Genomic DNA, 57671 nt, shown 5'->3' with positions numbered 1-57671 from the left:
TCGACAAGGGTGGGGTGATTCTGTTCGTTGAGGCCGAGGGACTGGGCATCGTTGGTACGTGCGCGCTGCAGAAGTCTACCGGCAGCGGCTACGAGCTGACCAAGATGGGCGTGCTCGAACGCGCACGTGGCCTGAAGGTGGGCGAGTTTCTGCTGGCGGCGATGATCGAGCGTGCAGTAGCACTGCAGGCATCGCCGCTCTACCTGCTCAGCAATGCCAAGTGCGCGGCCGCCATCCACTTGTACGAAAAGGCGGGCTTTGTCCACGATGCCGAGATCAAGGCGACCTATGGCGCGCGCTACCAGCGCTGCGATGTGGCCATGCGATACCAGTCCTAGCCGACAGCATGCACGCCGGCGAACTCCATTTCCTGGGCCAGCCGCAGTGCGAGATCCGGGTCGGAGGGAAGCTGATCGGCCGTGATGTCGTAGCCGGGCTTCGGCAACAATCGAAGGTCTTTTACGTGGCCCTGGCGCACCACATGCGCGATCCTGCCATCGCCGACTGAGGTGCGGCCGAGCAATGACACCGCCTGCAAGCTGGGAGTAATGCCCAACAAGTCGAGTGAGCGGATCTCGCTGCAATCATTCACGGCGAAATACTTCAGTGCGGGGCTGGCTACAGGGGCCGTGACGCTCAGCTCGCGGCATCCGTTCGCACGCAGGTACTGAAGAGACCTTGATTGCAGCGCCGGATCAATACTGGTCAAACGGGAGGCAGTGAACAGCTGCAGTTGCTGAAGATCCGAGAGCAGGGAAGCATCCGGCAACTGCTCCAGCCTGGATTTCACCAGAATCAGCGTCTGCAATAGCCCACCGCTGGCACAGGCTTCCAATGTGGCGCTGTCGAGTGTCCCAGCCAGGCGCGTGAGCCGCTGGGGTTGGCCACTGAACCGGATGCGTCCCGCCTTCGTGTACAGCCCCAGCCCCTCCAACGACGTCAGCGCCACGGTGCCTTTCACGGCACTGTGCAGCGCCAACGACCGCAGCCGGGGCAGGGTGTTCACCATGGAGACATCGAGCGCGAGCGCATGGTCAATGTCCAGGTGTTCAACAGCATCGGACAGCGCGGGAAGCAGATCCAGCCCTTCACCGTTCCATCCGGAGGCGTGGCTCAGTTCCAAGTGCAGTCCACGCACGTCCGCCAACGCTTGGACCGTGTCGCGGGTTAGTGCTCCTGTGATGACAACTTTGCGTGGCGGAATGGACATCGGGCGGATTCAGGCGGGACGATCCTTCCATCATGCCTCACCAGCGGCCTGCTACAGTCGAATGCATGTCAACGTTCAGTCCCGCCATCCTTGCCTGGTTCCATGCCACGTTCCCGTCGGCCACCCCGGTGCAGGAGGCGGCATGGGCGGCCATCGGACAACGGCAGCACACGCTGGTGATCGCGCCGACGGGATCCGGCAAGACGCTGGCAGCCTTTCTGCACGCCATTGACCGCCTGTTCGCGGAAAAGGACGCAGCACGACGGGAGCCGCGAGTTGCCGAGAGGGACAACAGGGCCGCCACACGGGTGCTCTACATCTCGCCGATCAAGGCGTTGGCCGCAGACGTGCAGCGCAACCTGCAGCGCCCGCTGCAGGGCGTGCATGCCGAACGCCAGAAGCGCGGCGATTCCGCCGTGGACATCCGCGTCGCCATCCGCAGTGGCGACACCACCCCGGCCGAACGCGCCCGGCTGGTGCGAAAGCCACCGGACATCCTGATCACCACGCCGGAGTCGCTGTTCCTGATGCTCACTTCCAACGCGCGCGAGACGCTGCGCGGGGTGGATACGATCATCATCGACGAGATCCACGCGGTGGCGGGGACCAAGCGCGGTACGCATCTGGCGCTCAGCCTGGAGCGGTTGGATGCGCTGCTGGAGCGCCCGGCGCAGCGCATCGGGCTATCGGCCACGGTGCGGCCGGAAGAGGTTGTAGCTGGGTTCCTGGGCGGCGATCGTCCGGTGACCGTGGTCAATCCGCCGTCCCCGCGTCATCTGGACGTCAAGATCGTGGTGCCGGTGGAGGATATGGCCGACATTCCCACGCACGCGGGCGACGCCGGCGGCGCGCGTGCCGGGTCGATCTGGCCGCATGTGGAGGCCAGCATTCTGGATGAAGTGCTGCAGCGGCGTTCGACGATTGTGTTTGCGAACTCGCGCGGGGTGGCGGAACGGCTTACCGCGCGCTTGAATGCGTTGTATGCGGAGCGGGTTGGGGGGCTCGGAGCCGGGCAAGGCCCGGCTCTACGTCCGGAAGCGCTGGGTTCGTTTACGGGTAGTACCTCCGGGCGGGTTGAGAACGCGGGTGAGCTGATCGCGCGGTCGCATCATGGCTCGGTGTCGAAGGAGCAGCGGGCGCAGATCGAGCAGGCGCTGAAGGACGGTGCGCTGCGTTGCGTGGTGGCCACCTCCAGCCTGGAGCTGGGCATCGACATGGGCGAGGTCGACCTGGTGATCCAGGTGGCGGCTCCGCTGTCGGTGGCCAGCGCGCTGCAGCGCGTGGGTCGCGCCGGGCATCAGGTGGGCGGGCTGTCGAGCGGACGGGTGTATCCGCGTACGCGCCGTGATCTGGTCGATGCCGCCGTGGTGGTGGACAGCATGCTGGCGGGGCGTATCGAGGCGCTGGAGCCACCGCTCAACCCGCTGGACGTGTTGGCGCAGCAGACCGTTGCCGCAGTGGCGATGGAGCCGCTGCACGTGGATGACTGGTATGCGCGGGTGCGTCGTGCGGCCCCGTATCGCACGCTGCCACGCAGCGCCTTTGATTCGACCCTGGACATGCTGGCCGGACGCTACTCCTCGGATGACTTCGCCAGCTTCCGCCCGCGCCTGGTCTGGAACCGCGAGACTGGCCTTCTGAGCGCCCGGCCGGGTGCCCGACAGTTGGCATTGACGAGCGGCGGCACGATTCCGGATCGGGGCCTGTACAGCGTGTTGCTGCCCGAGGGCATGGAGCGTGCAGGGTCACGACGGGTCGGCGAGCTGGACGAGGAGATGGTCCACGAATCGCGGGTCAACGACGTGATCACGCTGGGCGCGACCTCGTGGCGCATTGATCAGATCACCCACGACCAGGTCATCGTCAGTCCCGCACCGGGGCGTTCGGCGCGCCTGCCGTTCTGGCGCGGCGAGGGCGTGGGGCGACCGGCAGAGCTGGGAGAGGCACTGGGAGAGCTGCTCGGTGCGTTGGATGGCGCAGCCGACACCGCGAGCGTGGATGCGCTGCCGGCAGCACTGCGCGAGCGACTGCGGCACTGCGGTCTGGAAGACAACGCCATCGCCAATCTGCTGGCGCTCGTGAAGGAACAGCACGCCGCTACCGGCGTCCTGCCCACTGACCGGCAACTGGTGGTCGAGCGCTGTCGCGATGAGAACGGCGACTGGCGGCTGATGCTGCATTCGCCCTTCGGCCGCCGGGTGCACGATCCCTGGGCGCTGGCCCTTGCTGAGCGCCTGCGTGCACAATGGCAGGTGGACCCGAATGTCGTCTCCAGCGATGACGGCATCGTCGCGCGCATTCCCGACACCACCGGCCGCGTGCCCGGTGCGGAGCTGTTCGTGTTCGAGCCGGAGCGCCTGCGCCGGGCGGTGATCCAGGCCGTGGACAGTTCGGCGCTGTTCGCTGCGCGTTTCCGCGAATGCGCTTCGCGCGCGCTGCTGCTGCCGCGCCGTCAGCCGGGCAAGCGCTCACCCCTGTGGCAGCAGCGATTGCGTGCCGGCCAGCTGCTGGCCGTGGCGCAGCAGCATCCCGACTTTCCGATCGTGGTCGAGGCGGCCCGCGAATGCCTGCAGGACGTGTACGACCTCGATGCCCTCGACCAGCTGATGCAGCGCATCGGCAGTGGCGCGGTGCAGCTGGTGGACGTGCAGACCGAGGTGCCGTCGCCCTTCGCGGCCGACCTGCTGTTCGGCTACGTGGCCGAGTTCCTGTACGCCAGCGACGTACCGCAGGCCGAGCGCCGTGCCTCCATCCTGTCGCTCGACAGCGGCCTGCTGGGCGATCTGTTGGGTGAGGTGGCACTGGGCGAACTGCTTGACCCGCAGGTGGTGGCCGAGGTGGGCGCGTCCCTGCAGCGGCTCGCTCCCGCACGCAAGGCAAACGAGGTGGAAGGCGTAGCCGACCTTCTGCGCGAGCTCGGCCCGATGACCCTGGAAGCGGTGACGGCGCGCCTGAGCGAGGGCGATGCGGCCGCGGCGCTGACCGAACTCAAGCGCCAGCAGCGCGTGATCCGCGTGTCGCTGGCCGGCCACATGCAGTGGGCGGCGATCGAAGACGCGGCGCGGCTGCGCGACGCGCTGTGTGTGCCGCTGCCCGCGCGGATTCCGGCTGCGTTTCTGAGGCGAACGGCGGATCCGCTGGGGGAACTGTTGATGCGCTTCGCCCGTACCCATCCCCCGTTCACCACACTGGAGGCAGCTGCACCGTTCGGCCTGGGTGTAGCCGTGGTCGAGGCGGCGCTGGAGCAGATGGCCGCGCAGGGCAGGGTGCTCAAGGTGGCCGAACATACCTGGGTGGCCGACGACGTATTCAAGCGCTTGCGCCTGCGCTCGCTGCAGGCGGCGCGGGATGCAACCCGCCCTGTGCCCGCCGATGCCTACGTGCGGCTGTTGCTTGAGCGTCACGGCGTGACAGGCACGGCTGCGGGTGGGCTGGAGGGTCTTGAGGGCGTGGCACGGGTCATCGAGCAGCTGGCGGGCGTGCCGCTGCCGGTGTCGGCGTGGGAGCAGCAGGTGTTGCCGGTGCGCGTGCGCGACTACGTGCCGGCGCTGCTGGACGAACTGCTGGCCACCGGTACGGTGGTGTGGGCGGGCCACGGTCGGCTGGGTGAGGATGACGGCCTGGTGTCGCTGCATCTGCAGGAGATCGCGGCCGAAACGTTGCCGCCGCTTTCAGCCGAACCGTTGTCACCACTGCAGTCGGTACTGCTGGAGATACTCGCGGAGGGCGGCGCGTGGTTCGTGCGACAGCTCGCGCAGCAGGTACAGGCGCGCTGGACCGACGGACCGATGCCGCCAGTGGAAGATCTGCACGCGGCCCTTTGGGCGCTCGTCTGGAACGGCAGGGTGACCTGCGACCTGTGGTCACCGCTGCGGGCGCTGACCGGCGTACGCGTTCCGCGTGCGCGTGTGGTGGCCGCCGCGCGTCGCCGCCGTGGCCTTGTTGGCGCGCCTATGCCGGACGCGAGCAGCGCTGCCACCCGGCCCGCGTTGGGCGTTGCGCATCTGGACGCGCCCAGCCTTGCCGGCCGCTGGTCGCTGCTGCAGCGTGAGGCCACGCCCGACACCGTGCGCGCGCTGGCGTTGGCCGAAGGTCTGCTGGATCGGCAAGGCGTTGTCACCCGTGGTGCGGCGATGGCCGAAGGTGTAGCCGGCGGCTTCGCGGCAATCCAGCAGGTGTACCGCCGCATGGAGGATGCCGGGCGGGTGCTGCGCGGACGATTCGTGGAAGGCCTGGGCGGCGCGCAGTTCGCGGACCGGGCCGATGTGGATCGACTGCGTGAGCTGGCCGAGGCGGCAGACAACGGGCGCGTGGCCGCGGTGGCGCTGTCTGCGGTCGATCCAGCCAACCCGTTCGGGACCACGCTGCCTTGGCCTGCACATGCGTCCGGTGTGCGCCCGCTGCGTCGCCCCGGCGGCATTGTGGTGATCGGAGGCGGAAGGCTGCTGTTCTATCTGACCCAGGGCGGGCGCTCGCTGCTCAACTACGTGCCGGCCGATGTTCCGGATGCGGCTGAAGTTCTGGGGTCGGCGGTTACCGCATTGGTGATCGCGCTGCGCCGCACGCCCCGCCTGCGCTTCACCCTCGCGTTGATTGACGATGCACCGCCGGGGAAAGGTCATGTCACAGAGGCGCTGCGCAAGGCGGGGTTCCGCAATGCGCCGCGTGGGCTGAACTGGGAGGGGTGAGTCCTTCATGGAGTGGCCGGTTTTCCCGGCTGGCCGCGTCTATCCGGTGCGGGGGTTGAGGCGCTGCTGCGCCCAACGACAGGAGTACACCGATGAAGACCCCTGCATCGTCCCAGGCGGGTCAACTGGATCCGCAGTTCGGCCATGGCGGCCTGTTGAAGGTTGAGATTCCGTCCGGTGACTTCCGCGCGCGAGGCGTGCTGGATGCCGCGCAGGCCATCCACCTGCTGGGCGTCGTCAGTTCCGAACCCTCCGCGCTGACGATGCTGAAACTGGATGCCGAGGGACGGCTGGATACATCGTTTGGAACCGGCGGCATGGTGATGCACCGCGTGGTTGAGGGCTACACGGTGTCCGATGTACGCGGAACCATCCAGCCCGATGGCCGAATCCTGGCGACGTGCCTGTGTACTCGGGAGTCTGGACACGCTACGACAGATGGCCTGTTGGTCGTCCGCTGTATGGCGGATGGCAGGCTGGACGTCAGTTTTGGTGTTGGCGGGTTCACGCTGTGGGAGGGTGAATGGAGGCGCGCCATCAAGAACGCCGGCGTGGCTGTTCAGCCTGACGGCAAGATCGTGGCGGCCGGATGGGGAGCAGATGATGGCAACATCGTCCTCCGTTTCCTGCCTTCTGGTGGTTCTGACACCGGGTTTGGGGAGGGGGGCGTTGTACGGGAAGCAAGGGGCTACACCAACTTCAATGACGTCGGCATACGGCAGGACGGGCACATTCTGGTGGGCGGCTACAACGTCGGAGTAGCGGCGATCTTCTGCTACCGACCTGACGGGTCGCCGGATTCCGGCTTTGCCGAGGACGGCATGCTCCGGTTGCCGGACAATGGGCCGCCCACCATGCACTTCAACGGCATCGTGATTCAGTCCGATGCTCAGGTGGTAGCCGCGGGTCTTATCGCTGTTGAAGCGATGGCCAATGACGGTCTTGTCGTGCGGGCAACGCAAGCCGGCGAGCTGGATCAGGACTTCAATAACGGCGAGCCACTTCATCTGCCCGGACGGTTGGATCAATGCATGGATATTGCCATCGATGGGGAGGGTCGCCTCACTATCCTGGGGCGGGTCAAATCGGACAGCAAGGCGGTTGCGGTCTGCCGGCTGCTCGCCGATGGATCACTTGACGCCAGCTTCGGCGACGCGGGTGTTTTCATCTTTCATATTCCCCCGGCGATCGAGCCGCCAGCCACCGTGTTGATGCAGGACCTGCTGATTCAATCGCCCGGCAAGGCGCTGGTCATCAGCTACAGCGCGCCCCCGATAGATGCCCGCATCGGACCGCTCATTGCACGCATCCTCATCTGAACCGTTGCGAGTGTGTGGTGAGGATGGCTCAGCGCTCGACGTGTTGTTTACACAGGGGCAGGGTGCACAGGATGTTCCAGATCAGGAAGTGGACCACCAATGGAATCGTCTCGCCGATTCTGGCCCGGCTGATCATCTGAGTCTGAAGTCAGCAGGACTGGACACTACCTTTACCCACGACCGGTCATGCTGGGCTCCCCTACAGACGGAGCCCGCCATGAAAGTCCTGATGGTGCTCACCTCGCACGACCAGCTCGGCAACACCGGAAAGAAGACCGGCTTCTGGCTGGAAGAGTTTGCCGCCCCCTACTACGTATTCACCGACGCCGGCGTGCAGGTCACGCTGGCGTCGCCGGCCGGTGGACAGCCGCCGCTGGACCCGAAGAGCGACGAGCCCGATTCGCAGACGGCATTGACGGGGCGGTTCAAGCAGGACCCCGCCGCGCAGAAGGCGCTGGCGACCACGGTGCAGCTCTCGCATATCGACCCGGCTGACTTCGACGCGGTGTTCTACCCCGGCGGCCATGGTCCGCTCTGGGACCTGGCCGAGTCGAAGGACTCGATTGAACTGATCCAGGCGTTCGCACGGGCCCACAAGCCCATGGGTTTCGTCTGCCATGCCCCGGGCGTGCTGCGCCACGTGAAGGGTTCACATGGCGCACCCTTGGTGAAGGATCTTCACGTTACCGGCTTCAGCAACAGCGAGGAGGACGCCGTGGGCCTGACCGACATCGTGCCGTTCCTGCTGGAGGACGAACTGGCCGCGCTGGGCGGCCGTTACGAGAAGGGCGCGGACTGGGCCCAGTACGTGGTCACCGACGGCAAGCTGGTCACCGGGCAGAACCCGGCCAGCTCCGAGGAGGCGGCACGGGAACTGCTGAGAGTGGCGGCGCGCTGACTCAGTCCGGCAGCTCTCGATCTCACTCGGCCGCAGCCGCAGCCGCTGCTGCGGCCGCAGCGGCAGCACCAGCGGCCTCTGCTTCTTCCGCAGACGGCTGCCGAGCGAACGCCACCATGCCGGCCAGCTGACAGTACTCGACAGCGGCGAGGAAGGTGGTGGGCACATGATCGTCCAGCTGCAGCACGTCACGCAGGCCGTCGATGCGTTCGTAAATGGCCGGGAACGCGTCATCCTGCGCTTTCAGAACGCGGTTGAGGCGTTCCGTCAGCGGGCTTTCGTAGCTGTAATCCGGCAGTGCGATGCACATCTGCGTGCCGGGCTTGGCCGCGATCTCGCGAACAGCAGCTTCAAACGCATCGGCCTGCTCCGGGGCGTCCGACAGCAGGGTCAGATTGTCGTCCTCGCCCACCACGCGGTAGTAGACGCTGCCAGGGCGGAACAGGAAGGTGTAAAGGTGAGTACCTTCCACCTTGTGGGTCTGCAGTGAACGCTGACGTTGCCGCTCGGTTCGCAGCGGCACCGAACTGCCGTTCGGCAGCAGCTGGCGCGCGGTGATGCCGCAGCTCTGCCCGTCGGTGCCGAACGACATTTCGTAGTCCACCCCAGGCTCGGGTGTGATCGACAGCGACGGGCCCAGCACGAAGCGCACCGAGTCGCGTGACTTGCCGATCTCTTCGCGCGGCACGCAGCGTCGGTTGTAGCCCTCGAAGTTGGCGAACACGGTGATGCGCCGGCCGGGCACCAGCTCCACCTCGTGGAAGAACGGCTTGGCACCAAAGCGGGTGTTCTCGTTCAAGGTGCGGGTGGCGAACGACGCTGGCATGCCGATGGACACGTTCTCATTCTTGCGTGCCATCGAGAACAATGCGCCGATCGGGGTGACACTGCCGGCTCCGGCCCCTTCCACGGCCACACGGGTGGCGGTCTCGCCGTCTGCGGCGCGGGCATACAGCGACAGGTTGTGCTGGTTGCTGCCGAACAGGCGGATGCGGGCGGGCTTGTCCGGCGACGGGTCGCTGGCGGCATCATCGGCATGGGCCGGAAGTGCCAGGACCAGGGCAAGGCCCAGCAGGGAAAGGGGGCGTTTCATCGGCAGATCTCCGTGTCGGTACAGGTGCCTCATGCACCATCAGGCAGGGAGTAGCGGCCGCGTTGGCGGATTCTTGAGCAGAGGAGTGGCAGATGAACCGATCAGCAGGCCTAATCGGCTCGCCAAATGAGCCGAATAGAGTCCCTAATCGGCTCATTTACCTGAATAGGGTGTTCATGTCGGCTCCATCGTGAATCCGGGACCGTCGACTGGCCTGCGTTTGAGTCCTATCTTGTGGTATCAGTGGTGCACCCAATGCGCGCCTTTTTGTTTGTCCGGCTGGCAACCGAGCAGCTCTCAACAGAATAGGACGCCTTCGCAGGACGTATCGTCACTCGCGTGATGAAGTCACTGAAGAAGCACTCCTTGTTGAATTCGATGAGACGACCATAAGGCGGCCAGTCGGCAACAGAGATATCGGTAATGACTACGCGTCCCGTGCCAGCGCACATCCCTTTTTCCTGGGGCGGGACTACATTGAGTGTGGCGCTCACTTGCTTGCCGCAGCGCAGTGCCTGTGGGCCTGTCTGGGCCGCTCGATAACCTGCAGGCGGGATTGCGCCAGCGTCAGCCGCAATGATGATCAGGCTTGAATCGTCTCCACATGCATAGGCGGCGCTGCGGGCCGGGGGTTCGTCAGCGCATGCAGGGTGCGCAAACAGCAGCAGCACGCAGATAGCGATACCGCTGGAGCGGAGGTGCGTAACGGTAGGCATCTGCATGACATCCTTGAAATGCTGGACGGAGAAGGCGGGCCGTCCCTGGCCCCATCATCCTGCGCGTCTGGACCTAGAACTTCCAGCCCACCCGCGCGTAGTAGAACCCACCGTTGAAGCCATAAGGCGAGTGCACCGGATACTCCGCACCCGCCACGCCACTCCACGGGTTCTTGGCCGGGGTGCGGTCGAACAGGTTCTGTGCGCCCAGGCTGAAGTACAGGCCGGAGTCGAACTTCCAGCCCACCTCGGTGTCCACGATCACCGCGCTGCCGCCGTAGATCGGCAGGCCGCCGTCTGCGGCCGAGATCACGCCGCTGTCCAGGTGATCTTCATACCAGGAGCTGTAGTAATTGAAGCGCAGGTTGGCGTGGAAGATCTGGCGCTGATGGTGGATGCTGAAATAGCCCTTGGTCTTGGGCAGCGACTTCTCCAGCTTGTACACACGCGCTTCGTCGATGAAGTCGGTGTCGAAGCGGTCCACCTTGGTCTTGTTCCAGTTCGCCGCCAGCGAATAGGTGGTGTCGCCGCCAAAGTGGTCACTTTTGTAGCTGGTGACCAGGTCCACACCGGTGGTGGTGGTGTCGAACGCGTTGCCGAAATACGTCACCTGCGAAATCGAGGCGGCTTCGGCATTGCCACCGGCCACCAGTGCGGCGCGTTCCTCGTCGGTAATGGTGAAGCTGGTACTGAGCGCAATGCGGTCTTCCACCTCAATGCGATAGCCATCCAGGGTGACCAGCCAGTCGCCCTCGGTCCATACCGCGCCGAGCGAGAAGTTCTTCGACTCTTCCGGGGTCAGCGGACGCGCGCCCTTGATCTGCGCGATCGGGTTGGTGGGCGGCAGGGTGGCGATATCCTCCAGTGCGGTACCACCGAACACGGTGCTGATCTGGCTGATGTTGGCCTGGCCCGGCGTGGGCGCGCGGAAGCCGGTGTTGTAGGCACCGCGGATGGCGAAGGTCGGGGTGAAGTCGAAACGTCCGGTCAGCTTGCCGGTGGTGGTGCTGCCGAACGAATCGTAATCCTCGAAGCGTAGCGCACCGGCCAGCAGGAACTTCTCGGTTAGCTGGGCTTCCAGGTCGGCATACGCGGCCCAGTTACGACGGTCGAATGTGCCGGCGGTACGGGGGCTGAAACCGTTGAAGCCGTTCGAACCCAGCGCGAAGCCCTGCTCGGTCAGCGGGCCGATTGCGGTGGACGGGCCATCACCTTGGCTGATCTTGAAGCTCTCTTCGCGCCATTCGGCACCCAGGGCCAGGCGCAGCGGCTGGCTGCTGAAGGTCACCGGGATGTCGCGGCTGACATCGACGTTGAAGTTCTTCTCGGTCTGGGTGTTGCCGCCCGGCTTGAAGTACAGGTTGGCCGGCTGGTCAGGACCCAGTGAGGCGTTGACCGTGTTGTAGATGGTGAACTCGATGTCGTTGCGGCCATACGAACCGCTGACATCCCAGTACCACTCACCCAGCGTGCCCTTCGCTCCGGCGAACACCGAGGAATCCTCCAGCTCGCCACCGAAGCGCGGGGTAAAGCCACCCGGCAAGCTCGAAAGGAACGTGAAGCAGTTGGCCGGCAGGGCACCCACGGCGGCCGCCACGCCCGCATAAGGCAGCAGGTTGCCGGACGGATCGCGCAGGGCGATGCTGGGGCAGGTGCCGACGCCGGTCAGATTGCCGACCAGCAGGGTCTCGCCGCCGTCGTTGGAGTACACGCCAGAGCGCGCGGTCGGGTCGCGGTAGTAGAAGCCGCCATCGACTTTGCGTTTGGCGTAATTGCCGAACAGGTAGAAGTCCACGTTCTCGGTGGTCAGGCCCAGGTTGGCCACGAACTTGAGGTCATCGTCGACCTTGGGCGAGCCCCAGATCTGCGCCGGGTCCTTCACGTCGGGGTAGCCTGCGGCGGCCGCGGCGGCGGCATCGTCGCGCTGCACGCTGCGCGAGGTGTCGTCGGCCTTGCGCCATTCGGCGGTGAAGGTGGCAAAGCCGTGTTCGGTCAGCGGTAGACCGATCTGTGCCGAGTACTGGGTGGTGAGGCCGTCGCCTTCGTAATACTTGCCGGTGAAAACTTCGGCAGTGCCACCTTCGCGCAGCTTCTTGAGGCCGAAATTGAGCACGCCGGCGATGGCATCGGAACCGTACTGCGCCGCCGCGCCGTCTCGCAGCACATCCACCTGCTCCAATGCCAGTGACGGGAACACTGACAGGTCCGGCCCCTGCGCACCGTCGGACAGGCCATGACCGAGGAAGGTGATCACCGCGGACCGATGAAAGCGCTTGCCGTTGACCAGCAGCAGGGTGTTGTCTGGCGGCAGGCCACGCAGATTGGCCGGGCGCACCAGGCTGGCGGCGTCATCGATGGGAATGGTGCTGACGTTGAACGAGGGCACCAGCACTTTCAGCTGGTCGAGTGCATCGGTGGCACCCTGGTTGCGGAATTCCTCTCCGCTGATGATGTCGATCGGCACGGCCGACGATGAGACGGTACGGGGTTTGGTACGGCTGCCCAGCACTGAAACGGTGTCCAGCGTGGTGGCCGAGCTTCCCTGTGTGCTGCTGTCCTGTGCCGCCGCGCGGGGGCTGGCGGCCAGCAGCGCGGTGGCAAGGGCCACCATCACTGCAGATGCCAATGGCTTTATCGCTTTTGGAGCCTGAACACTACTGCCAATACGGTAGTTCATGCATGCACCTTGCAGTCAGTTTTTTGGGTGGTCGTTCTGTCAGTGCGTCATCCAGTTGGTTCTCCTTGCGGCCAGGGCCCTGGTCGCTACACGCAGAATTAACAGAACGTAAACCGTACTGCAACGAATCTTTCGTTTTGGCCATATAACCCGCGAAATAGATCACATAACCGCGCGATATACGTGCTAAAAGCATGCAATACTTGCTCAAGGCAAGCTCTGGATGACGTCATGTCTGATCAGCACATCGCAGCAGTGGCACAGGTGCGTGCCTTCAATCGGTTCTACACCCGGCAGATCGGCGTGCTCGAAGAGCACCTGCTGCGTAGCGACTTCACCCTGACGGAAGTGCGCGTGCTGTTCGAGCTTGCCGAGGGGCAGGGCATCAGCGCCGCCCAGCTGGGCCAGCGCCTTGGCCTCAATGCGGGGTATCTCAGCCGGTTGCTGAGCGGGCTGCAGACGCGCGGTCTGCTACGCCGCGAGCCCTCTGCCATGGACGGGCGTGCGAACCGGTTGGTGCTGACCGACGCGGGCAGGGAGGTCTTCGCGCAACTCGACGCCGCGTCCAACGACAGCATCGGGGGCATGGTGCAGACCCTGAGTGAGCCGGGCCAGCAGCGGCTGGTGGAGGCCATGACGCAGATCCAGACCCTGCTCGGCGGCGCTGCGAGCCAGTACGTGCTGCGTGATCCCCGCCCCGGCGACATGGGCTGGGTGATCCACAAACACGGCACCCTGTATGCGCGTGAGTTCGGCTGGAACGCGGAATTCGAGGCGCTGGTGGCCGACATTGTCACGCGTTATCTGCGCGAGCACGACCCGCAGACCGAGCGCTGCTGGATTGCCGAGCTGGACGGCACCCCGGTGGGCTCGGTGTTCGTGGTCCGGCATGACGCGCAGAACGCCAAGCTGCGCCTGCTGCACGTGGATGCCAGCGCCCGTGGCCTCGGCATCGGCCAGCGGCTGGTCGAAGAAGCCATGACCTTTGCGCGCGCGGTGGGCTACAAGCGCATGGTGCTGTGGACCAACGCGGCGCTCACTGACGCGCGACGTCTGTACGAGCGCGCCGGGTTCGAATTGCTGACCGAGCAGCACGAACAGCTGTTCGGCATGCCCCAGGTGTCGCAACTGTGGGCGCGCGCACTGTAACCAGGGGCATTCTGCAGTAGAAATACGGTATTGCTGAACAAGTCAGCTTGTTACGCTCCTGCACGTCGGCATCGCGCAGGACGCTGTGGACCCAGGTCCACTTCCCCGACCGTCTGGCGGACTCGTCAGTAAGGAAGACAACACGTGAACCAGTTGATCGCCATCCGGGCGTTCGCCCGCGTCGTGGAGACGGGCAGCTTCACGCGGGCCGCCGAAGCGCTGGAGATGCCTGCAGCGACGCTGAGCAAGACGGTGCGCGAACTGGAGGCGCATCTGGGCGTGCGGCTGCTGGAGCGAACCACGCGCCGCGTTTCAGTGACCGCCGAAGGCGTCCTGTATTACGAGAAGGCCGGGCGCATCCTGCATGACCTGGAGGACATTGACGCCTCATTCGGCGCGGTGAGTGATGCCCCGCGTGGGGTACTTCGCGTCGATGTCGGAGGGGCGACGGCCCGCGACGTTCTGGTGCCGGCATTGCCTGACTTCCTCGACCGATTTCCCGACATCCGGCTTGAGCTGGGCGTTTCCGACCGGCCACTCAGTCAGATCAGCGAGCACGTGGACTGCGTCATCCGCATAGGCGCGCTGGCCGATGCCTCGATGGTCACCCATCTGCTGGGCTATGCGAGCGCGGTGACCTGCGCCAGCCCGACTTACCTGGGCTGGCATGGCACCCCGGAGCATCCGGATGCGCTGCGCCAAGGTCACCGGCTGCTGAACTTTCTCTCGCCGATGAGCGGGCGACCGTTCCCGTTCCGCTTCGCACAGGGCGAGGATCGCGTGGAGATCATTGCCGAGAACCAGCTGGGCATCAACGAGAGCAACGCGCATCTGGCCGCGGCTGTCGCCGGGCTGGGGGTGATCCAGACGTTCCTGCATACCGCCCGTCCTGCACTGCAGTCGGGTGCGCTGGTGGAAGTGCTGCCCGAGTGGCGGCCCGCTGCGCTGCCGCTGCTGCTGGTTTACCCGCAGACGCGGCAGATGACGCACCGGCTGCGGGTGTTCGTGGAATGGGTGGTGGGGGCGTTCCAGCAGCGACTGGGCTGATCAGCGCGGCGGCAGCCAGAACATCAGCGCAACGATGACCACCAGCAGCGCTACCACGACCCAGCGGTATCCATTGGGCGACAGAAAACCGAACAGTGACACTTCGGTAGTGGCGAACTCGCGGCGGCAGTTCGGACAGCGCACCTGCAATGCGACATCGCGCTGATACATGGCGTTGGTCGTGCGCAGGCCACCAGCCGAGACCAGCGCCTTGCGCGCATCAAAGCGAGTAGAGCAACCACTGCAGGTGGTGAGCTTGGCCATTGTGCAGATACTCCCCGGGTACGTCCTGAGTATGCCATGCGGGACTGGCAGGTCGGTCAGCACTGCCTTAGTGTCCCTGCAGACACCGACGACAAGGCAGTCCCATGACGCATGGCGATCTACCCGGCCGCATACGCCTGAGCGGGCAGCGCTCGCTCCGTGCCGGCCTGTTGACCGTGCTCCTGTTGTTTGCACCTGCAGCGGGCGCGCAGCAATCCCTGCATTGGACAACGCCCGCAGGTGCAGACACCAGACAGCTGGATGGGGCCATCGCGGGATTGGCACGGCAACTGCTGGAAGGTAGTGACGCTGATTCCCTCACACCCGTGCAGCGCAGCCACCTGCTGCTGGTGGCTGGCCGACACGCGCAGGCGTCCGCGGCCATTGCCGCCCTGATGCAGTCACTACGCGAGCAGGGCAACGAAAGCCAGGCACAACGATGGACGCCGTACCTGCTGATGGCGCAGGCCGGTTGCCCGGCCCGGCCCGGATTCGATCGTGCCTATGCGGCCGCATTCTCGGCCCGGTTCGCCGCACTTGACGATGTGTCCGCGCTGAAGACGCACTATTGGTTCACCACCAACCTGCCGGTTGCGCAGGCGAAACTGGATGCCACCTTGGCCGCGCACGCCAACAATGCCAGTCTGACCCGCGAGCAGGCGCTGGACGTGGTCCGGCAGACCGCCTTCGTTGAGACCTTCCGCGTGGCCGGCAGACTTGCGCCCGATCTGATCCGGGCTGATGAGGATCGGCGCTTCGAGATCGACGATGCGGTCCGCATTCCGGCTGCGGAGGGCGTTGTGCTGTCGGCGCACGTGGCACGTCCGCGCAGGTCCGCATCGCCGCCTCCGGCCGCGATGCTGTTCACCATCTACACCGACCCGGCCCGCAATCGCACCCAGGCCGCGCTGGCCGCGGCGCACGGCTATGTGGGCGTTGTCGTCGATGCGCGCGGCAAGCGGCTGGGGACGGGCACTGCCGCACCCTACGAAACCGAGGGCGTGGATGCGGCCGCCGCCGTTGACTGGATCAGCCAGCAGCCGTGGAACGACGGGCGCGTGGTGATGTACGGCGGCAGCTACTCCGGCTTTGCCGCATGGGCCGCCGCCAAGCATGCACCGCCGGCGTTGAAGGCCATTGCGCCCTACGTGGCGGCAATCCCGGGCCTGGGCCTGCCGATGGAGAACAATGTTTTCCTGTCGGCCAACTACGCGTGGCCGTTCTACGTGGCCAACAACCGTCTGCTCGACAATGACACCTACAACCAACGAGCGCGTTGGGACGCCCTGACGGAGCGCTGGTACGCCTCCGGTCGTCCCTACCGGCAGATCGACCAGGTCGACGGCACGCCCAACCCCTGGCTGCAGCGCTGGCTGGCGCATCCCGACTACGACGCCTACTGGCAGGCGATGGTCCCGTATGGTGACGACTTCGCCCGCATCCGCATTCCGGTGCTGTCGATCACCGGTTATTACGATGACGGGCAGGTCTCGGCCCTGCAGTACTTCCGCGAACACACCCGGTACCTGCCCGATGCCGATCACCGGTTGCTGATCGGCCCCTACGACCACTTCGGCACGCAGGCCAACGTCAAGGCGATGGAGCTGCGCGGTTACAGCGTGGACCCGGTCGCCCAGTTCGATACCGATGCCATCACGTTCCAGTGGTTCGACCACGTCTTGAACGGCGCACCCTTGCCAGCATTGCTGGCCGACCGGGTCAACTACCAGCTGATGGGCACCAACCGTTGGGATCACGCGCCGTCGCTGCACGCGGCGGGTGGTGGCATGAAGACGTTCCACCTTTCCAGCGAGCGTACGGATGCGGGATACCGGTTGATGGAGACCACTGCGCCGCCGGCTGGCGTGTTGACCCGGACCGTGGACTTCGCTGACCGCAACAGCAGTCGCCATAACTACTACCCCTGGCCCATCCTGCGCGACGGGCCGCCGGATAACGGGGGACTGACATTTGTCAGTGCACCGTTTGATCAGCCCATGGACATGGTCGGCCCGTTCACCGGCGACCTGAAGATCCGCATCAACAAGCGCGATGTCGACCTGACGGTGACGCTGTATGAATGGCAGAAGGACGGCAAGGTGATGCAGCTCTCGTACTACGTCGGCCGGGCCAGCTATGCTGCGGACATGACCACCCGCCACCTGCTTACCCCGGGTCAGTGGACCCACGTGCCGTTGCAGCGCACGCGCATGACCGGCCGCCGCCTCGCTGAGGGCAGTCGCCTGCTGGTGGTGATGGATGTGCTCAAGGATGCCGAACACCAGGTCAACCATGGCACCGGCAAGGATGTCAGCGATGAGTCGGTCGCCGATGCAGGTGAGCCGCTACGTATTGAGTGGAGCGCTGAAAGCATGCTGCGTGTGCCATTGCGTGCGGCGGTCGCGGAATGACTGCTGGTCGTTCATCTGCGCGCCGTCTGCGGAGTTGGGTTGTGGGGCTGCTGATCCTGGCGGTACTGGGGGTGTCGGCCATGACGCTGTGGAACAGCGAGTGGCTGAAGGCACCGCGCGCGCTGTGGGAACTGTCGCGCCTGCCACCGCCTGACGCGCTGCCTGTCCCGGTGGAGGGCGTGGCAGCGCGCCGCATTGCTGACACCTTTGGTGCCCCGCGCGGACGTGACCGCACCCATGCCGGCGTGGACATCTTCGCCAAGCGCGGCACGCCGGTGCGCAGCGTCACGCGCGGCGTGGTGGTCGCCGTGCGCGATACGGGCCTGGGTGGTCGCCAGGTCTGGGTGGTGGGGCCGGCCCGCGAGCGCTACTACTACGCGCACCTCGATGACTGGCGCGCAGGCCTGCGCGAGGGCGAGGTCGTCGCCCAGGGCGATCTGCTGGGCTACGTCGGCACCACCGGCAATGCCGCCGGTACGCCGCCGCATCTGCATTGGGGCATCTACGGGGCGGAGGGGGCGTACGACCCGCTGCCGCTGCTGAAAGCCTGGAAACCGTCAGCGCAGCGATAGCGCCTGCTGCGCCTGGATCTGCGCCAGCTTGTGCGGGTTGCGCTGTACCAGAATCTGCACGATGTGTTCGCCGTCGGTGTCGAACGCCATCGCCGATTCCAGCTGCGTACCGAAATAACGCAGTACGCCGACGCGGCCGTTGAATACCGCCGGTACCATGCGCAGCTCGGCGCGCCGGCGCAGGGTGGGCGCGAACAGCAGCTGGGCGATGCGTGCGCCGCCAAGCATGGGCTTGGGGAAACTGCTGACGATGCCGCCGCCGTCGCCCATCAACTGCGCATCGCGGTCCATCAGCGCCATCATCGCCTTCAGGTCACCGCGGTCCAGTGCGGCGGTGAACGACTGCAGCAGTTGTCGGTGGATTTCATGCGGCACTTCGTGCAGACGGCGTTCCTCGCGCAGGCGCTGGCGCGCACGGTGCACGATCTGCCGGCAGCTGGCTTCGCTTTTTTCCAGGATGCGCGCGATTTCCGGGTATTCCCGCTCGAACACGTCGTGCAGCAGGAACGCCGCCCGCGCTTCTGGGGCCAGTCGCTCCAATACGGCGAGGAACGCCACCGAAAGATCGCTGGCTGTTTCATGCAGATGTTCCGGGGTGGCGCTCTCGTCCGTAAGCACCGGTTCGGGCAACCAGATGCCGACGTACTGTTCGCGTGTGCGCCGCGCCAGGCGCAGCTCGTCGATGGCCAGGCGGGTCGACGTAGCGACCAGCCAGGCCTCGTCGTTCTCGATCACGTCGCGGTCGGTCCCGTTCCAGCGCAGCCAGGTTTCCTGGGCGATATCCTCCGCTTCGGCCAGCGAACCGAGCATGCGGTATGCCACGCCGATCACGCGCGGGCGGTGCTGCTGAAAGCGGGCGGTGGCGTCATCCATGGCGGCATTCAACACGACAGCGGCCGGCACGGGAAGTGCCAGCCGCGATTACCGCAAGAAGGTTCAATGCGGCGGCAACACGGCGGGCTTGCCGGCGTCCTTGAGCAGGAACACCACGAACCGTGCCGGTTCAGTCTGGCTCGCATTACGACCGACCGTATGCAGGTCGTCGGGACCTTCGTGGAAGGCTTCGCCCGGCCCGAGCGTCACCTCCCGGCCCCCTTCGACGCCCATCACGATCCTGCCTTCCAGCACATACACAAAGCCGTGCGCGTCGTGCCGGTGCACCGGGTCGGCTCCGCCGGGTGGGTACTCGACGGTCAGGATCAGCGCTTCCTTGCCGGGGTAGTCCGGCAGGGGCTGGGTCATCACAGCGGTGACGACCGGTTCAGGTGGCGAGCTCAGGGCAGGGGCGGCGCTCGCTCCTCCGCACAGCACCAACATCAGGGATGACAACAGGACGCGCATGACGGTTTCTCCAGGGGGATCAGGACAGATTGGCCTTGTCGATGCCGAATGCCTTGTCGCGCGAGCCCGGCTCGCTACGGAAGGCGATGTTGATGCGGTTCCACGCATTGATGGCCATCACCGCGTGGGTGAGGTCGACCACTTCCTGTTCGGACAGTTGGCCCCGTACGCGTTCGTACAGATCGTCGGGAACGCCCTGCGGGGGAAGCTGGGTCAGCACTTCGGTCCAGGCCAGGCTGGCGCGCTCGCGTGGGCTGAACAAAGTGGACTCACGCCAGATCGCCAGGTGGTGCAGGCGCAGCGGGCGTTCGCCGTGGATCGTGGCCTGCTTCACATGCATGTCCACGCAGAAGCCGCAGCCGTTGATCTGCGAGGCGCGGATGGACACCAGGTCCTGGATGCTCTCTTCAATGGTGGTTGCGTGCGCGGCCATGCTGTAGTCGAGCAGCTTCTTGAACAGCGCGGGGGCCTGTTTCTGGTAATCGAGACGTTCGGTCATGGCGGGGTCCTGTCAGAAAAGGGGGAGAAGGTTCGGGGCGTTACCCGAGCCTGCAGGCTAGGTGGGCACACGCCGGCGCAGTAGCCCGTCGCGCGTCCACACCGTGTTGATCACCCGGCACCAATCTTTTTTTCCCCGGGGTGTCACAGGGCCGGATGCTGGCCCGTCTGCCTTGCATGAACCCCGATAACGCCGCCCCGCACGCAGGCCCGCCTCGTCCCGCCGAACAGGTGTGGATGACCTTTCTGCAGGCGCTGGACAGCCTGCCCGCCGATGTGCGGCTGACCCTGCTGCTGCATGACGTCGCGGGCATTCCACTCGAATCGCTCATTCCGCTGCTGGGGCTGCCCGCTGAACGCTGTCGGCAGCATCTGGAGGCAGCCCATGCCTGTCTGCAGGACCACGCCCGTCATTTTGGAGCGACCCCGCCATGTCCCTGACCGAAACCCTGGCTGCCGACGAGGGCAGCGATGCGCTCACTACCGGCTTCTCCGCCAGCTACGCCGGGGTGATGGCGTTCATTGCGGTCGCGCACGAGGGCAGCTTCTCGCGTGCGGCCGACCGGCTTGGCATCGGCCGCTCCGCGGTAAGCCGCAGCGTGCAGAAGCTGGAAGGCCAGCTCGGCGTGCGCCTGTTCCTGCGCACAACGCGCTCCACCTCGCTCACCCGCGAGGGCGAGCTGTTCCATGAAGGCTGCCGACCGGGCGTGGATCGCATACTGCAGGCGCTGGAAGAAATGCGCGACCTGCGTGATGGTCCTCCGCGAGGTCACCTGCGGATCAGCGCTACGGGCGGATTCGGGCGCAAGGTGATTGCGCCGTTGCTGGCCCCCTTCCGGGCGCGCTTTCCCGACGTCAGCCTGGAGTTGCTGCTGGAAGAGCGCGCGTTGGATCTCGCCGCCGACCGCATTGACGTGGCGTTCCGGGACGGCGTGCTTGAGGACAGCGACGTGATCGCCAAACACCTGATTCCGATGCAGCTGCTGGTATGCGCCACCCCAGACTACGTGGTGGCGCACGGCTTGCCCGAGCGGGTGGAGGAGCTGGACGCGCACGCCTGCATCAGCCTGCGCCAGGTCAATGGCCGGCTGCAGCCCTGGGAATTCCGCGTGGACGGGCGGGCGCTGGCCGTCGAGCCGGACGCGGCGCTGGTGTTCAATGACGCAGACCTGGCGCTGCAGGCAGTGATGCAGGGGCAGGGGCTGGCGCAGCTGCCCAACTACCAGGTGCGTGCCGCGCTGGATGCCGGCGAGCTGGTGCGCTGCCTGGACCGCTATGCCGCCGATGACCGGGGGCACTACCTGTGCTACCTCAGCCGCCGCCAGCTACCCAAGCGCATCCGCGCATTCATCGATTTCATCACCGCCGAGGTGCGCGCGCTGGACCTGGACGTGGTGACGCACTGGGAGAACACGCTGCGCACACCGGCCCCCGCGACCTTGCCGGATCCGGCCGCCTGGCGATGAGGGTCATTGGTGCGTGGCGGGCAACAACGCGCGTCCTGCCAGGGATCTACTGAGGCATACCGCGGGCGCCTAGCATCGGTGCTGTACCTCTACCCAGCCCTGGAGCATGAACATGAAGATTCTGGTCATCGGCGGCACCGGCCGCATCGGCAGCAAGGTCGTCGACCGCCTGCGTGCGGCGGGACACGAGATCGTCATCGCGGCACCGTCCACCGGTATCGACATCATCAGTGGCGAAGGACTGGATGCGGCAATGGCAGGCACCGACGTGGTGGTGGACCTGGCCAATTCACCGTCGTTCGAAGATGCCGCCGTGCTGGAATTCTTCCAGACCGCCGGCCGCAACATTCTGTCGGCTGAAGCGCGCGCCGGCGTTGGCCACCACGTGGCGCTGTCGGTGGTGGGCACCGACAAACTGGCCGCGAGTGGTTACTTCCGCGGCAAGATCGCGCAGGAGCGCCTGATCCGCGACTCCGGCATCGCCTATACCATCATCCACTCGACCCAGTTCTTCGAATTCCTGCCGGGCATCATCCAGTCGGCGGGTGATGCGCTGCACCTGCCCACGGCGCTGGTGCAACCGATCGCGGCCGAGGACGTGGCGGATGCGGTGGCCCGCATCAGCGTGCAGCCCGCCATCAACGGCGTGGTTGAAATCGCCGGTCCGGAGCGGGCATCCATGGCCGAGCTTGCGCAGCGATTCCTGGACCGTACCCAGGATGCGCGTCGGGTGACCGGCGACGCCGAAGCGCCTTACTTTGGTGCGCAGTTGCAGGACGACACGCTGGTCCCGGTGGGTGAGGCATGGCTGGGCAAGCAGAACTTCGATGGCTGGCTGCAGGGCTCGGACTTCGCCCGTCATGCCTGACGTACCTGACGACGCTGGCCCGCCGTTGAAGCCGCCTTCGCCAGGCGTGCTCGACAAGTATCACGGCGATGAGGTGCGCCCGCTGTACACCGGGCGGGTGCGGGTCAGCGGTGGCGTGGCCGGTCACGGGCGGGCGTCGGGAATCGCGGTATCGGACGACGGTGCGTTGGCATTGGACCTGCGATTGCCGCCAGCGCTGGGTGGTCCCGGTGGCGGCAGCAATCCCGAACAGTTGCTGGCGGCCGGTTATGCCGCCTGCTTCCACGGAGCCATGATGCTGCTGGCCGCGCGCGCCGGCCTGATGCTGGTCGATGCCTGCATCGATGTCGGTGTGACCTTCTCGCGCGACCCCATCGACGGGCTGTACCTGCTTTCCGCGGAAGTGGAGGCCTATCTGCCCGGCATGGAGGCCGCGGTGGCGGCCGAACTGGTCCGCAACACCGAACGCGTCTGTCCCTACGCAAAGATGTTCCGTAACGGCATCACCCATGTGGTGTCGGTGGTACCGACCACCGCGCCGTCATCCCCTTGATGGAGACCCTGGCCATGCACGCCGGACGCTCATACACGTTTCTCGAATTCCTGCGCTGGACCCGCCGCCCGTTGTACGCGTTGATCCTGCTCGATCTTGCGCTGGTCGCGCTATATCAGCTGGCCGGATGGCATTGGCTGGCAGTGCCCTGGAATGTGATCTTCATGCTGGGTACCACGGTGGCGTTGATCGTGGGGTTCAAGAACACCCAGACCTACAACCGGTTGTGGGAAGCGCAGCAGGTGTGGGCATCGATCACCTCCGCCAGCCGGGTCTGGGGCGCGATGACCCGCGACTACGTCGGCAACGCCGAGCTCACCCGGCGGCTCGCCTACCGGCATGTGGCCTGGTTGACCGTGCTGCGCTACCAGATGCGTGACAGCAAGGCATGGGAGACCACCCAGGCCGCGCCGAACGTCGAGTATCGGAAGCACTATGAAGTGCCCGAAAAGGCACGCGCGCTCGACATGGAGTTGAACAAATACGTTTCCGGGCCAGAGCGTGCACGCATCCTCGGTGCAGGCAGTCGCGCCACCGAGGTGCTCAACCTGCAGGGGGCGGATCTCAAACAGATGCTGGATGCCGGGCAGATCAGTGCCGGTGCCTTTGCCGAGCTGCAGCGCGTGCTGCGCGACCTGCACGACCAGCAGACGCGTAGTGAGCGCCTGAAGAACTACCCCTACCCACGGCAGTACGCAATCATCAATGTGATCTTCGTGCGCATTCTGTGCGTGCTGCTGCCATTGGGCATGATCGATCTGTTTGCCCCGCTGGACAATGTCGTCGGCGGTGTCATGGCGGGCCACATGGTGTGGCTGGCGGTGCCACTGAGCGTGCTGGTGTCGTGGATGTACGCGTCGCTGGACCAGGTGGGTGAAAGCAGTGCGAATCCGTTCGAGGGCGGGGCCAACGACATCCCCATCTCGCAGATCTGCGTGTCCATCGAGATGGATCTGCGACAGCTGCTGGACGAGCGCGACGTGCCGGTGGCACCGGTCCCGGCCAGTCCCATCCTGCTGTAGCGCAACCCCGGAGCATCCACATGAACATCGTCGTCATTGGCGGTCATGGACTGATTGGAAGCCGGGTGGTGGAGCGGCTGCGCGACGCGGGCCACCAGGTAACGGCGGCGTCACGGCGTACCGGCGTGGACACCCTGACCGGGGCGGGACTGGCGGAAACACTGGCGGGGGCCGAGGTCGTGCTGGATGCGTCCAATGCACCGTCCTTCGACGCACCGGCGGTCGGTGACTTCTTCCAGCGCAGCACTGCCAACCTGCTGGCCGCGTGCGCACAAGCCGGCGTCGGCCACTTCATTGCGCTTTCGGTGGTCGGCACCCCCTACCTGCAAGGTAGCGACTACTTCCGTGCCAAGGCCGTGCAGGAGCAGCTGGTTCTGCATGCCCGTCTACCGGCAACGCTGGTGCGGGCCACCCAGTGTTTCGAGTTCATGGCACAGCTGATTCCGCCGGGTGCCGAGCGTGAGCCGGTGCGCCTGCCGGTGGCGCTGGTGCAGCCGCTGGCCGCCGATGACCTGGGCGAGGCCCTGGGCCATCTGGCGACCGGGCCGTTGCCGGGTGGCGTGGTGGAGATCGGCGGACCGGAACGGCATCGCCTGTTTGAGCTGGTGGAGTGGGTGATGTATTTCCACCAGGACGACCGCCCGGTCATCGGCGACCGGGACGCGCGTTACTACGGCGCAGCACTCAAGGAGCTGACGCTGACGCCTGGAGCCCAAGCCATCATCGGCACGACCCGCTTCGCGGATTGGCTGGCCCGCCATACCGCCGGCCAGCTGCCACATGTGAACCAGCCCGACCCCTTGCGCTGAACGGACGCGGCAGCGTCATCGTGCGGTCGTCTACGTGCGCTACAACGTGCGCTGTCGCGCGGCAACGCGCGCGCAATGCGCTCTAAAGTTGATGGAGGCTCGGCCGATACCGATGCGTCCTTCTGCCTGGAGTGCGCGATGCACGCCGTGTCCCGTCGCCTGTTGTCCTTCACCCAACGCATGGACGCGTTGCCGCTCTGGCGCGCGCTGTCACCCAAGGTGATGGCGCTGCGCCGGATGAGTATCGCCAACAAGCTCAAGGTGAGCCTGGTGGTCTGTGGCTCCGGCCTGCTGGTGGTGGCCGCCGTGTATGGCTGGACGCGCCATAACAGCGAGCGGGCGGCCGATACGTTCGCCCGGCACCAGCAGCATACCGCGTTGGCGGCCGCATTGAACGCGCAGGTGGCCGATGCACGTCGGCTGCAGACCCGCTACGCGGTCAGTTTCGATGATCAGGATCGTGCTGCGCTGCTGGCTGCTCGTGACCGTTTGCAGGCCACGTTGGTGCAGCTGCCGTCCGAGGGGGCGGACACGGCAGGCACCGCCGCGGCACTGAAGGCGCTTGGCGAGCGCATCACCGCATTTGCCGAGGGCATTGGCGCGTTGAACCAGCGCGTTGACGAGATGGGGCGGGGCGAGGAGGGGCTTCGCGCGCAGCTGGAGGCGGCTGGCAACGCGCTGGATGGCTTGCTGGAGAGCACGCAGCGCCCGGCGCTGAGCGCGCAGGGGCAGGCCATGCGCCGGCAGGAAGCCTTGCTGCTGCTGAGCGGAGACAGCCAGCACAGCGACCGCGCCAGCGAAGCCAAACTGCCCTTTGAACTGGTGCTGGGCGAATCCCGGCTGCCCCCGGCCGAGCAGGACGCGCTGCGCACGGCCATGGACGCTTACCAGGGCGCGCTGCTGGCGTATACCGCCGCGCGTGTCGGGCTGGACGTGGAGGCGATGTCGCTGGCCGATACCGCTGAACAGATCGGCCCGGCGCTGCAGCAGCTGGAGAACAGCCAGGTAGCATCACTGGCCGCCGCGCGTGATGGTCTGCAGACCCAGGCGCGGGCCATGACCGTGCTGTTCGCGCTGACCCTGCTGGTGGTGGCCGGCATGTTGATTGCCACGTTGCTGCTGGTGCTGGGGTCGGTACGCCGGCCGATCGCCGACACCCTGCGCTTTGCCGAGGACATTGCCGAAGACCGGCTCGATACCGTGCTGGAAGTGCGCAACCCGCATGACGAGATTGGCCAGCTCGCGCAGCGCCTCACCCACATGCAGCAACGTCTTCGCGCGCGCATCGAGTCCGAGCGCGCTGCGGCCCGCGACAATGCCCGCGCACGACAGGCACTGGACAGTGCGCAGACCGGCATGATGGTGCTGGGGGCAGACGGCTCCATTGCGCTTCTCAACCAGGCGCTCTGCATCGCACTGAACCTGGATGAGGCATCGTGGCGCGGTCGCCCGGCGCTCGCGCTGCATCCTGCGCTGGCTGGGGTAGTGGCCCAGCTGCAGCGGGCCGAGCCGGGTACCCATGAGATCGAGCACCAGCAGGTGCGTTACCAGTTGGTGATCAACCCGATGCAGCACGACGGGCAACTGCTCGGGGCGGCGGTGGAGTGGCGCAGCCGTGCGCTGGAAACCACCGTGGAAACAGAAGTGGCCGCACTGGTGGACGCCGCCGCGCATGGCGAGCTGGATGTGCGTCTGGCCGTGCATGACAAGCGGGGCTTCCTGCGAACCCTCGCGGTAAGCATCAATGGCTTGCTCGACACATTCCAGGGCAATCTGCGCAGTGTGCAGGAACTGCTTGCCGCGCTGGCGCGAGGCGATCTGGGTGCGCGCATGCAGGGTGATTTCCAGGGCGTGTTCGCTGACATGCGCGACGATGCCAATGCCAGCGTCCAGCAGCTGACCGACATCGTCACCCGCATCCAGCACGCGTCGCAGGCGATCAACGGCGCAGCTGGTGAGATCGTCGCCGGCAACCGTGATCTGGCGGTGCGAACCGAACGGCAGGCCGCGCATCTGGAAGAAACGGCGTCGTCAATGGAAGAGCTGACTGCGACCGTGCGCCAGAACGCCGATGCGGCGCGCCAGGCCAATCAGCTGGCCATCGACGCGGCGCGGATTGCCGCAGAGGGCGGCGCATCTGTGGCGCAGGTGGTGTCCACGATGGCTGGGATTGCCGATTCGTCCCGGCGCATCGCCGATATCATCGGGGTCATCGATGGCATCGCTTTCCAGACCAACATCCTGGCATTGAATGCGGCGGTCGAGGCCGCGCGCGCCGGCGAACAGGGGCGCAGCTTTGCGGTGGTCGCCGGCGAAGTGCGTCTGCTGGCCCAGCGCAGTGCCGATGCCGCCAAGCAGATCAAGGACCTGATCGAGGCGTCCGTGGACAAGGTCAACGCCGGCTCGCGTCAGGTCGACCAGACCGGGGCGACCATGGACGGCATCGTGCGCAGCGTCGAGCAGGTGACCGCGATCATGGCCGGCATCTCCGCGGCTTCACAGCAGCAGAGCGCAGGGATTGAACAGGTCGGAAAGACCCTGCTGCAGATGGATGGCAGCACCCAGCAGAATGCCGCCATGGTCGAAGAAGCGTCGGCCTCGGCGCAGGCAATGCAGCGTCAGGCCGAACTGCTGGGTGATGCGGTCGCCGCCTTTCAGTAGACGTCGCGTCGGTAGCGGCCTTCAGCCAGCAGGGTATCCAGGCTGGCTTCACCGAGGATCTCACGCAGGACCTGGTCCACGCCTTCAGCCATGCCATGCAGTGAACCGCAGACGTAGATGCTGCCACCCATGGCCACCCAGTCGTGCACGGCCTGGGCCTGATCACGCAGTCGGTGCTGCACATAGCCGCCGCCGTCCGGATCGCGGGAGAACACGCGATCCAGCCGGCGCAGATGGCCCTGCTGCTGCCACCGCTCCATCTCATCGGGGTACAGGCTGTCATGCGCTGCGGTGCGTTCGCCGAATATCAGCCAATGCCCGCCGTCGCCATGTGCAGCGGCCTCACGCAGCAGGCTGCGCAGACCGGCAATGCCGGTGCCGTTGCCGATCAGCAGCATCGGCGCGTGCTCCGGGTAGCGGTGGAAGCCGCTGTTGCGGCGGACCCGTGCCTGGATGGGAGTGCCCTCGGTGGCGTGCACGCACAGCCAGCCGGAACCGAGTCCGGGCCGCCCGTCGGGCAGCGACGTGAGCCGCACCACCAGCTGCAGGCTGTCGTCCTGCATGACCGAGGCAATCGAGTATTCGCGGTGGGCAGGCACCGCGTCGGCGTTGCCGGTCTGCTGACCCGGAACGATCTCCAGAATGTCACCCGCCTGCCAGCTGGCATGTTCGGGCGGGGTCAGCTCCACCTGCCAGATCGCGCCGGCGGCGCTGCCCGGATTGAGCAGGCTGCGTCGTTTCAGTATCCAGTCCTGCAACGGCTCCGCCGCCGGCAGTGGCACCGGGTCGCTGATGCCGGTGAGTGCGGCCAGCTGGTTCTGCCACTGCGCCAGCGCAGCGCCATCATCGCGGTTGACCTCCACCGTGGGGAACAACGGCCGGGCACCTTGCGCGGCCAGCCATGCGTCGACCGCACGTGAGAAACCGCAGTAGCGCGCGTACTCGTGATCTCCCAGCCCCAGCACCCCGTACTGCAGATCCGCCAGCGGCAGGTTCTGCGGCAGCAGGCGGCGCTCGAATACCCGGGCGGCGTCGGGTGCTTCGCCGTCGCCAAAGGTACTGATCACGAACAGGGCATTGCGTGCCTGCTGCAGGCTGGTCGCATCCAGCTGACCCAATGGCTTCACCTGCACCGGCATGCCGGCCCCTTGCAACTGGGCGGCAGCGCGCCACGCCAGTTGCTCGGCGAATCCGCTCTGGCTGGCAAAGGCGACCAGCCATGGAGCCTGTCCCTCGACGGGCGTGCCGGTCATCGGCTGCCGCGCAGCGCGCACTTCGCACTTCGCGCTTGCGCCGGCGGCGATCCAGATACAGCATCCAGCCGGTAATGAAGAACAGCAGCATCGCCAGGCTGGAAAGCATGACGATGACCCGGCCCGGCAGCCCGAAGAAACTGCCGGAGTGCAGGGCGAACATGCTGGTCATGGTCTTGCGCCCGGCGCTCATCTGCCGGTACGGCTCGTGCTGCAGCAGGACACCGCTAACCGGGTCCAGCTGCACGTTGTCCTGGGCACGGTCGTGGGCCGCTTCGGTGGACTGTACCCGTCCGGTCAATGGGCGGCCCGGCTTGTTGGGGAAGCGCAGGTCGATGTAACCGTGGCGAACGCCGGGCAGGGCGTACAGCGTGTGCTCGACGCGCTTCATGTCCAGCGCGCCGTTGCTGGCGCGCAGGGCGGGTTCCTCGCGGCCGGGCCCGCCCAGCAAGTGGGTCGCGCCCGTGCGGTACCAGTCGAATGACCACCACAGGCCGGTCAGTGCCAGCAGCAGGTAGACCACGAGCACCCAGGTGCCCACCACCGAGTGCAGACTCCACAGGAAGCTGCGGCCGCTGCGCGACCACTCCACCGCCAGCCAGGTTCGCCAGTGCCACCACTGCCTTGGCCAGCGCAGATACAGGCCGGAGAGCGCGAAGAACACCAGGGTGACGGCACAGATGCCGGTGATCAGTTTGCCCCGGTCGCCGGCCACCAGGTGCCGATGCAGGTCCTCGACGAAATCGAAGAAGGGCAAACCGCGCAGGTCATGCAGTCGTTGGCCGGTGTAAGGATTGAAGTACCGCCAGTGCTGCTTGCCGCCCTCGAAACGGGCGACCGACAGGCGTTGACCGGTGGCATCCACGCGCAGGCGCTGCAGCGGACGGTCGGTGCCTTCCTGCAGTCGCGGCAGCAGCTCGCTCAGGGCCAGTGGCTGCTCGCCAGCGGCATGGCGCTGCGCGACGTCGGCAGCCGCCGGGTTAAGGGCGCGCACGATCTCGTCTTCAAACGAGAGCGTTGCACCGCTAAGACCCATGATCGCCAGCACGGTTCCAGCGGTGATGCCTAGCAGCCAATGCAGCTGGAACAGGATGGTTTTGAACATGTGGAATCCGGTGGGGCAATTGCCGGGCATGGCCCGGCACTACGGAATGACGGATGTAGTGCCGGGCCATGCCCGGCATCACGTCAGAAGTCCAGCTGATACCCCAGTGTCACCGTGCGCCCCCGGCCCGCGAAGTACCGGTCCGGCTCAATCAACGCGCTCTGCGAGTAGTACGTGATGTACTGGCGATCAAACAGATTGGCCACGCCCAGCTGCACGCTGCCCTTGCTGAGCGTGTACTCGGCTGCCAGGTCAAACAGCGCATAGCCCTGGAACTGCTTGGCCGCTTCGTCGAAGTTGCGGTTGAACGCGTATTGGCCCTGCACGAAGGTGGACAGCTTCGGCGTCCACTGCGCCGACCACGTGGCGATGGCACGGTTGGGCGCGATATTCAGTCCGTCCAGCCGGGCATCCAGGTGGCCGTCGGCGTCGCTGTCATAGCGGCCGCGCGTCCAGGCATAGGACAGGCCCAGCGCATGGGCGTCATTGAGCTGATAGCGCACGCTGGCATCCAGACCCTCGATGCGGGTCTTTTCACGAGCCATCTGGAATGCACCATCGACCGAGATGATGCGCGTGCCCAGGTCCGAGCGTGACTGGAACACCGCCACGTCGGCCTGCCACGCGCCGGTGCGCACACGTGCCCCCAGTTCGGTGTTGCGGGTCAGCACCGGCTCCAGTGCATTGAGGTCGGCCACCGACGTGCCGGGCGTGTTGATCGAGCGCAGCACGCGGCCCACGTCCGGCATCCCGAAGCCTTCGGAATAGCTGCCGAAGACATTGAAGGTTTCTGTCGGCGCGAACACCAGACCGGCGTTGTACAGCGTCTCGCCAAAGCGCAGCTTGCCGCCCTGCACATTGACGCGGTTGTAGCGGTACAGCGTCTGGTAGCTGTCGATGCGCAGCGTGGCTTCTTCGCGGCGGATGCCGCCCTGCGCGGTCAGCGTCGGCAGCAGTTTGTATTCGGCCTGCAGGAATCCGGCGGCGTTGCGGAATTCGGAGTTCGGCACATAGGTGCGGCCGGTGCCGTACAGGTCCTGCTTGCCGCTGTCCTGCAGCAGATCGACGCCACCGGTGAGCTTCAGCGTGCCGTCAAGCAGGTCATCGCGCCCCAGGCTGGTCTTGGCTCCCCACTTGGACGCCACCGAACGCGACTGGTCGTACAGGGTGCCGACCGGCGCGATCAACGGATCCTGGAAGGTGGACGAACGATCGCCGCCGAACAGGCCTTCGAATTCCTGGTTGAACACCATCGCGCGCAGTTCCATGCCGGCCAGATCGTGATGGGTGTAGGCCAGGCCGGTCGTCCAGACGTCGTTCCACGGCGGGGTGCCCGGCGGCGTACCGCGGACCGAGGTGGTCGGCAGGCCGGTGGTGCGATTGCCGGACACGGTGAGGTACTCGGCTTTGGATTTGATCCGGTAGCGGTTGGAGCTGAACTGGAGTTCCTGGTTGTCGTCGATCCAGTAACCCAGCTTGGCGTGCAGGTCATAGGCGCGCGTGGCCATCAGGTCGCCCTGGGTGGTGTCGGTGCCGATGGCGGTGCCGTCGCCGTCCAGCCACAGCCCCTGGTCTTCGTAGCCTGCGCCGAACAGGTAGTCCCAACGCCCATTGCTGCCGCTGATGCGGTAGTCGGCGCGGTAGCTGGTGGTTTCGGCGCTGACGTCGGTGGTCGGCAGCGTGGTCTGCACGCCCACGTGCTGGTTGATCTGGCCCGGTTCTGGCTTGCGGGTGATCAGATTGATGGTGCCGCCGGTGGCTCCCAGGCCGTTCATCGCATTGGCCCCCTGGATCACTTCGATCCGCTCCACCATGGCGTAGTCGATGGTGTGGGTTTCGCGGCCGGTCGGGCGCAGCGGATTCGACTGCGGAATGCCATCGACCAGGATCAACGGCGTCCGTCCGCGCAGGGTCTCGCCACTGCCGTTCATCTTGCCGCGGCTGGGCGTGTAGGACGGCAGCAGGTTGGCCAGCACGTCGGACGAGTTGCCGCTGATGCGCAGCTGTCGCTCGATCGCCTCGCGTTCGATCACCACAATGGTCTGCGGCGCAGTGTCGGCGCTCTGGCCCGTGCGCGACGCAGTGACGGTGACCGCATCCAGGGTGCGGGCGTCCGTGGACTGGGCAACGGCATGGGCTGACAGCAGCGCGGTCAGGGCGACGAACAACGGTGAAAAGCGCACAGGCACGTCCTTGGAGCATTGGACGTGGCGATACCAGCCCAAAAGCTAATGAGAATGGATATCGTCATTGTTCAGGCTGCCGGCACCGTGGTCAACACCCGATCGGGTCAGCGTGGCAGTGCCGTCGCCGTCAGGGCTGGGCCCAGTGCTCGATTTCGCCATGCGCGAAGGGGCCGAGCTTCTGCTTGACGATGCGGCCCTGTGCGTCGACCAGCACGGTGTAGGGCAGTAGTCCCTGCGCGTTGCCCAGCTTCACGCTGGCATCGTCGGGTGCCGGTTGTTCCAGCACGATCGGGTAACTGACCGGCACGCGGGCCAGGAACTCACGCACGCCTTCGGGCGTGTCGATGGCCAGCCCCAGCACCTGCACGCCGTGGGCAGGCTGCGCGGCGGCAAACGCCTGCAGCGCGGGCATTTCTTCCACGCAGGGGCCGCACCAGCTGGCCCACACGTTGATCAGCAGGGGCCGGCCGCGGAACGTGGCCAGGTCGACCGGGTTCCCGTCGAGATCGGGCAGGGTGATCGCCGGCAGGGTGTCGCCAGGACGTGCCGACACCGCGGCGGGACGTGCCGCCTTCGGCGGCTGTGCCACCGGCGCGGGCGGCACACCGAAGTAACTCACCCCGACGACCAGGCCCAGGAGGGCGGCAATCGCGGCCGCCACCCTCAACGACCGGCGTGGCGGCGGGCTGCTCAACGGGCCGTGCGCAGCAGCGCTTCTTCAACGATGGCCTGGGTCAGCACCGTCGGCAACACCGTGGGCGGCGCGCCTGGGCCGTACACCACATACAGCGGCACGCCGACCGCTTTGTGCTCGTCGAGGAAGGCGGTGATCTCCGGGTCCACGTTGGTGTAGTCGCCGCGCATGTAGACGGCATTGGTACGCCGCAGGGTGTCCTGGAACTCGTGCGTGCCCAGCACCGCGCGTTCGTTGGCCTTGCAGGTGACACACCAGTCGGCGGTCATGTTGACGAACACCACGCGGTTGTCCTGGCGCAGGCGGTCGAGCATCTGCGGCGAGTAGTCCACCACGTTGTCGGCCGTGGCAGCGGCCTGCTTGCTGGGCGCTTCGATGCGGTTGACCGCCCACACCGGCACCAGCGCCGCCAGCAGCAGCACCGCCGCCAGTGCGCTGCCCACGCGCTGGCTGCGCCAGCGGCTTCGTTCGAACCACCACAGCGCCAGCCCGGCCACGATCAACCCACCCAGCACCAGCGCCATCGCATCCACGCCGCGCTGCTTGCCCAGCACCCACAGCAGCCAAAGCGCGGTGGCGTACATCGGGAAGGCCAGCACCTGCTTCAACGTCTCCATCCACGCGCCGGGGCGCGGCAGGCGTCGAGCCAGCGACGGGATGAAGCCGATCAGCAGGAACGGCAGGGCCAGGCCCAGGCCCAGCACGATGAACACCAGCATGGCGGAGGCCGGCGGTGCGGTGAACGCATAGGCCAGCGGCGCGCCCATGAACGGTGCCACGCAGGGACTGGCGACCACGCAGGCCAGCACGCCGGTGAAGAAGTCACCCATCGGTCCGCTGCGCGACGCCAGCGACTGGCCCACGCCGCCCAGTCCACCGCCCAGGGTGAACACCCCCGACAGACTCAGACCGACCGCGAACATCAGGTACACCAGCGCGGCAATGAACCACGGGTGCTGCAGCTGGAAGCCCCAGCCCGCCGCCTGGCCGGCGGCACGCAGCGCCAGCACCAGCGCGCCGATGATGGCGAACGCCACCAGCACGCCGGCGGTGTACCACAGCGCATGGCTGCGCGCGCGCTGTCGGCTTTCACCGCTCTGCGCCACGCCCAGCACCTTCAGCGACAGGATCGGAAGCACGCACGGCATCAGATTCAACACCAGCCCGCCGACCAGCGCCAGCAGCAGCGCCGCGATAAGGGTAGTCGGGGTGCTGTCACCGGTGGCCGGCGGGCGCGTGCGCTGTGCGTTGTCAGCACTGGCGTCGGGGCTGCCCACTTCGGCGTCCTGCGTGACCGGCTCATTCGGACGGATCAGCAGCGGCTGGGTGGCGATGCCATTGCCGTCGCGCTCCTGCGCGCGCTTTTCGCGGGTCGGCAGCGGGGTGATCACTTCGTTGCGATGCGCGGCCTCGTCGGCGCGGGCGTTGACCTTGCCGGCAGGCAGCGCCAGCTTCACCCGGCGGGTCATCGGCGGGTAGCAGATGCCGTCGGTCTGGCAGCCCTGGAAGGTGATTACCAGCGTAGCTGGAGTGGCTTCGGGACGGCTGCGGCGCAGTGGCAGCTTCACGTCGACCTGGTCGAAGTACACCGCCACGTCGCCGAAGTGCTCGTCGCGGTGTGCCTTGGCCGCTGGCCATTGCAGCTTGTCGGCAACAATTCCGGTGGTGCCTTCAAGCTTCAGCGAGGTGCGGTCGCGGTACAGGTAGTAGCCCGCCGCCGGGGTAAAGCGCAGCAGCAGGGTGTTGCCGTCGCCGACAATGGCTTCAAAGCCGAATGCGCGTTCGGACGGCAGCGGCAGTGCCTGGGTGGCACCGGTGCCAGGCAGGCGCAGACCGCCGCCACTGTTGCCCGACAGCAGGTTGCCCACCGGCAGGCCATTGCCTGCGTTGCCCGACGGGAGTGCCGCGTCGTCGGCAGCCTTGCCGGAACCGCCCGGCAGACGCACCTGCACGCTGCGCTTCTGCGGCGGGTAGCACACCCCGGCGTCTGCGCAGCCCTGGTAGCGCACTTCCAGCGTCACGCTGTCGGCACCGTCGGCGGCCTTGCCCGGCAGCACGGCGGTCAGCCGTTCGCGGTAGGTTTCCACTTCGCCGAAGAAGTCGTCGTGGTGCTTCTTGCCCGCCGGCATCTGCAGCGCCTCGGCGGTGAACGCCGCATCGGCTTTCACCGAGGTGCGATGCCGGTACAGGTAGTAGCCCGGGGCGATATCGAAGCGCACCTCGATGTGCTCGCGATCGCGCGCCTGCGCGGTCAACGCGAAGGCCTGGTCCACCGGGAGCAGATCTTTCTCACTCACTGCCCAGGCAGGCAACGACATCACGGCCAACGCACACAGCGCGGCAAAACGACCCAGCAGCGTCATCAATCAGTGTCCTCTCGGGTCTGTGCCCGAATCCAATCCAGGTACGCCGGCAGGCCGGCGTGGCTTTCGACCGCGATGCACTCGGGGAGTTCATACGGATGCAGCGCGCACACGCGCGCGATGGCCGCGTCCAGGCGGCCGCCGGTGGTCTTGATCAGCAGCTGGATCTCGCGATCCTGGGTGACCGCGCCTTGCCAGCGGTACGTCGACTGCGCCCCGTCCAACCGGGTGACACAGGCCGCCAGCCGTTCCTCCACTAATGCCGTAGCCAGCCGCGCGGCGGTTTCCGCGTCAGGGCAGGTGGTCATCAGGATGAATACGGAATCGGCGGTCGACATGACCGCCGATTGTAATGCCGATACCGGTCGGCCCCAACGCGACCGACCGGTATCACGCATGCCCGTAGAGCCGGGCTTGCCCGGCTGCCCGGGAAAATCATGGCACCAGATCAGGCTCCGGCACCACGTCACACCTCACTCAGCCAACTGACAGCTCGCCGGCTTGGCCGAGGTAAACAACGCGGGCGTCGCCCATTCAGGATGGTCGATGAACGGGTTGCGATTGCCCTGGAAGCTGAAGATCACTTCATTTCGGGCCTTTTCGGCGGCCGTCGGCGGGTCTGCCAGGTGCCAGTCGATCAGCGTCGACAGCAGGCCCATGTAGGCCGGCGAGGACGAGGTCTTGACGATCTTGCTGCGGTCGTCGGTCAGCTCCAGGTCCGGCTCGCTCTGCCCGGTGGCTGCATCCTTGCCGCCCTCATAGCGAATGGCCATGTACATAACAGCACGTGCCATGTCGCCCTTGCGCTGGCCCCACACCTCGAAGGTGCCGGTGTTGCCATCAGGCGTGCGCACCCAGTTGGAGTTGCCCGGGTATCCGCCACTGCCACCGCCCTGACCGTTGTTGTTCTCGGTGGCGCGCTCGCCGCAGTTGGCGTCGCACTTGGCGAACGGCTTGTTGCCGCGGTCCGCGTTCCACTGCGCATCACTCAGGTACAGCATATGGGTGTCGGTATAGGGCGCATACGGCAGGCCCTTGTCGCCGGTGGTGCTGGCAAAGCCCAGCGAGTTCGGCCAGGTGTGCTCGCGGTTGTAGGTGAGCCCGCTGCCGGTGCCCGCGCGGTCACTGACCTTGGTGTAGCTGCGGTTGCGGTACACGTCGAGGATCTTGCCGCTGTTGTTCGGGTCCTCGTCGGCGATCTCCAGGATGGTCCAGGTGCTGGTGCCCGAACCGCTGTACGGGTACGCGGTATGCCCCTTGATGGTTTCGTGCAGCGAGCAGCGCAGCTGGCTCGGGCTGGAGGTGTTCACCTTCGAGTAGTAGCTGCCCGGATCCGGATCGGGGCCCGGGTCGCCACCGCCACCGCCGCTGGCGACATTGAAAGCGATGCGGGTGTCTGCGGCCGGGCGGGCACCCTGCGCGTCCTTGATGCGGGCCGCACGGATGTCGAAGCGGCAGGCTTCGCCCGCTTCCAGCGCGGTGTTGGTGGACACGGTGAAGGTGGTGCCGCTGCTGGCGTGGCTGAGCGGCACCGTGCCGGAGGTGCCGCAGCTCAGCGTGAACGCACCGCTGCTGAGGGTGACCGATTCGCTGAAGGTCACCACCAGGTCGGCGGCGGCCGGGAAGCTGGTCGAACCTTGTTCCGGCGTCGTCGTTTTCACCGAGGGCGGGGTGTTCGGACCGGTGCCGCCACCGCTGCCGCTGAAGGTCTGGCCGTTGTTGCACGCCCCGAAGGTCTGCGCGGCCGAGGGAGCCCAGGTGAAATGGCTGTACTGGCTGCCGCTGCCGGTGAGCTGCAGCGAGGTGCCGGGGGCGGTGCTGTTGCTTTCGCTGACCGGAATGTTCTGGCTGGTCAGGCCGGCAGCCGGACCGCCGGATGCGGTGATGGTGCCTTCGTAGCTGATGAACTGAACCACGGTGCCGCTGGCGTCGACCAGGGCGATGCCGTCGTTGGAGCCGTTCTGGAGGCCGTTGGTGGGGTAGGTCACCGTGGCGATGCGGGCGCTGCCGCAGCTGGCAGTGGCACCGGCCGGCACCGGATTGTTGGCGTAGACGGTCGCCGCCGACGGGGTGCTGCCGTTGTACAGGTACAGCCGGTAGGTGCTGAGGTCCTCGCCGCCGGTGGCGACCACCTCGATGGCTTCGCCGACGTCCCCGGCGGGGGTGCTGTCGTCGTAATGCAGTTCGTTGATGAATACGTCGGCGTGGGCGGTGCCTGCGGCGGTCAGGGCCAGCAGGCAGGCCAGGTAAAGCGGGCTCGGTAACCTCATCTACCACTCCTTGTGATTGGGTTGTGCCGGGCGAATCTAGCCAATCCAGATGACGGAATGTCGCAATCGGCACTACACAGTGCGACCTGCGTCAAGAAATTGGCGGTTTATTTGATCGGAGTGCCGCCGAACGCGCCGGATCGGCCTGCTTGCGGCAAAAAAGTTCGTAATCGACCCTTGAAAGGGTGGGGGACAGCACCATCTCTGCCCTGTCCCGGATCGCCGGGCTTTTTTGCGAGCGGTGCTGGCAGTCGCCTGGGGCGAGTGCTAACATCGCCAGACTTTTTCAGACCAATCAATAACTTAAGAGGTCACTCATGAGCATCAAGCCGCTTCACGACCGCGTCGTGGTCAAGCCGATCGAAGCCGACGAAATTTCGGCCGGTGGCATCGTGATCCCGGATTCGGCCAAGGAAAAGTCCACCAAGGGTGAAGTCGTGGCCGTGGGCCCGGGCAAGCCGCTGGACAACGGCAGCGTGCGCGCGCCGGCCCTGAAGGTGGGCGACAAGGTGATCTACGGCCAGTACGCCGGCAGCACCTACAAGGCCGACGGCATCGAATACAAGGTGCTGCGCGAAGACGACGTGCTGGCCGTCATCGGCTGATCCCGTTTCCAAATACACATAGAAGGTAATCGCAATGGCTGCCAAAGATATTCGTTTCGGTGAAGACGCTCGCTCGCGCATGGTGCGCGGCGTCAACGTGCTTGCCAATGCCGTCAAGGCCACCCTGGGCCCGAAGGGCCGCAACGTCGTGCTGGAAAAGAGCTTCGGCGCTCCGACCATCACCAAGGACGGCGTCTCCGTCGCCAAGGAAATCGAACTGGCTGACAAGTTCGAGAACATGGGCGCGCAGATGGTGAAGGAAGTCGCGTCGCGCACCAACGACGATGCCGGCGACGGCACCACCACCGCCACCGTGCTGGCCCAGGCCCTGATCCGCGAAGGTGCCAAGGCCGTGGCCGCTGGCATGAACCCGATGGACCTCAAGCGCGGTATCGACAAGGCCGTTGTGGCCGCCGTTGCCGAGCTGAAGAGCATTTCCCAGCCGACCGCTGACGACAAGGCGATTGCCCAGGTCGGCACCATCTCGGCCAACTCCGACGAGTCGATCGGCAACATCATTGCCGAAGCCATGAAGGAAGTCGGCAAGGAAGGCGTGATCACCGTTGAAGAAGGCTCGGGTCTGGAAAACGAGCTGGACGTGGTCAAGGGCATGCAGTTCGACCGCGGCTACCTGTCGCCGTACTTCATCAACAACCAGCAGTCGCAGACCGCCGACCTGGATGACCCGTTCATCCTGCTGTACGACAAGAAGATCTCCAGCGTGCGCGACCTGCTGCCGGTGCTGGAAGGCGTCGCCAAGGCCGGCAAGCCGCTGCTGATCGTCGCTGAAGAAGTCGAAGGCGAAGCGCTGGCCACCCTGGTGGTCAACACCATCCGTGGCATCGTCAAGGTTGTGGCCGTGAAGGCTCCGGGCTTCGGCGACCGTCGCAAGGCGATGCTGGAAGACATGGCCGTGCTGACCGGCGGCGTGGTGATCTCCGAAGAAGTGGGCCTGTCGCTTGAGAAGGCCACCATCAACGACCTGGGCCGCGCCAAGAAGGTGCAGGTTTCCAAGGAAAACACCACCATCGTCGATGGTCTGGGTGACAAGGCTGCCGTGGAAGCACGCGTGGCCCGCATCAAGACCCAGATCGAAGACACCTCTTCGGACTACGACCGCGAAAAGCTGCAGGAACGCGTGGCCAAGCTGGCCGGCGGCGTGGCCGTGATCAAGGTCGGTGCGTCGACCGAAATCGAAATGAAGGAAAAGAAGGACCGCGTCGACGACGCCCTGCACGCGACCCGTGCAGCCGTTGAAGAAGGCGTGGTGCCGGGCGGCGGTGTGGCCCTGGTGCGTGCCGTCAGCGCCCTGGCCGGCCTGAAGGGCAACAACGAAGACCAGAACCACGGCATCCAGATCGCCCTGCGCGCGATGGAAGCCCCGCTGCGCGAAATCGTCGCCAATGCCGGCGAAGAGCCCTCCGTGATCGTCAACAAGGTCAAGGAAGGCAAGGGCAGCTTCGGCTACAACGCCGCCACCGGCGAGTTCGGCGACATGCTGCAGTTCGGCATCCTGGACCCGACCAAGGTGACCCGTTCGGCGCTGCAGAACGCTGCTTCGATCGCTGGCCTGATGATCACCACCGAAGCCATGGTCGCTGAGTCCCCGAAGAAGGACGAGCCGGCCCTGGGCGGCGGTGGCATGGGCGGCATGGGTGGCATGGGCGGCATGGACTTCTAAGGTCCACGCACCCGCGACACCTGTCGTGATGCATTGAAGAACCCCGCCAATGGCGGGGTTTTTCTTTTGTCGCGCGCTACAACGCGCAGGTGCCGCTGGTAGCGCCGGCCGTTGGCCGGCCCATGCATTACCGGACGAAGGCCCTGTTTCCGTACTCCCAGTTCCACGGTACCCCGGTTTCCCCAAGCACCAAGCGCACCAACGCCGGAAACGCGGCCTCCGCGCGTACATCGTTACCCAGAATCACCACGCAGCGCTGCCTGCGTTCGATGCACGCCATGGTGTTGCCCACTGCATCATCGTGGCCGCCCTTGTAGAACCCATGCCCCTGCGGACCGTCGAACACCACCACACCCAGACCAGCGGCCAGGTCCCTGCGGCGCTGTTCCGGCGGAAGTTCGTCCTGCAGCGTTGGGAACTGCGACGCGGTGGTAATCGGCCACTGCGCGCGAAGCATTTCCCTGCGTGAGGTCGGCGAGAGTCCGTCGCCACGCACCAGCCCGGCCGCCAACCGCGCGATGTCATTCGGCGTGGTATCCATCGACCCGGCCGCACGCACGCGGCTGCGCTCGTCATGCGGCTCAGTCGTTCCTTCCAACGTCCACCCATCGGCCAGATTGCCGGCGAAGTCCTCCCGCCACATCATGCTGGTGCGGGTCATGCCAAGGCGGTCAAATACCCGGCGCTGCATCTCCGCACCGACATCAAGGCCCAGACCGCGCTCCAGTACGAACTGCAGCAGGATCAGCCCTTCGCCGGAATAGGCGTAGCGCGTGCCAGGATCAAAGTGAATGCGCAGCTTTCCTTCCGGCTCCAGGAAGGCGAAGTTGGAAAAACCACTACGATGGCTGAGCAGCATGCGCGCGGTGAGCTGCTGCCAGCGCGGGTCACCCTTCAGCGTAGACCATGGCGCGTACTTCTTCTCATCCGGATAGTCCGGCAGCGGATGATCCAGATACCCCGCAATCGGGCGATCCAGATCAATCACGCCTTCGTCGACCAGCTGCAACACCATGTAAGCAAATGCCGCCTTGGTCAGCGACGCGGCATACATCACCGTGTCGGGGGTCAGCGGCTCGCCGGCCGCATTACGCTTGCCCAGTGCGTGCACCTGCACCACCTGTCCGTCATCGATGATCGCGAGCGCGAGGCCTTCGGCGTGGGTTGCGCGCATCAGTCGCTGCATCTCCGCATCAACGGCTGCAGCAGAAGGAAGGGCATCAGCGGCCAGCAGCGGGCCGGGCAGCAACAGCGAAAGCAGCAGGACGAACGGGCGCATGCACGGCACTCCTGGCGGGGTTTCAGCGCATCCTGAGGGGCCGGGTTCCGGTAATCCAGCGCCGGAAGTCATTCTGCCGCCCGGCCGCGGGCGTGGGTGAACGGCGTGCTGCAGTTGCGGATGTAACAGTTGGCAGCCCCGAAACCCTGTGCTATCAATAGCCTCCAATGAACGCAGCCCGCGCCAGCTTTTACTTTTGGTATTACTTTCCGAAGCCACTGGCGGAGGAAGGACTGCGCTCACCCTGAAGAAACTTCAGACGCATTCCCGAAAGCCGCCAGCGCACCTGGCGGCTTTTTTGTTGCCGCCGCGCTGGGGACCCTCACCTTCCAGGAGACACCCCCCATGCCCCCGCACACCGACGACCTTCGCATCCGCAAAATCGAACCTTTGACGCCGCCGGCGCAGCTGCTGTCCATGCTGCCCTGCGATGACGAAGCGTCCGACACGGTCAGCGCCTCGCGCGCCCGCCTGCACGAGATCCTGCACGGTCGTGACGACCGCCTGGCCGTGGTGATCGGTCCGTGCTCGATCCACGACCCGGTGGCCGCCATCGAGTACGCGCAGCGCCTGAAGCCGCTGCGCGACGCGTACGCCGATGATCTGGAAATCGTCATGCGCGTGTACTTCGAGAAGCCGCGCACCACGGTGGGCTGGAAGGGGCTGATCAATGATCCGGACCTGGACGGCAGCTTCCAGATCAACAAGGGCCTGCGCATTGCGCGCGGCCTGCTGCGCGACATCAACAAGCTCGGTTTGCCCGCCGGCGTGGAATTCCTGGACGTGATCTCGCCGCAGTACATCGCCGACCTCGTGGCCTGGGGGGCGATTGGTGCGCGCACCACCGAAAGCCAGGTGCATCGTGAGCTGGCCTCGGGGTTGTCCTGCCCGGTCGGTTTCAAGAACGGCACCGACGGCAACATCAAGATCGCCGCTGATGCGGTGGGCGCGGCATCCAACCCGCACCACTTCCTGTCGGTGACCAAGCAGGGCGACACCGCCATCGTGGCCACCGCCGGCAATCCGGACTGCCATGTGATTCTGCGTGGCGGCAAGGTGCCCAATTACGATGCAGAGAACGTGGAGGCGGCCAGCCAGGTGCTGGGCAAAGCCAAGCTGCCGGCACGCTTGATGATCGATGCCAGCCACGCCAACAGCAGCAAGAACCCGGAAAACCAGCCGAAGGTGATTGCCGACATCAATGCGCAGCTGGCCGCCGGTGAGCAGCGCATTGTGGGCGTGATGGTGGAGAGCCATCTGGTCGCCGGCCGCCAGGATCTGGTGGAAGGGCAGCCGCTGGTGTACGGGCAGAGCATCACCGATGGCTGCATCGGCTGGGATGCTTCGGTGGAAGTGCTGGAGTCGCTGGCGCAGGCGGTGCGGGCGCGGCGTGCGGCGCGGTTGAGCGAGGCGGCGTGATGGGTCATCGCGTATTGCCGGGCATGGCCCGTCACTACATGTATCGGCCATATAGAGCGGGGCTCTGCCCCGCTGCCGTTCACGTCGGCCGACGCAACTTCGCCAACGCCAGATAGATCGCCGGCGTGGTGTACAAGGTCAGCCACTGGCTGACCAGCAGCCCGCCGACGATCGCGATGCCCAGCGGCTGGCGCATCTCCCAGCCCTCGCCCGTTGCCAGCATCAGCGGCAGGCAACCCAGCAGCGCCGCCACGCTGGTCATCAGAATCGGACGGAAGCGCAGTCGCGCCGCTTCCAGCACCGCGTCATATGGCGACAACCCCCGGCCACGCTCGGCCGACAGCGCGAAGTCGATGATCAGGATGGTGTTCTTCATCACCACCCCGACCAGCAGGAACAGGCCGAGCAGCGAGATCAGATTCAACTCGTTGCCGAACGCCATCAGTGCCAACAGCGCGCCAACACCTGCCGAAGGCAGCGTCGACAGAATCGCCAGCGGCAGCACCGCGCTTTCATACAGAATGCCCAGCACCAGATACACCGCCAGCATCGCGCCGAGCACCAGCCACAGCTGACGGCTGCGCAGCTGCTCCAGCCCGCCGGCTTCGCCACTCAGTCGTGCCTGCACATGCGTGGGCAGCATGATCCCGGCCATGGCACGGTCAATCGCCTGCACCGCCTGGTCCAGGCTGACCCCGGGAGCCAGCGCGAACTCGATCCAGATCGAGGCGAATTGCTGGCTGTGATAGATCCGATCCGGTGCCATCCCATAGCGCCAACTCGCCACGGCTGACAGCGGCAGGCGCTGGCCGTCCTTGCCGATCACATGAATCTGCTCCAGCGTGGTCGGGTCCTGGGTGTAACGCGGGTCCAGTTCCATCACCACCCGGTACTGGTTGAGCGTGTCGTACAGCGTGGCCACCTGGCGCTGGCTGAAGGCGTTGTTGAGCACCGAGGCGATCATGCGCATGTCCACCCCCAGCCGCGCGGCGGCGTCACGGTCGATGTCCAGCACCACCTGGCGCATGCCCTGGTCGCCCTGCGATTCCACATCCACCAGTTCCGGCAGGGCGCGCAGCGCCTCGCTCACCTTCGGTGCCCACTCACGCAGCGGTTCGAGGTCGGCCGACAGCAGCTGGAACTCGTACTGTCCGCTGTCGCCGCCGCCTTCCAGCTTGATGTCCTGGTCCACCCACAGAAACAGCCCGCCGCCGGGAATCTTCGGCAGGTTGGCGCGCAGCCGGTCGATCACCTGCTGGCTGGAGACGCGGCGCTCGGACAGCGGCTTCATCTTGATCATGATGAAGGCGTTGTTGACCCCGTTGCGACCACCGACATAGCCAATGATGTCGCTGATCGCCGGATCGGCCAGCAGCAGCTTGCGATAGGCATCGATCTTGGGCTGCATGACCTGGAAGCTGAGGCCATCGTCGCCGCGGGCGAAGCCGCGCAGCTGGGCGGTGTCCTGCTTGGGCACGATGCCCTTGGGCACCTGCTGGAACAACCATACGTTCAGACCGATCACGGCGACGAACAGCAGCAGCGGCACCGCCAGCCAACGCAGCATGCGGGCGAGGCCGTGCATGTAGGCATCGCGCAGGCGCTCGAAAAGTGCCGTGCCGGCGCGCTGCAGCCGGTTGCCCGGCCCGCTGCGCGGCGCACCCAGCAGTCGGGCGCACAGCATCGGGGTGAGGCTCAGTGACACCAGCAGCGACACGCCCATGGCCGCGACCAGGGTCAGCGAGAACTCACGGAACAGGCGCTCGACGAAGTCATCCAGGAACAGGATCGACACGAACACCACCGCCAGCGCGATGTTCATCGACAGCAGCGTCGCCCCCACCTCGCCGGCACCCTTCAGCGCCGCCTGCATGGGCGATGCCCCCAGCTCGCGGTGCCGGGCAATGTTCTCCAGCACCACGATGGCGTCATCCACCACCAGCACCGCGGCCACGATCAGCGCCATCAGCGACAGCGTATTGAGCGAAAAGCCCAGCAGCGCGATCACCGCCAATGCGCCAAGCAGCGAGACAGGAATCGCCGCGCTGGGGATCAGCGCCGCGCGCCAGTGCCCGAGGAAGCCGAGTACCACCAGCACCACCAGCGCGATCGCCAGCACCAGAGTGAGTTCGGCTTCGCGCAGGGTGGCGCGGATCACGGGAGATCGGTCCATCACCAGGTGCATGTCCACGCTGGCCGGCAGAAGCGCCTGCAAGGTGTCCATCTGCGCGGTGATGGCGTCCACCGTTTCGATGATGTTGGCGTCGGGCTGACGGCTGACAATCACCAATACTGCCGGACGTTCGTTGTGGAAGCCGCTGGCGTAACGATCCTCCACGCCTTCGCCAACCGTGGCCACATCGCGCAGGAACACCGGACGCCCGTCACGCAGGGCTACGATGAGGTCGCGGTACTCGGCGGCGGTGCGCAGCTGCAGGGTGGCATCCAGCTGCCACTGTTGCGATCCGCTGGCCACGCTGCCCAGCGGCTTGAGCGCGTTGGCATTGCGGATCGCGGCAGCAACATCATCCAGCGCGATGCGGTACTGGTTCAGCGCATTCGGGTCCAGTGACACCCGCACCGCCGGCAGTGAGCTGCCACCCACCTGGACCTCGCCCACGCCCGGAATCTGCGCCAGCTTCTGCGCGATCACCGTCGAGGCCACGTCGTACACCTGACCCGGCGAGAGGCTGTCCGAGCTAAGCGCCAGGGCCAGGATCGGTGCCTGAGAAGGGTTGACCTTGTGGTACTGAGGCATGCCCGGCATGCCGCTGGGCAGTTGCGCACGCGACGCGTTGATCGCGGCCTGCACTTCGCGTGCGGCGCTGTCCACATCAACGCCCAGCTCGAACTGCAGCTCGACCTGGGTGGAACCCTGGGTGCTGGCCGAATCGATCCTAGTCAGCCCGGGCAGGGTGCCCAGCGCACGCTCCAGCGGGGTGGCCACGTTGGCCGCCATCGACTCCGGGCTGGCCCCCGGCAGGCTGGCGCGCACATTGATCGCCGGGTAGTCCACCTGCGGCAGCGGAGCCACCGGCAGCAGGCGCAGACCCAGCAGCCCGGCCAGCACCACCGCCACCGCCAGCAGCGTGGTCGCCACCGGGTGCCGCACGAACCAGCCGATCACCCGCGACAGCGGACTCACGCGTTGGCCTCGACCGTAGCTTCAACAGACGCTTCGCGGCGGCGGAAGCGGTCGAAGAACAGGTAGATCACCGGCGTGGTGAACAAGGTCAACACCTGGCTCACAATCAGGCCACCCACCATCACCAGACCCAGCGGCTGACGCAGCTCCGCGCCGGAGCCGCTGGCGAACATCAACGGAATTGCGCCGAACAGCGCCGCCAGCGTGGTCATCAGGATCGGGCGGAAGCGCAGCAGCGCGGCCTGGTGAATCGCCTGACGCGGGGCGAGGCCGTGCTCGCGTTCGGCTTCCAGCGCGAAGTCGATCATCATGATCGCGTTCTTCTTCACCAGCCCAATCAGCAGCACGATGCCGATCACCGCGATCAGGTCCAGGCTGCGCCCGCTCAGCAGCAGCGCCAGCAGTGCGCCGACGGTGGCCGAGGGCAGGGTGGACAGAATGGTGATGGGATGGATGAAGCTCTCATACAGCACGCCCAGCACCAGGTACATCACCACCACTGCCGCCAGGACCAGCCACAGCGTGCTCGACAGCGACGCGCGGAAGGCATCGGCGGCACCCTGCAGGCGCAGCTCCACGCTGGCCGGCAGGCCGATGGCATTGCGTGCGCCCTCGATGCTGGCCACCGCTTCGCCCAGCGAGGCGTCGGGCGCGAGGTTGAACGAGAACGTCACCGCCGGGAACTGCCCGACGTGATTGATCAGCAGATGCGCCGGGCGCTGTTCGATGCGGGCGATGCCACTCAGCGGTACCGGTCGGCCATCGACACCGGCCACATGGATGCGCTCGATCGCATCCGGCCCGAACGCGGCATCCGGTCGCGCTTCCAGCACCACCCGGTATTGGTTGGCCTGGGTGAAGATGGTGGAGATCTGGCGCTGCCCGAACGCGTCGTACAGCGCGTCGGCCACCGCATCCACGCTGATGCCCAGCCGAGCCGCCGCAACCCGGTCGATCACCACGTGGGCCTGCAGACCGCGATCCTGCAGATCGCTGGCAACGTCCTTCAGGGCGGCCTGCTGTTGCAGGTGCGCCAGCAGCTTGGGCGTCCACTGCACCAGCTCGGCGTTGTCGGGGCTGGTCAGCGTGAACTGATACTGGGTGCGGCTGATCCGGTCTTCGATGCCCAGCTCCTGCACCGGCTGCAGGTACAGGCGGATGCCCGGCACCTGCGCCACCCGCTGCTGCAGGCGCTCGATGATGGCCGCTGCGCCGGCGTCGCGCTGTGCGTGCGGCTTCAGCTCGATCAGCAGGCGGCCACTGTTGAGCGTGGCATTGCTCGCATCCACGCCAATGTAGGAGGACAGGCTGGCGACGTCGTCGTCCTGCAGCAGCGCATCGGCCAGTGCCTGCTGGCGCTGGGCCATGGCTTGGAACGAGATCGACTGCGGTGCCTCGCTGATGCCCTGGATCAGCCCGGCATCCTGCACCGGGAAGAAGCCCTTCGGCACCCACAGGTACAGCAGCGCGGTCAGCAGCAGGGTGGCCACGGTGGCACCGAGCATCAGCGGCTGACGCTGCAGCGCCCAGTGCAGCTGGCGGTCGTACATCGACACCACGCGGTCGAACGGGTCACCCTGCTGGGCCGATTCCTGCCCGTCCGGATCGCGGCGGGTGGCATGACCGGCCTTGAGCAGACGCGCGCACATCATCGGGGTGAGGGTCAGTGACACCAGCAGCGAGATGCCGATCGCCACTGCCAGGGTGATCGCAAATTCATGGAACAGCTTTCCGACCACATCGGCCATGAACAGCAGCGGGATCAGCACCGCGATCAGCGACAGGGTCAGCGAGATCAACGTGAAGCCGATCTGCTTCGCTCCCTTCAGCGCCGCCTGGCGCGGCGTCTCACCGCGCTCCAGATGACGCGCGATGTTCTCCAGCATCACGATGGCGTCGTCGACCACGAAGCCGGTGGCGATGGTCAGCGCCATCAGGGTCAGGTTGTTGAGCGAGAAACCGGCCAGCAGCATCACCCCGAAGGTACCCACCAGCGATAACGGCACGGCAATGCTGGGAATGATCGTGGCCGGAATGTTGCGCAGGAACACGAAGGTGACCATCACCACCAGGGCGATGGCGATCACCAGTTCGTGCTGCACGCCGCGGATGGAGGCGCGGATCGACTCGGTGCGGTCGCTCAGCACCACCACGTCCACGCCCTTGGGCAGCGACGCCTGCAGCTGTGGCAGCAGCGTGCGCACACGGTCCACCACCGCGATCACGTTCGCGCCGGGCTGGCGCTGGATGTTGATCAGCACCGCCGGCGTGGTGCCGGACCATGCTGCGAGCTGACGATTCTCGGCTCCGTCTTCCACCGTGGCCACGTCGCCCAGGCGCAGCGGCGCGCCATCGCGGTAGGCCAGGATCAGCTGCTGGTACTCCTGTACCGAGCGCATCTGGTCGTTGGCATCGAGCATGATGGCGCGGGTGGGACCATCGAAGCTGCCCTTGGGCAGGTTGACATTGGCCGCACCGATCGCGTCGCGGATGTGGCCCATGCTCAGCCCGTTGGCCGCCAAGGCGGTCGGGTTGACCTGGATGCGCACCGCTGGACGCTGCCCACCGGCCAGGCTGACCAGGCCCACCCCCGGCAGCTGCGACAGCCGCTGCGCCATACGCGTGTCGACCAGGTCATACACCTGCGGCAGGGCCAGGCTCTGCGAGGTCACTGCCAGGGTGAGAATCGGGGTGTCGGCGGGATTGACCTTGCGGTACACCGGCGGCACCGGCAGGTCGTCAGGCAGGAAACTGTCGGCGGCGTTGATCGCCGCCTGCACTTCCTGTTCGGCCACGCCCAGCGCCACGTCCAGGGTGAACTGCAGGGTGATCACCGATGCGCCACCAGAGCTGGTGGACGACATCTGCTTCAGTCCGGGAATCTGCCCCAGCTGTCGCTCCAGCGGCGCGGTCACTGCACTGGTGGTCACGCCCGGGCTGGCACCGGGATACAGCGTGGTGACCTGGATGATCGGGTAGTCCACCTGCGGCAGGGCGGCCACCGGCAGCAGCCGATACGCCAATACGCCGGACAGCAGCAGTGCCACCATCAGCAGCGTGGTCGCTACCGGGCGCTCAATGAACGGGCGGGAGAGGTTCATGCGCCTTTCCGCGCGCTGTCCGCCTCGGTCACGATCAACACTGGGGCACCGTCGCGCAGGCCGTCGATGCCTTCAACGACTACGTTCTCGCCCGCCTTCAACCCTTCGCGCACCGCCACGCGCTCACCGTCTGCAGGGCCAAGCACCACGTTGCGCAGGTGCGAGGTGTTGTCCGGCGCGATCACATACACGTAGCTGCCCTTGCTGCCGAACTGCACGGCGGCATTGGGAATGACCACGCTGTCGGCGCTGCTGACCTGCAGGCGCACGTTGACGAACTGGTTCGGGAACAGCGCCTCGTCGGCATTGGCGAACTGCGCGCGCAGCTTCAGCGTACCGGTGGCGGTATCGATGCGGTTGTCGAGGCTGGACAGCACACCGTTGCCCAGCGCCTGGCGCTCCTCACGGTCCCAGGCTTCCACGGTGAGCTGCGGGTTGGCGCGCGCGGCGCTGACCACTGCCGGCAGATCCGGCTCGGGAACAGTGAACAGCACGCTGATCGGCGTGGTCTGGGTGATGGTGGCCAGCGCATCGGTGTCGCCACTGCGGACCAGGTTGCCCACGTCCACATTGCGCAGGCCCATGCGCCCGGCCACCGGTGCGGTGATGCGGGTGTACTGCAGCTGCAGGCGGGCTTCATCCACGGCGGCCTGGTCGGTCTGGCGGCGGCCTTCCAGCTGGCGCACCTTGCTGCGCTGGTCGTTCAGATCCTGCGCGGAGACGAAACTCTGCCGCTGCAGTTCCTCGAAGCGCTTGAGCTGGCTGCGCGCATTGTCCAGCTCGGCCAGGTTCTGCTGCTGGGTGCCCAGCGCACGCGCCAGCTGCACCTGGAACGGGCGCGGGTCGATTTCGGCGATCAGGTCGCCGGCATTGACGTGCTGGCCCTCGGTGAAGGCCAGCCGCAGCAGTTCCCCATCCACGCGGCTACGCAGGCTGACCGTATTCAACGGGGTGACCGTGCCAAGGGCTTTCAGCCGCACCACCAGGTCTTCCTGGCTCGCCGTGGCGACCCGCACCGGGGTCGCCTGTGGCGGCCGTTCGGTCGGCGCGGCGCTACCCGGCGCAAGCAGTTTCCAGCCGGCAACGGCAGCAAGGCCGACAGCGGCGGCGATCAGCAGGGACTTGGTCAGGCGAGGTGAAGACATACGCATCCTGCGCACCCTCGGGCAGAGCAGTGCGTCCATGGGGACCGGCCGCAAGCGGCAGATCGGAGCAACGGGGGAGGGTGTCTGGCAGACCGGGGGCAGGCCACGGCCATTGGCTGGATGCCGTTCAGAAGAACGGGCCACCCATGATACAGATGGCCCGCTTATGTCTCACATGACAATGGTCATGGGCGATGGGTCAATGCACCTCATCCCGGTACACGAACTTCGGCATCTCCCACCGGTAATGAATCGCCAGCAGCCGGAATGCAAACCCGCCGCCCAGACACCACAACGTAGCGGCATTCAACGACACCCCCAGTTCCAGCAACCCCAGATACGCCGCACCGGTCAGCAACGTCACCACCGCATACAGTTCCTTCTGGAAAATCAGCGGCACCTCGTTGCACAGCACGTCGCGCAGCACGCCGCCAAACGCGCCGGTCAGCATGCCCGCAATCAACACGATCGGCGCGGCATGGCCGGCTTCACGCGCCACCGCACAGCCAATCAGCGTGAACGCCACCAGCCCCAGCCCGTCCAGCACCAGGAACGTGCGCCGGAAGTGGTGCATCCAGCGCGCCAGCCAGGTCGCGATCAGCGCCGCACAGATGGTGAAGCCCAGGTACTCCGGATGCTTCACCCAGCCCAGCGGGTAATGCCCGAGCACGATGTCGCGCAACGAGCCACCGCCCAGCGCGGTGACGCAGGCGATGATGATCACACCGAACAGGTCCATGCGGCGTCGGCCGGCCGACAGCGCGCCGGTCATGGCTTCGGCGGAAATGGCGATGAGATAGATGATGGAGAGCAGCATGGGGGAGGCTCCGGTACGGCAGGCAGGAACACGAACGCGCGCCCCGCCCATGCGCGGGCACAGGTGGGGTTCAACGTCGGTTGCCGCTCCCGCTGTCCTTTTGCCTGAGAGTTCGGTGGCCAGGCCACGTGCCCCTTCGGCGGGTCAGTGAAGACCTCTCTCCAGATCGGCGTGCTGGATGCATGGTTGGTGGCGGATCGAGCCACCGGCCTGAGCGATTATGGGAGCCTGCGCCTTCGGCGGGTGCCAGCGTGGCACCTCTCTCCTGCATCCGGGGGCGATTCTAGCAGCCAGCGGGCGGCCGATGCCCGATAATCCCCCCATGGTTGCTGAACCCGCCCCTTGGTACGTGTACCTGCTGGAATGCCGCAACGGCAGTTATTACGCCGGCATCAGCAACGACGTGGACGCCCGCTTCCAGGCCCATCTGGCGGGGAAGGGCGCGCGCTATACCCGCGCCAACCCGCCGGTAAAGCTGCTGGCCAGCCGCGCCTACCCGGACCGGGCAGCGGCCTCGAAGGCCGAATGGCAGCTCAAGCGCCAGCCGCGGGCGCGCAAACTGGCCTGGTTGCTGGCGGTGGAGCCGGTATTGCTGGTCTAGCGCCGCACCATCACAATCGGAACGCGGCAGAACAGGGACAGACGCCATGGAAACGGGATATCGATTCGGTACCGGCGAGATTGACGCGGTGCTGGCGACGGATGCCGAGACGCGGTACGGCTATTTCATCAAGCGCGTTGCCGACTGGGAGCAGGTGTGGGGTCTGCGCAACGCAGACGGCTGGGTGCTGGCCGCGAAGGACGACGGGCAGCAGGTCGCGCTGTTCTGGCCGTTCGAGGCATTCGCGCAACGGGCGGCCGTTGAGCAATGGGCTGACACCGAACCCACGCCGATTCCGCTGGAGGCCTTCATGGAACGCTGGTTGCCGGGTCTTGCCGGCGATGAGCGACTGGTCTGTGTACTGCCCGGGGTGGATGGGCGCGGCCCAGTCGTACAACCCATGACACTCAAGGATGATATCCAGGATGAACTGGATCGATTGGAATAATCGCGCTGGTGCAGCAGGAGGCTGCCCATGACCGCCCTCTCGAAAGCGCTCGTTGCCATGCTGCTACTGGGGGCGTTCGTGGCTGGCATCCCGGTGCTGGGGTATGTCGTAGCACTGGGCATGGTCGAGGGTCGCCCAACGCCTGTGCATGCAGGCGCTGGGCCCGCCGTCAGCTGCCGGAACCAGATCGTCACGCGTATGCGTGTGATTGATGCGTTCAGGGTCCGGGTATCTGAAACCGGGAGCGTCACCCATGCGCCTGGGCATGAGGAGGCCTCATGGGTAGCGCGACGCCATCTCTCCCAGTTACCGCGGACCGGCAATCTGCGATGGCATTTCCAGAGCGCCGCCCTGCACGCCTGGATCGTCCAGCATTGGACGCCACAGCAGATCACCGATACCGCGCGACTTGGAGGGGCATGCCGCTCTCCGCGAAGTGTCCGATGACACCCACCGACATGCGAAGATCGGCTTGAAACCTTGCGCCGCCAATGGAGGAAGAGATGTCCACGCTTTCCTTGCTGCTTGCGTTGACTCCGGCCGCCGCCGCGCCGGTGGCAGATCCCGCCACCGTGGCCGCTATCGAGGCGACCTGTCTGGACTACGTGGACGGTCAGCTGGAAGCGGATCCGGCGCGGGTTGCTCGTTCGCTGCATCCGGACCTGGCCAAGCGCGCTGTGCTCGGTGACATGCCGGACGAGCGTCTTGGCCTGCGCCGCATGTCCAAGGATGAGCTGGTGGCGTTGACCAGGCAGGGTGCGCTGAAAACTCCGAAGGCGGACTGGAACCGCACCTGCCGGGTGCTGGACGTCACCGGTAACACCGCCTCGGTGCGCCTCGAAACGCCTTGGTTCGTCGACTCCTTCCACATGGGCCGCTTCGACCAGCGCTGGATCATCGTCAACGCCCTCTGGTACCCCAAACCGTAGTGACACGCCATGCGTGTCTCGCAGAGAACCGGATCTCCCATGAGCCCCCTCGATCAAGAAAAAGCCAACACCATGCTCGGCAAGATCGTCCTCGCCGGCATCACCTATCTGGATGCGGAAGGAAACGCGCTGGAGCAGCGACAATACGCCGGCGAAATAGTGCGGATCAACGACGAGGAAGGCGTGGTGCTGGCCAGCCTGATCGACGGCGAGGAACTGTTCCTGCCGCCGCACCTGGATCACTACAAGGTGGCCGAGCCCGGCGACTACACGCTGCGCTCAATCGATTTCACCGTGACCGATCCGGACTACCTGTGCACCTGGGATGTGCACCTTGCCCAAGGCAACGACGATTCGGAAGCGGTCTGACCGCAGGGGTAGGGTCGGTCGATAGACGACCGCCGATAGGCGGGCAACGCCCGGGGACGCATGACCAGAAAACGGAGACATTTCTCCGTTGAACTCCATGCGTCAAAGAGCTGATCGAAAGTTATCGGCCGTCGTCTGTCGACCGACGCTACCGACAAGCGACAAGCGACAAGCGACAAGCGACGATCAACGATCAACGATCAACGATCAACGATCAACGATCAGAAAGCAGGGTGCGCTCCGCGTCATGGCCGCCGATCCTGCTGATCATCACCAAAAATGATCCGCGCGCTGCGCTGGTAGCTCCAGTACGCCACCGCCCAGTTGAGCAGCACCACGATGCGGTTGCGGAAACCGATCAGGAAGAACACGTGTGCGGCCAGCCAGAACCACCAGGCCAGCACGCCGGACAGCTGCAGCTTGCCCAGGTGCACGATGGCGGCCATGCGACCGATGGTGGCAAGGTTGCCGTAGTCCGCATACTTGAACGGCCCCGGTGCGGCTTTACCTTCCAGCCGCGCGCGGATTGTGCTGGCGACATGCTTGCCCATCTGTTTGGCGGCCGGGGCCACGCCGGGCACCGGCTTGCCATCGGCCTGGCTCAGGGCTGCCAGATCCCCCGCGACAAAGATTTCCGGATGACCGGCCAAGGTCAGATCAGGCTGCACCGGCACGCGACCAGCCCGGTCCAGCGGCACGTCCAAGGTGCGCGCCAGCGGCGAGGCGGCCACGCCGGCGGCCCACACCACGGTGCGGGCGGGGATGAACTGCTCGCCCAACTGGAAGCCTTCGCCATTGATGTCACTGACCGGGGTGCCGGTGAGCACTTCCACGCCCAGCTTCTCCAGCTGCCGACGCGCCTTCAGCGACAGCACCTCGGGGAAGCTGGACAGTACGCGTGGGCCGGCTTCCACCAGCCGCACTTTGGCGCTGGCGGGGTCGATATGCCGGAATTCGTTGCGCAGGGTGTGGCGGGCGATCTCGGCCAGGGTGCCGGCCAGTTCAACGCCGGTCGGCCCACCACCGACCACGGCAAAGCTCAGCCACGCGGCCTTGCGCGCCGGGTCAGGCTCAGCCTCGGCGCGCTCGAATGCCAGCAGCAGCGTGCGGCGCAGCGCGATGGCGTCATCCAGCGTCTTCAGGCCGGGCGCATCGGCCGCCCATTCGTCGTGGCCGAAGTAAGCATGGGTGGCCCCGGTGCACAGCAGCAGGGTGTCGTAGGGGATCTGGCTGCCGTCGGCCAGGGTGATGTCCCGGGCCTGCTTGTCGATCGAGGTCACTTCGCCCAGGCGCACTTCCACGTTGCGCTGGTGGCCCAGGATGTGGCGCAGCGGTGCGGCGATATCCGGGGCCGACAAGCCGGCAGTGGCCACCTGGTACAGCAGCGGCTGGAACAGGTGGTGGTTGCGGCGGTCCACCAGGGTGATGCGGATACGGCTTCCGGCCAGCGCGCGGGTGGCCCACAGGCCGGCAAAGCCGCCGCCGATGATGACCAGATGGGGCACGGGGTCGCGGGTCATGCACTTGCTCCTTGGATGGGGCCGGCGCTCCGGTCCCGGTGGAAACGTTGTCGTCGCGACAGATGGTCGCATGCGACGCGCAAACTTCACGTGCATGGCCGATACTGGATTCAGCATCCGTCGCGCTTGCCGGCGGCCCCGTGTTCCATTGATGGAGTGCTCCGATGACCGAACCGGAAAAGCGCATCGCCCTGTTGATCGATGCCGACAACGCGCCTTCGTCCAAGATCGACGTGGTACTGGCCGAGGTCGCGCGCTATGGCGTGGCCAATGTGCGGCGTGCCTATGGCAACTGGAAGAGCCCCCGCCTGAAAGGTTGGGAATCCGTGCTCCACGAGTACGCTATCCGCCCGATCCAGCAGTTTGCCTACAGCCGGGGCAAGAATGCGTCGGACATGGCCATGGTGATCGACGCCATGGACATGCTCTACGCCCGCAACCTGGACGGCTTTGCAATCGTATCCAGCGATGCCGATTTCACTCCGCTGGTGATGCGCCTGCTGACCGACGGGGTCAAGGTCTATGGTTTTGGCGAGAAGAAAACGCCGGAGCCGTTCGTCAACGCCTGCTCGAAGTTCACGTATCTGGAAGCGCTGGGCCAGGGTCATGCCATCGACCCCGAAGTGGAGCAGGACAACGAGGAAACCCGCCCCCGCAAGAGCGGCGCGGAGCTGCGCAGCGACACCCGTCTGGTGCAGATGCTGAGGCGCGCGGTGGCGTCGGCCGAGGCCGAAGACGGCTGGTCGCATCTGGGGCCGGTGGGCAGCCAGATCGGCAACCAGGCGTCGTTTGATTCGCGCAACTATGGTTACGGCAAGCTCAGCGAGCTGCTGGCGGCGATTGGCCTGTTCGAGATGAAGAAGGACGGCAAGTCGACCTATGTGCGTGCGCTGCCGAAAAAAGGCACGCCGAAACCGGCAAAATAGGCGCACTCCCACCAGGAAGAACAACATGCTGAAGATCTGGGGCCGGCGCAATTCCAGCAACGTGCGCAAGGTGCTGTGGTGTGCTGAGGAAATCGGCGTGCCGTACGAGTCCATTGAAGTGGGCGGCAGCTTTGGCGGCACGCAGACGCCGGAGTACGTGGCGATGAACCCGAACGGACTGGTGCCGGTGATCGAGGACCACGGCCTGCCGTTGTGGGAGTCCAACACCATCGTGCGCTACCTGAGCGCCCGTTACGCGCTGGGTACGCTGTATCCGGAAGACGTGATGGCGCGGGCCCAGTGCGAGAAGTGGATGGACTGGAGTACCTCGCGCATGGCTCCGCTGTACAGCGAGCTCATCTGGGGGATCATGCGCACTGCGCCCGCCGACCGCGATGAAACCCGCATCAATGCCGCCGTGGTCAAGGCCGGTGATTACCTGGCCATGGCCGATGCCACGCTGGCCACGCAGCCGTGGTTGTCGGGCGAGCAGTTCGGCATGGGCGACATTCCGCTGGGCGCGCTGGTCTATGCGTGGTTCAACCTGCCGATCCAACGCCCGCACCTGCCGCATCTGGAAGCGTGGTACGAGCGGTTGCAGCAGCGGCCGGCGTACGTGAAAGCGGTGATGACGCCGTTGACCTGAAAGGCAGCCGGGCAGAGCCCGGCTCTACGTGCACTGTCCTGAGGAGAGCCCCCTTCTTGTTGAAGGGGGCGCGCCGACAGGCGCGGGGTTAAGGTGGAATGCGTGGACGGATCTTTATTGAGGCATCGCCTCAATAAAGATCCGTTGGGTCGACGTCCAACGACCACCGCACCTTCCGCGCCTCCGGCAACCCATGAATCCGCGGCACCATCGCATCCAGCACCGCGTGCAATGGCTGCCGCTTGGGCGCGGACAACAACAACTGGGTGCGCTGATACCCCGCCCGGCGCGGCATCGGCGCGGGCATCGGTCCGAACCGCTCCACCGGCGCATCTTCGGCGATCAAGCCGCGCACGGCGGTGAGCATGGCATTGGCATGCTCCACCTGCTGCGCCTCCGCGCGCAGCAGGGCCAGGTGTGCGAACGGCGGGAAGCCGGCGGCATCGCGCTGCTGCAGTTCGGCATCGGCAAAGGCGTGGTAACCGCCGTGTACCAGCGTTTCCAGCAAGGGGTGCCCGGGGTGGTGGGTCTGCAGCCAGACCTCGCCAGGGTCGGTGGCGCGACCGGCGCGGCCGGCGACCTGGATCAATTGCTGGGCCAGTTTCTCACTGGCGCGGAAGTCGGCCGAGAACAGCCCTTCGTCGATGCCCACGACCACCACCAGGGTGAGCCTGGGCAGATCGTGACCTTTGGCGAGGATCTGTGTGCCGACCAGAATGCCGGGCTGGTCGCCAAGGCGTGCCAGTTGCGATTCCAGCGCATCGCGACGGTTCGTGGTGCCACGATCGATCCGGATCACCGGGTAGTCGGCGAAGGCCTCGACCAGGTGTTCTTCCAGGCGCTCGGTGCCGATGCCCTGCGGCTGCAACGCCAGGCTGCCGCAATCCGGGCAGGCCAGCGGTGCCGGCTGGCGCGCGCCGCAGTGGTGACATTGCAGCCGCCGGCCACCGGCGTGGACCGTCATCGGTGCGTCGCAACGCCGGCACGGCGCGGTCCAGCCACAGTCGTGGCACAGCAGTACCGGTGCGTAGCCACGCCGGTTCTTGAACACCAGCACCTGGTGGCCGCGCTGCAGATGCTCGGCAATACCTTCCAGCACTTCGGGCGACAGGCCATCGCGCAGCGGACGCTTGCGCACGTCGAGCACGCGCACACGCGGCGGACGCGCCTCGCCAGCGCGTTGCTTCAGCCGCAGATGTACGTAACGACCGCTGCGTGCGTTGTGCAACGACTCCAGCGACGGCGTGGCGCTGCCGAGCACCACCGGGATGTCCAGTGCCTTGGCCCGCACCAGGGCGAAATCGCGGGCGTGGTAACGGATGCCATCCTGCTGTTTGTAGCTGCCGTCGTGCTCCTCGTCGACCACGATCAGGCCGGCATTGGGCAGCGGGGTGAACACCGCCGAGCGGGTGCCGACGATCACCTGGGCCTCGCCGCGCGTTGCCGCGGCCCAGACCCGGGCGCGCTCGTTGTCATTCAGGCCCGAATGCAGCACATGCACGGGAATGCCCAGCCGGGTGCGGAAGCGCGCCAGCGTCTGAGGGGTGAGCCCGATCTCCGGCACCAGCACCAGCGCCTGCCGCCCGCGCGCCAGGCAGGCGGCGATGGCCTGCAGGTAGACCTCGGTCTTGCCACTGCCGGTGACACCGTCCAGCAGGAACGTGCCAAAACCGGTGCTCCCGGTAATCGCGGCGACGGCATCGGCCTGCTCGGCATTGGGCACCGGTCCAGCGCCCAGCATCGGCACCGGGGCGACATGGACCTGTGCCACGCGCTCGACCAGGCCGCGTTTGGCCAGCGACCGCGCGGCGCTGCGCCAGTCATCCATCAGATCGTCCAGCTGGTCCTCATCCAGCGCGGTACCCCGAGCGGCGGCGTCGGCGAGCAACTGGCACAGGCGCTGCGGCCGGGTGCCGGCGCGCTGGCGC

44 protein-coding genes, 1 pseudogene and 2 riboswitches (1 of these 47 running past the window's edge) are annotated in these 57671 nt (G+C 66.1%); of the genes and pseudogenes, 24 read left to right on the top strand and 21 right to left on the bottom strand.

Translation table 11 applies throughout. The features are described 5' to 3' along the window. A protein-coding gene (locus RT551_RS08350; protein WP_313457397.1) for a GNAT family N-acetyltransferase crosses the window boundary here: on the top strand, positions 1 to 338 show its 3' portion. 154 nt of this gene lie to the left of the window's left edge; 338 of the gene's 492 nt are visible here — the last part of the coding sequence; its start codon lies off the left edge, out of view; its stop codon occupies positions 336 to 338. On the opposite strand, the gene RT551_RS08345 is transcribed toward RT551_RS08350, so the two are convergent. Then, positions 335 to 1210: a hypothetical protein gene (locus RT551_RS08345; RefSeq protein ID WP_313457394.1), complete on the bottom strand. Its 876-nt coding sequence runs from the start codon at positions 1208 to 1210 to the stop codon at positions 335 to 337. The two genes, RT551_RS08350 and RT551_RS08345, sit on opposite strands and share 4 nt — an antisense overlap. Positions 1211 to 1275: 65 nt before the next feature. Here RT551_RS08345 and RT551_RS08340 point away from each other — a divergent pair, with 65 nt between their 5' ends. From RT551_RS08340 to RT551_RS08330, 3 genes are all read left to right on the top strand, one after another. Further along, complete coding sequence (locus RT551_RS08340; RefSeq protein WP_313457392.1) at positions 1276 to 5898, top strand: ATP-dependent helicase; 4623 nt, start codon at positions 1276 to 1278, stop codon at positions 5896 to 5898. A 92-nt stretch (positions 5899 to 5990) separates the two neighbouring features. Continuing rightward, positions 5991 to 7217, top strand: coding sequence for a hypothetical protein (locus tag RT551_RS08335; RefSeq protein WP_313457389.1), 1227 nt, complete (start codon positions 5991 to 5993; stop codon positions 7215 to 7217). Between the two features lie 217 nt (positions 7218 to 7434). After that, on the top strand, positions 7435 to 8115 hold the full coding sequence (locus tag RT551_RS08330) for a type 1 glutamine amidotransferase domain-containing protein (protein ID WP_313457387.1): 681 nt from the start codon (positions 7435 to 7437) through the stop codon (positions 8113 to 8115). 22 nt (positions 8116 to 8137) lie between these two features. On the opposite strand, the gene RT551_RS08325 is transcribed toward RT551_RS08330, so the two are convergent. From RT551_RS08325 to RT551_RS08315, 3 genes are all read right to left on the bottom strand, one after another. After that, positions 8138 to 9208, bottom strand: a complete 1071-nt coding sequence (locus tag RT551_RS08325) for a hypothetical protein (protein ID WP_313457384.1) — start codon at positions 9206 to 9208, stop codon at positions 8138 to 8140. 227 nt (positions 9209 to 9435) lie between these two features. Continuing rightward, entirely contained in the window at positions 9436 to 9930 is a 495-nt protein-coding gene (locus tag RT551_RS08320) for a hypothetical protein (RefSeq protein ID WP_313457383.1), read from the bottom strand. Between the two features lie 67 nt (positions 9931 to 9997). Next, a complete protein-coding gene (locus tag RT551_RS08315) occupies positions 9998 to 12535 on the bottom strand; it encodes a TonB-dependent receptor (protein WP_313457380.1) in 2538 nt (845 codons plus the stop codon). Positions 12536 to 12832: 297 nt separating this feature from the next. Between RT551_RS08315 and RT551_RS08310 the strand changes: the two genes are divergently transcribed. Beyond that, complete coding sequence (locus RT551_RS08310; RefSeq protein WP_313457378.1) at positions 12833 to 13750, top strand: bifunctional helix-turn-helix transcriptional regulator/GNAT family N-acetyltransferase; 918 nt, start codon at positions 12833 to 12835, stop codon at positions 13748 to 13750. Between the two features lie 144 nt (positions 13751 to 13894). Continuing rightward, the gene (locus tag RT551_RS08305) at positions 13895 to 14797 is read left to right on the top strand and encodes a LysR family transcriptional regulator (protein ID WP_313457376.1); all 903 of its coding nucleotides are present in this window, start codon (positions 13895 to 13897) and stop codon (positions 14795 to 14797) included. On the opposite strand, the gene RT551_RS08300 is transcribed toward RT551_RS08305, so the two are convergent. After that, positions 14798 to 15061 (bottom strand): hypothetical protein, encoded by a 264-nt coding sequence (locus RT551_RS08300; RefSeq protein ID WP_313457373.1) that lies wholly within the window; start codon positions 15059 to 15061, stop codon positions 14798 to 14800. It lies immediately after the preceding gene. A 104-nt stretch (positions 15062 to 15165) separates the two neighbouring features. On the opposite strand from RT551_RS08300, the gene RT551_RS08295 reads away from it, so the two are divergent. Beyond that, complete coding sequence (locus RT551_RS08295) at positions 15166 to 17472, top strand: CocE/NonD family hydrolase (protein WP_313457371.1); 2307 nt, start codon at positions 15166 to 15168, stop codon at positions 17470 to 17472. After that, positions 17469 to 18044: a M23 family metallopeptidase gene (locus RT551_RS08290; protein WP_313457369.1), complete on the top strand. Its 576-nt coding sequence runs from the start codon at positions 17469 to 17471 to the stop codon at positions 18042 to 18044. Before RT551_RS08295 ends, RT551_RS08290 begins: the two co-directional genes overlap by 4 nt. Here RT551_RS08290 and RT551_RS08285 read toward each other — a convergent pair. The 3 genes from RT551_RS08285 to RT551_RS08275 all read right to left on the bottom strand — a co-directional run bounded on the left by RT551_RS08285 (position 18030) and on the right by RT551_RS08275 (position 19884). Continuing rightward, entirely contained in the window at positions 18030 to 18917 is an 888-nt protein-coding gene (locus tag RT551_RS08285) for an RNA polymerase sigma-70 factor (protein ID WP_313457366.1), read from the bottom strand. The genes RT551_RS08290 and RT551_RS08285 overlap by 15 nt on opposite strands. 63 nt (positions 18918 to 18980) lie before the next feature. After that, a complete protein-coding gene (locus tag RT551_RS08280) occupies positions 18981 to 19385 on the bottom strand; it encodes a cupin domain-containing protein (protein WP_313457364.1) in 405 nt (134 codons plus the stop codon). 19 nt (positions 19386 to 19404) lie between these two features. After that, entirely contained in the window at positions 19405 to 19884 is a 480-nt protein-coding gene (locus RT551_RS08275) for a carboxymuconolactone decarboxylase family protein (RefSeq protein ID WP_313457362.1), read from the bottom strand. Positions 19885 to 20120: 236 nt separating this feature from the next. Between RT551_RS08275 and RT551_RS08270 the strand changes: the two genes are divergently transcribed. The 7 genes from RT551_RS08270 (at position 20121) to RT551_RS08240 (ending at position 27241) form a co-directional block, all read left to right on the top strand. Continuing rightward, positions 20121 to 20324, top strand: a complete 204-nt coding sequence (locus RT551_RS08270; protein ID WP_313457359.1) for a hypothetical protein — start codon at positions 20121 to 20123, stop codon at positions 20322 to 20324. Next, positions 20315 to 21349 (top strand): LysR family transcriptional regulator, encoded by a 1035-nt coding sequence (locus RT551_RS08265; protein WP_313457357.1) that lies wholly within the window; start codon positions 20315 to 20317, stop codon positions 21347 to 21349. The genes RT551_RS08270 and RT551_RS08265 overlap by 10 nt, the downstream gene beginning before the upstream one ends. A 112-nt stretch (positions 21350 to 21461) precedes the next feature. Beyond that, positions 21462 to 22217, top strand: a complete 756-nt coding sequence (locus RT551_RS08260; RefSeq protein WP_313457354.1) for an SDR family oxidoreductase — start codon at positions 21462 to 21464, stop codon at positions 22215 to 22217. Beyond that, a complete protein-coding gene (locus RT551_RS08255; protein WP_313457352.1) occupies positions 22210 to 22749 on the top strand; it encodes an Ohr family peroxiredoxin in 540 nt (179 codons plus the stop codon). The genes RT551_RS08260 and RT551_RS08255 overlap by 8 nt, the downstream gene beginning before the upstream one ends. Positions 22750 to 22763: 14 nt before the next feature. Next, complete coding sequence (locus RT551_RS08250) at positions 22764 to 23771, top strand: bestrophin family ion channel (protein WP_313457349.1); 1008 nt, start codon at positions 22764 to 22766, stop codon at positions 23769 to 23771. 20 nt (positions 23772 to 23791) lie between these two features. After that, on the top strand, positions 23792 to 24580 hold the full coding sequence (locus RT551_RS08245; RefSeq protein WP_313457346.1) for an NAD(P)H-binding protein: 789 nt from the start codon (positions 23792 to 23794) through the stop codon (positions 24578 to 24580). 180 nt (positions 24581 to 24760) lie between these two features. Next, positions 24761 to 27241: a methyl-accepting chemotaxis protein gene (locus RT551_RS08240; RefSeq protein WP_313457450.1), complete on the top strand. Its 2481-nt coding sequence runs from the start codon at positions 24761 to 24763 to the stop codon at positions 27239 to 27241. Here RT551_RS08240 and RT551_RS08235 read toward each other — a convergent pair. The 6 genes and pseudogenes from RT551_RS08235 to RT551_RS08210 all read right to left on the bottom strand — a co-directional run bounded on the left by RT551_RS08235 (position 27235) and on the right by RT551_RS08210 (position 37112). Further along, positions 27235 to 29599 (bottom strand): annotated as a pseudogene (locus tag RT551_RS08235) (sulfite reductase flavoprotein subunit alpha). The gene RT551_RS08240 and the pseudogene RT551_RS08235 sit on opposite strands and share 7 nt — an antisense overlap. A gap of 83 nt (positions 29600 to 29682) precedes the next feature. Continuing rightward, positions 29683 to 31782, bottom strand: a complete 2100-nt coding sequence (locus RT551_RS08230) for a TonB-dependent receptor (RefSeq protein ID WP_313457343.1) — start codon at positions 31780 to 31782, stop codon at positions 29683 to 29685. A gap of 130 nt (positions 31783 to 31912) precedes the next feature. Beyond that, the gene (locus RT551_RS08225) at positions 31913 to 32446 is read right to left on the bottom strand and encodes a TlpA disulfide reductase family protein (protein WP_313457340.1); all 534 of its coding nucleotides are present in this window, start codon (positions 32444 to 32446) and stop codon (positions 31913 to 31915) included. Positions 32447 to 32475: 29 nt separating this feature from the next. After that, positions 32476 to 34842, bottom strand: a complete 2367-nt coding sequence (locus tag RT551_RS08220) for a protein-disulfide reductase DsbD domain-containing protein (RefSeq protein ID WP_313457336.1) — start codon at positions 34840 to 34842, stop codon at positions 32476 to 32478. Next, a complete protein-coding gene (gene cutA, locus RT551_RS08215) occupies positions 34842 to 35180 on the bottom strand; it encodes a divalent-cation tolerance protein CutA (RefSeq protein WP_313457333.1) in 339 nt (112 codons plus the stop codon). The genes RT551_RS08220 and cutA overlap by 1 nt, the downstream gene beginning before the upstream one ends. A gap of 135 nt (positions 35181 to 35315) precedes the next feature. Then, positions 35316 to 37112: an endonuclease gene (locus RT551_RS08210; protein ID WP_313457330.1), complete on the bottom strand. Its 1797-nt coding sequence runs from the start codon at positions 37110 to 37112 to the stop codon at positions 35316 to 35318. Positions 37113 to 37429: 317 nt separating this feature from the next. On the opposite strand from RT551_RS08210, the gene RT551_RS08205 reads away from it, so the two are divergent. Beyond that, positions 37430 to 37717, top strand: a complete 288-nt coding sequence (locus RT551_RS08205) for a co-chaperone GroES (RefSeq protein WP_125359377.1) — start codon at positions 37430 to 37432, stop codon at positions 37715 to 37717. Positions 37718 to 37751: 34 nt separating this feature from the next. Next, entirely contained in the window at positions 37752 to 39398 is a 1647-nt protein-coding gene (gene groL / locus RT551_RS08200; RefSeq protein ID WP_313457326.1) for a chaperonin GroEL, read from the top strand. A gap of 127 nt (positions 39399 to 39525) precedes the next feature. Here the strand turns inward: groL and RT551_RS08195 are convergent, their stop codons facing one another. Then, a complete protein-coding gene (locus tag RT551_RS08195; protein WP_313457324.1) occupies positions 39526 to 40677 on the bottom strand; it encodes a serine hydrolase domain-containing protein in 1152 nt (383 codons plus the stop codon). A gap of 345 nt (positions 40678 to 41022) precedes the next feature. Here RT551_RS08195 and aroG point away from each other — a divergent pair, with 345 nt between their 5' ends. Further along, complete coding sequence (gene aroG, locus RT551_RS08190) at positions 41023 to 42096, top strand: 3-deoxy-7-phosphoheptulonate synthase AroG (RefSeq protein ID WP_313457321.1); 1074 nt, start codon at positions 41023 to 41025, stop codon at positions 42094 to 42096. Positions 42097 to 42175: 79 nt separating this feature from the next. Here the strand turns inward: aroG and RT551_RS08185 are convergent, their stop codons facing one another. The 4 genes from RT551_RS08185 to RT551_RS08170 all read right to left on the bottom strand — a co-directional run bounded on the left by RT551_RS08185 (position 42176) and on the right by RT551_RS08170 (position 50304). Next, on the bottom strand, positions 42176 to 45241 hold the full coding sequence (locus RT551_RS08185) for an efflux RND transporter permease subunit (protein WP_313457319.1): 3066 nt from the start codon (positions 45239 to 45241) through the stop codon (positions 42176 to 42178). Continuing rightward, positions 45238 to 48342, bottom strand: a complete 3105-nt coding sequence (locus RT551_RS08180) for an MdtB/MuxB family multidrug efflux RND transporter permease subunit (protein WP_313457317.1) — start codon at positions 48340 to 48342, stop codon at positions 45238 to 45240. Before RT551_RS08180 ends, RT551_RS08185 begins: the two co-directional genes overlap by 4 nt. Continuing rightward, positions 48339 to 49487, bottom strand: a complete 1149-nt coding sequence (locus tag RT551_RS08175; RefSeq protein WP_313457314.1) for an MdtA/MuxA family multidrug efflux RND transporter periplasmic adaptor subunit — start codon at positions 49485 to 49487, stop codon at positions 48339 to 48341. The genes RT551_RS08180 and RT551_RS08175 overlap by 4 nt, the downstream gene beginning before the upstream one ends. Positions 49488 to 49686: 199 nt before the next feature. Continuing rightward, entirely contained in the window at positions 49687 to 50304 is a 618-nt protein-coding gene (locus RT551_RS08170; protein WP_313457312.1) for a trimeric intracellular cation channel family protein, read from the bottom strand. 84 nt (positions 50305 to 50388) lie between these two features. Next, positions 50389 to 50479, bottom strand: a riboswitch (glycine riboswitch). An 8-nt stretch (positions 50480 to 50487) separates the two neighbouring features. Beyond that, a riboswitch (glycine riboswitch) is annotated at positions 50488 to 50582 on the bottom strand. A 26-nt stretch (positions 50583 to 50608) separates the two neighbouring features. Between RT551_RS08170 and RT551_RS08165 the strand changes: the two genes are divergently transcribed. The 4 genes from RT551_RS08165 (at position 50609) to RT551_RS08150 (ending at position 52651) form a co-directional block, all read left to right on the top strand. After that, positions 50609 to 50905, top strand: a complete 297-nt coding sequence (locus RT551_RS08165) for a GIY-YIG nuclease family protein (protein WP_313457309.1) — start codon at positions 50609 to 50611, stop codon at positions 50903 to 50905. Between the two features lie 46 nt (positions 50906 to 50951). Further along, on the top strand, positions 50952 to 51353 hold the full coding sequence (locus RT551_RS08160) for a DUF2750 domain-containing protein (protein WP_313457306.1): 402 nt from the start codon (positions 50952 to 50954) through the stop codon (positions 51351 to 51353). 503 nt (positions 51354 to 51856) lie between these two features. Continuing rightward, positions 51857 to 52282 (top strand): nuclear transport factor 2 family protein, encoded by a 426-nt coding sequence (locus tag RT551_RS08155; protein ID WP_313457303.1) that lies wholly within the window; start codon positions 51857 to 51859, stop codon positions 52280 to 52282. A gap of 39 nt (positions 52283 to 52321) precedes the next feature. Next, complete coding sequence (locus RT551_RS08150) at positions 52322 to 52651, top strand: hypothetical protein (protein WP_313457300.1); 330 nt, start codon at positions 52322 to 52324, stop codon at positions 52649 to 52651. A 245-nt stretch (positions 52652 to 52896) separates the two neighbouring features. Here RT551_RS08150 and RT551_RS08145 read toward each other — a convergent pair whose 3' ends face one another. After that, positions 52897 to 54171 (bottom strand): NAD(P)/FAD-dependent oxidoreductase, encoded by a 1275-nt coding sequence (locus RT551_RS08145; RefSeq protein WP_313457297.1) that lies wholly within the window; start codon positions 54169 to 54171, stop codon positions 52897 to 52899. Between the two features lie 164 nt (positions 54172 to 54335). Here RT551_RS08145 and RT551_RS08140 point away from each other — a divergent pair, with 164 nt between their 5' ends. Both RT551_RS08140 and RT551_RS08135 read left to right on the top strand, forming a co-directional pair. Further along, complete coding sequence (locus RT551_RS08140) at positions 54336 to 55097, top strand: NYN domain-containing protein (RefSeq protein ID WP_313457294.1); 762 nt, start codon at positions 54336 to 54338, stop codon at positions 55095 to 55097. A gap of 25 nt (positions 55098 to 55122) precedes the next feature. Further along, positions 55123 to 55743 (top strand): glutathione S-transferase, encoded by a 621-nt coding sequence (locus RT551_RS08135; protein ID WP_311192735.1) that lies wholly within the window; start codon positions 55123 to 55125, stop codon positions 55741 to 55743. 130 nt (positions 55744 to 55873) lie between these two features. On the opposite strand, the gene RT551_RS08130 is transcribed toward RT551_RS08135, so the two are convergent. Next, the coding region (locus tag RT551_RS08130; RefSeq protein WP_313457288.1) for a primosomal protein N' at positions 55874 to 57671 on the bottom strand (1798 nt) is incomplete at its 5' end.

The organism is Stenotrophomonas sp., from assembly GCF_032103445.1.
GTDB lineage: Bacteria > Pseudomonadota > Gammaproteobacteria > Xanthomonadales > Xanthomonadaceae > Stenotrophomonas.
Note: the sequence above shows the minus strand (reverse complement) of the source record. Positions and strands in the feature narration are given on the sequence as shown.

What these genes read in the sequence shown, in the direction of transcription:
- RT551_RS08285 (WP_313457366.1), bottom strand. Translation starts at nt 18,917, where the DNA reads ATGGATGACGCCACCGCCCGCTTTCAGCAGCACCGCCCGCGCGTGATC.
- RT551_RS08255 (WP_313457352.1), top strand. Translation starts at nt 22,210, where the DNA reads ATGCCTGACGTACCTGACGACGCTGGCCCGCCGTTGAAGCCGCCTTCG.
- RT551_RS08140 (WP_313457294.1), top strand. Translation starts at nt 54,336, where the DNA reads ATGACCGAACCGGAAAAGCGCATCGCCCTGTTGATCGATGCCGACAAC.
- RT551_RS08210 (WP_313457330.1), bottom strand. Translation starts at nt 37,112, where the DNA reads ATGAGGTTACCGAGCCCGCTTTACCTGGCCTGCCTGCTGGCCCTGACC.
- RT551_RS08245 (WP_313457346.1), top strand. Translation starts at nt 23,792, where the DNA reads ATGAACATCGTCGTCATTGGCGGTCATGGACTGATTGGAAGCCGGGTG.
- RT551_RS08240 (WP_313457450.1), top strand. Translation starts at nt 24,761, where the DNA reads ATGGACGCGTTGCCGCTCTGGCGCGCGCTGTCACCCAAGGTGATGGCG.
- RT551_RS08320 (WP_313457383.1), bottom strand. Translation starts at nt 9,930, where the DNA reads ATGCAGATGCCTACCGTTACGCACCTCCGCTCCAGCGGTATCGCTATC.
- RT551_RS08295 (WP_313457371.1), top strand. Translation starts at nt 15,166, where the DNA reads ATGACGCATGGCGATCTACCCGGCCGCATACGCCTGAGCGGGCAGCGC.
- RT551_RS08325 (WP_313457384.1), bottom strand. Translation starts at nt 9,208, where the DNA reads ATGAAACGCCCCCTTTCCCTGCTGGGCCTTGCCCTGGTCCTGGCACTT.
- RT551_RS08280 (WP_313457364.1), bottom strand. Translation starts at nt 19,385, where the DNA reads ATGCGCGTCCTGTTGTCATCCCTGATGTTGGTGCTGTGCGGAGGAGCG.
- RT551_RS08335 (WP_313457389.1), top strand. Translation starts at nt 5,991, where the DNA reads ATGAAGACCCCTGCATCGTCCCAGGCGGGTCAACTGGATCCGCAGTTC.
- RT551_RS08155 (WP_313457303.1), top strand. Translation starts at nt 51,857, where the DNA reads ATGTCCACGCTTTCCTTGCTGCTTGCGTTGACTCCGGCCGCCGCCGCG.
- RT551_RS08260 (WP_313457354.1), top strand. Translation starts at nt 21,462, where the DNA reads ATGAAGATTCTGGTCATCGGCGGCACCGGCCGCATCGGCAGCAAGGTC.
- RT551_RS08250 (WP_313457349.1), top strand. Translation starts at nt 22,764, where the DNA reads ATGCACGCCGGACGCTCATACACGTTTCTCGAATTCCTGCGCTGGACC.
- RT551_RS08145 (WP_313457297.1), bottom strand. Translation starts at nt 54,171, where the DNA reads ATGACCCGCGACCCCGTGCCCCATCTGGTCATCATCGGCGGCGGCTTT.
- RT551_RS08315 (WP_313457380.1), bottom strand. Translation starts at nt 12,535, where the DNA reads ATGGTGGCCCTTGCCACCGCGCTGCTGGCCGCCAGCCCCCGCGCGGCG.
- aroG (WP_313457321.1), top strand. Translation starts at nt 41,023, where the DNA reads ATGCCCCCGCACACCGACGACCTTCGCATCCGCAAAATCGAACCTTTG.
- RT551_RS08195 (WP_313457324.1), bottom strand. Translation starts at nt 40,677, where the DNA reads ATGCGCCCGTTCGTCCTGCTGCTTTCGCTGTTGCTGCCCGGCCCGCTG.
- RT551_RS08345 (WP_313457394.1), bottom strand. Translation starts at nt 1,210, where the DNA reads ATGTCCATTCCGCCACGCAAAGTTGTCATCACAGGAGCACTAACCCGC.
- RT551_RS08270 (WP_313457359.1), top strand. Translation starts at nt 20,121, where the DNA reads ATGACCTTTCTGCAGGCGCTGGACAGCCTGCCCGCCGATGTGCGGCTG.
- RT551_RS08300 (WP_313457373.1), bottom strand. Translation starts at nt 15,061, where the DNA reads ATGGCCAAGCTCACCACCTGCAGTGGTTGCTCTACTCGCTTTGATGCG.
- RT551_RS08275 (WP_313457362.1), bottom strand. Translation starts at nt 19,884, where the DNA reads ATGACCGAACGTCTCGATTACCAGAAACAGGCCCCCGCGCTGTTCAAG.
- RT551_RS08205 (WP_125359377.1), top strand. Translation starts at nt 37,430, where the DNA reads ATGAGCATCAAGCCGCTTCACGACCGCGTCGTGGTCAAGCCGATCGAA.
- RT551_RS08175 (WP_313457314.1), bottom strand. Translation starts at nt 49,487, where the DNA reads ATGTCTTCACCTCGCCTGACCAAGTCCCTGCTGATCGCCGCCGCTGTC.
- RT551_RS08220 (WP_313457336.1), bottom strand. Translation starts at nt 34,842, where the DNA reads ATGACGCTGCTGGGTCGTTTTGCCGCGCTGTGTGCGTTGGCCGTGATG.
- RT551_RS08165 (WP_313457309.1), top strand. Translation starts at nt 50,609, where the DNA reads ATGCCCGATAATCCCCCCATGGTTGCTGAACCCGCCCCTTGGTACGTG.
- RT551_RS08290 (WP_313457369.1), top strand. Translation starts at nt 17,469, where the DNA reads ATGACTGCTGGTCGTTCATCTGCGCGCCGTCTGCGGAGTTGGGTTGTG.
- RT551_RS08170 (WP_313457312.1), bottom strand. Translation starts at nt 50,304, where the DNA reads ATGCTGCTCTCCATCATCTATCTCATCGCCATTTCCGCCGAAGCCATG.
- RT551_RS08330 (WP_313457387.1), top strand. Translation starts at nt 7,435, where the DNA reads ATGAAAGTCCTGATGGTGCTCACCTCGCACGACCAGCTCGGCAACACC.
- cutA (WP_313457333.1), bottom strand. Translation starts at nt 35,180, where the DNA reads ATGTCGACCGCCGATTCCGTATTCATCCTGATGACCACCTGCCCTGAC.
- RT551_RS08180 (WP_313457317.1), bottom strand. Translation starts at nt 48,342, where the DNA reads ATGAACCTCTCCCGCCCGTTCATTGAGCGCCCGGTAGCGACCACGCTG.
- RT551_RS08265 (WP_313457357.1), top strand. Translation starts at nt 20,315, where the DNA reads ATGTCCCTGACCGAAACCCTGGCTGCCGACGAGGGCAGCGATGCGCTC.
- RT551_RS08310 (WP_313457378.1), top strand. Translation starts at nt 12,833, where the DNA reads ATGTCTGATCAGCACATCGCAGCAGTGGCACAGGTGCGTGCCTTCAAT.
- RT551_RS08135 (WP_311192735.1), top strand. Translation starts at nt 55,123, where the DNA reads ATGCTGAAGATCTGGGGCCGGCGCAATTCCAGCAACGTGCGCAAGGTG.
- RT551_RS08150 (WP_313457300.1), top strand. Translation starts at nt 52,322, where the DNA reads ATGAGCCCCCTCGATCAAGAAAAAGCCAACACCATGCTCGGCAAGATC.
- RT551_RS08340 (WP_313457392.1), top strand. Translation starts at nt 1,276, where the DNA reads ATGTCAACGTTCAGTCCCGCCATCCTTGCCTGGTTCCATGCCACGTTC.
- groL (WP_313457326.1), top strand. Translation starts at nt 37,752, where the DNA reads ATGGCTGCCAAAGATATTCGTTTCGGTGAAGACGCTCGCTCGCGCATG.
- RT551_RS08160 (WP_313457306.1), top strand. Translation starts at nt 50,952, where the DNA reads ATGGAAACGGGATATCGATTCGGTACCGGCGAGATTGACGCGGTGCTG.